51 protein-coding genes and 3 pseudogenes (2 of these 54 only partly in view) are annotated in these 57514 nt (G+C 58.5%); 33 read left to right on the top strand and 21 right to left on the bottom strand.

What is annotated here, in order from left to right:
- From Enr8_RS10890 to Enr8_RS10830, 12 genes and pseudogenes are all read left to right on the top strand, one after another.
- Window positions 1-213: the final stretch of an ISAs1 family transposase gene (locus tag Enr8_RS10890; protein WP_146431342.1), read on the top strand. It extends 915 nt beyond the left edge of the window; only the last 213 of its 1128 coding nucleotides appear in the window; its start codon lies off the left edge, out of view; it ends in the stop codon at window positions 211-213.
- Between the two features lie 443 nt (window positions 214-656).
- Window positions 657-1334: a hypothetical protein gene (locus Enr8_RS10885; protein ID WP_146431340.1), complete on the top strand. Its 678-nt coding sequence runs from the start codon at window positions 657-659 to the stop codon at window positions 1332-1334.
- Window positions 1335-1343: 9 nt separating this feature from the next.
- Window positions 1344-2852 (top strand): SLC13 family permease, encoded by a 1509-nt coding sequence (locus Enr8_RS10880; protein WP_146431338.1) that lies wholly within the window; start codon window positions 1344-1346, stop codon window positions 2850-2852.
- Between the two features lie 158 nt (window positions 2853-3010).
- Window positions 3011-3358, top strand: coding sequence for a Dabb family protein (locus tag Enr8_RS10875; protein ID WP_246120032.1), 348 nt, complete (start codon window positions 3011-3013; stop codon window positions 3356-3358).
- 6 nt (window positions 3359-3364) lie between these two features.
- The gene (locus Enr8_RS10870) at window positions 3365-4171 is read left to right on the top strand and encodes an SDR family NAD(P)-dependent oxidoreductase (protein ID WP_146431334.1); all 807 of its coding nucleotides are present in this window, start codon (window positions 3365-3367) and stop codon (window positions 4169-4171) included.
- Window positions 4172-4293: 122 nt separating this feature from the next.
- Window positions 4294-5868 (top strand): OprO/OprP family phosphate-selective porin, encoded by a 1575-nt coding sequence (locus Enr8_RS10865; RefSeq protein WP_246120031.1) that lies wholly within the window; start codon window positions 4294-4296, stop codon window positions 5866-5868.
- Window positions 5869-5936: 68 nt separating this feature from the next.
- Window positions 5937-6506, top strand: coding sequence for a hypothetical protein (locus Enr8_RS10860; protein WP_146431332.1), 570 nt, complete (start codon window positions 5937-5939; stop codon window positions 6504-6506).
- A gap of 294 nt (window positions 6507-6800) precedes the next feature.
- Window positions 6801-7112 carry a hypothetical protein gene (locus Enr8_RS10855; RefSeq protein ID WP_146431331.1) on the top strand — a complete coding sequence of 104 codons (312 nt, stop codon included), beginning with the start codon at window positions 6801-6803 and terminating at the stop codon, window positions 7110-7112.
- A gap of 198 nt (window positions 7113-7310) precedes the next feature.
- Window positions 7311-7967, top strand: a complete 657-nt coding sequence (locus tag Enr8_RS10850; RefSeq protein WP_146431329.1) for a carbonic anhydrase — start codon at window positions 7311-7313, stop codon at window positions 7965-7967.
- Window positions 7968-8010: 43 nt separating this feature from the next.
- Window positions 8011-9651 carry a SulP family inorganic anion transporter gene (locus tag Enr8_RS10845; protein ID WP_146431327.1) on the top strand — a complete coding sequence of 547 codons (1641 nt, stop codon included), beginning with the start codon at window positions 8011-8013 and terminating at the stop codon, window positions 9649-9651.
- A 70-nt stretch (window positions 9652-9721) separates the two neighbouring features.
- Window positions 9722-10537, top strand: a complete 816-nt coding sequence (locus Enr8_RS10840) for a universal stress protein (RefSeq protein WP_146431325.1) — start codon at window positions 9722-9724, stop codon at window positions 10535-10537.
- Between the two features lie 60 nt (window positions 10538-10597).
- Window positions 10598-11578: pseudogene (locus Enr8_RS10830) on the top strand (bestrophin family protein).
- A gap of 84 nt (window positions 11579-11662) precedes the next feature.
- On the opposite strand, the gene Enr8_RS10825 reads toward Enr8_RS10830, so the two are convergent.
- From Enr8_RS10825 to Enr8_RS10810, 4 genes are all read right to left on the bottom strand, one after another.
- Window positions 11663-12790 carry a TlpA family protein disulfide reductase gene (locus Enr8_RS10825; RefSeq protein WP_146431318.1) on the bottom strand — a complete coding sequence of 376 codons (1128 nt, stop codon included), beginning with the start codon at window positions 12788-12790 and terminating at the stop codon, window positions 11663-11665.
- Window positions 12791-13053: 263 nt separating this feature from the next.
- On the bottom strand, window positions 13054-14325 hold the full coding sequence (locus Enr8_RS10820) for a nickel pincer cofactor-dependent isomerase, group 22 (RefSeq protein WP_146431315.1): 1272 nt from the start codon (window positions 14323-14325) through the stop codon (window positions 13054-13056).
- A 98-nt stretch (window positions 14326-14423) separates the two neighbouring features.
- On the bottom strand, window positions 14424-14666 hold the full coding sequence (locus tag Enr8_RS10815; protein ID WP_146431312.1) for a hypothetical protein: 243 nt from the start codon (window positions 14664-14666) through the stop codon (window positions 14424-14426).
- Window positions 14653-16077: a YeiH family protein gene (locus Enr8_RS10810; RefSeq protein WP_146431310.1), complete on the bottom strand. Its 1425-nt coding sequence runs from the start codon at window positions 16075-16077 to the stop codon at window positions 14653-14655. Before Enr8_RS10810 ends, Enr8_RS10815 begins: the two co-directional genes overlap by 14 nt.
- 309 nt (window positions 16078-16386) lie before the next feature.
- On the opposite strand from Enr8_RS10810, the gene Enr8_RS10805 reads away from it, so the two are divergent.
- Window positions 16387-17358, top strand: coding sequence for an HNH endonuclease (locus tag Enr8_RS10805; protein WP_186767567.1), 972 nt, complete (start codon window positions 16387-16389; stop codon window positions 17356-17358).
- A gap of 239 nt (window positions 17359-17597) precedes the next feature.
- Here Enr8_RS10805 and Enr8_RS10800 read toward each other — a convergent pair whose 3' ends face one another.
- Window positions 17598-19265, bottom strand: coding sequence for a hypothetical protein (locus Enr8_RS10800; protein WP_146431305.1), 1668 nt, complete (start codon window positions 19263-19265; stop codon window positions 17598-17600).
- 283 nt (window positions 19266-19548) lie between these two features.
- Here Enr8_RS10800 and Enr8_RS10795 point away from each other — a divergent pair, with 283 nt between their 5' ends.
- The 5 genes from Enr8_RS10795 to Enr8_RS10775 all read left to right on the top strand — a co-directional run bounded on the left by Enr8_RS10795 (window position 19549) and on the right by Enr8_RS10775 (window position 24226).
- A complete protein-coding gene (locus Enr8_RS10795) occupies window positions 19549-20340 on the top strand; it encodes a sensor histidine kinase (protein WP_146431303.1) in 792 nt (263 codons plus the stop codon).
- A 75-nt stretch (window positions 20341-20415) separates the two neighbouring features.
- Window positions 20416-21165, top strand: a complete 750-nt coding sequence (locus tag Enr8_RS10790) for a (Fe-S)-binding protein (protein ID WP_146431301.1) — start codon at window positions 20416-20418, stop codon at window positions 21163-21165.
- Window positions 21162-22550 (top strand): lactate utilization protein B, encoded by a 1389-nt coding sequence (locus Enr8_RS10785; protein ID WP_146431299.1) that lies wholly within the window; start codon window positions 21162-21164, stop codon window positions 22548-22550. Before Enr8_RS10790 ends, Enr8_RS10785 begins: the two co-directional genes overlap by 4 nt.
- Entirely contained in the window at window positions 22543-23148 is a 606-nt protein-coding gene (locus Enr8_RS10780; protein WP_146431297.1) for a LutC/YkgG family protein, read from the top strand. Before Enr8_RS10785 ends, Enr8_RS10780 begins: the two co-directional genes overlap by 8 nt.
- A 127-nt stretch (window positions 23149-23275) precedes the next feature.
- Window positions 23276-24226, top strand: coding sequence for a hypothetical protein (locus tag Enr8_RS10775; protein ID WP_146431295.1), 951 nt, complete (start codon window positions 23276-23278; stop codon window positions 24224-24226).
- 101 nt (window positions 24227-24327) lie between these two features.
- On the opposite strand, the gene Enr8_RS10770 is transcribed toward Enr8_RS10775, so the two are convergent.
- From Enr8_RS10770 to Enr8_RS10750, 5 genes are read right to left on the bottom strand one after another with little or no spacing between them, the layout of a single operon-like run.
- Window positions 24328-24717, bottom strand: coding sequence for an OsmC family protein (locus tag Enr8_RS10770; protein ID WP_146431293.1), 390 nt, complete (start codon window positions 24715-24717; stop codon window positions 24328-24330).
- Window positions 24718-24749: 32 nt separating this feature from the next.
- On the bottom strand, window positions 24750-26114 hold the full coding sequence (locus Enr8_RS10765) for a YncE family protein (RefSeq protein ID WP_146431291.1): 1365 nt from the start codon (window positions 26112-26114) through the stop codon (window positions 24750-24752).
- A 47-nt stretch (window positions 26115-26161) separates the two neighbouring features.
- A complete protein-coding gene (locus Enr8_RS10760; protein ID WP_146431289.1) occupies window positions 26162-26560 on the bottom strand; it encodes a hypothetical protein in 399 nt (132 codons plus the stop codon).
- The gene (locus Enr8_RS10755; protein WP_146431287.1) at window positions 26557-28086 is read right to left on the bottom strand and encodes a PQQ-binding-like beta-propeller repeat protein; all 1530 of its coding nucleotides are present in this window, start codon (window positions 28084-28086) and stop codon (window positions 26557-26559) included. Before Enr8_RS10755 ends, Enr8_RS10760 begins: the two co-directional genes overlap by 4 nt.
- 35 nt (window positions 28087-28121) lie before the next feature.
- On the bottom strand, window positions 28122-29111 hold the full coding sequence (locus Enr8_RS10750) for a DUF1559 domain-containing protein (RefSeq protein ID WP_146431285.1): 990 nt from the start codon (window positions 29109-29111) through the stop codon (window positions 28122-28124).
- Between the two features lie 217 nt (window positions 29112-29328).
- On the opposite strand from Enr8_RS10750, the gene Enr8_RS10745 reads away from it, so the two are divergent.
- From Enr8_RS10745 to treZ, 3 genes are all read left to right on the top strand, one after another.
- Window positions 29329-29544, top strand: coding sequence for a hypothetical protein (locus tag Enr8_RS10745; protein ID WP_146431283.1), 216 nt, complete (start codon window positions 29329-29331; stop codon window positions 29542-29544).
- Between the two features lie 427 nt (window positions 29545-29971).
- Window positions 29972-30193 (top strand): hypothetical protein, encoded by a 222-nt coding sequence (locus Enr8_RS10740; RefSeq protein ID WP_146431282.1) that lies wholly within the window; start codon window positions 29972-29974, stop codon window positions 30191-30193.
- Window positions 30194-30327: 134 nt separating this feature from the next.
- A complete protein-coding gene (treZ, locus tag Enr8_RS10735) occupies window positions 30328-32208 on the top strand; it encodes a malto-oligosyltrehalose trehalohydrolase (RefSeq protein ID WP_146431280.1) in 1881 nt (626 codons plus the stop codon).
- A gap of 20 nt (window positions 32209-32228) precedes the next feature.
- On the opposite strand, the gene Enr8_RS25785 is transcribed toward treZ, so the two are convergent.
- Entirely contained in the window at window positions 32229-32828 is a 600-nt protein-coding gene (locus Enr8_RS25785; RefSeq protein WP_222434843.1) for an alpha/beta hydrolase family protein, read from the bottom strand.
- Window positions 32711-33325 (bottom strand): acetylxylan esterase, encoded by a 615-nt coding sequence (locus Enr8_RS25780; protein WP_222434842.1) that lies wholly within the window; start codon window positions 33323-33325, stop codon window positions 32711-32713. The genes Enr8_RS25785 and Enr8_RS25780 overlap by 118 nt, the downstream gene beginning before the upstream one ends.
- A 183-nt stretch (window positions 33326-33508) precedes the next feature.
- Here Enr8_RS25780 and Enr8_RS10725 point away from each other — a divergent pair, with 183 nt between their 5' ends.
- From Enr8_RS10725 to Enr8_RS10715, 3 genes are all read left to right on the top strand, one after another.
- Complete coding sequence (locus Enr8_RS10725) at window positions 33509-34489, top strand: Gfo/Idh/MocA family protein (RefSeq protein ID WP_146431278.1); 981 nt, start codon at window positions 33509-33511, stop codon at window positions 34487-34489.
- Window positions 34490-34545: 56 nt separating this feature from the next.
- Window positions 34546-35994, top strand: a complete 1449-nt coding sequence (locus Enr8_RS10720; protein WP_146431276.1) for a Gfo/Idh/MocA family oxidoreductase — start codon at window positions 34546-34548, stop codon at window positions 35992-35994.
- A 123-nt stretch (window positions 35995-36117) separates the two neighbouring features.
- Window positions 36118-37197, top strand: coding sequence for a LacI family DNA-binding transcriptional regulator (locus Enr8_RS10715; RefSeq protein ID WP_246120030.1), 1080 nt, complete (start codon window positions 36118-36120; stop codon window positions 37195-37197).
- A gap of 171 nt (window positions 37198-37368) precedes the next feature.
- Here the strand turns inward: Enr8_RS10715 and Enr8_RS10710 are convergent, their stop codons facing one another.
- Window positions 37369-38358 carry an N-acetylglucosamine-6-phosphate deacetylase gene (locus Enr8_RS10710; protein WP_146431274.1) on the bottom strand — a complete coding sequence of 330 codons (990 nt, stop codon included), beginning with the start codon at window positions 38356-38358 and terminating at the stop codon, window positions 37369-37371.
- 17 nt (window positions 38359-38375) lie between these two features.
- Window positions 38376-39125: a glucosamine-6-phosphate deaminase gene (locus Enr8_RS10705; RefSeq protein WP_146431271.1), complete on the bottom strand. Its 750-nt coding sequence runs from the start codon at window positions 39123-39125 to the stop codon at window positions 38376-38378.
- An 830-nt stretch (window positions 39126-39955) separates the two neighbouring features.
- Between Enr8_RS10705 and Enr8_RS10700 the strand changes: the two genes are divergently transcribed.
- From Enr8_RS10700 to Enr8_RS10685, 4 genes are all read left to right on the top strand, one after another.
- Complete coding sequence (locus tag Enr8_RS10700; RefSeq protein WP_146431269.1) at window positions 39956-40885, top strand: DUF1559 domain-containing protein; 930 nt, start codon at window positions 39956-39958, stop codon at window positions 40883-40885.
- Between the two features lie 249 nt (window positions 40886-41134).
- A complete protein-coding gene (locus tag Enr8_RS10695; RefSeq protein ID WP_246120029.1) occupies window positions 41135-41536 on the top strand; it encodes a hypothetical protein in 402 nt (133 codons plus the stop codon).
- 91 nt (window positions 41537-41627) lie between these two features.
- A complete protein-coding gene (locus Enr8_RS10690; RefSeq protein WP_146431265.1) occupies window positions 41628-42989 on the top strand; it encodes an NRAMP family divalent metal transporter in 1362 nt (453 codons plus the stop codon).
- Between the two features lie 98 nt (window positions 42990-43087).
- Complete coding sequence (locus tag Enr8_RS10685; protein WP_146431263.1) at window positions 43088-43558, top strand: hypothetical protein; 471 nt, start codon at window positions 43088-43090, stop codon at window positions 43556-43558.
- A gap of 10 nt (window positions 43559-43568) precedes the next feature.
- Here Enr8_RS10685 and Enr8_RS10680 read toward each other — a convergent pair whose 3' ends face one another.
- The 6 genes and pseudogenes from Enr8_RS10680 to Enr8_RS10655 all read right to left on the bottom strand — a co-directional run bounded on the left by Enr8_RS10680 (window position 43569) and on the right by Enr8_RS10655 (window position 50642).
- A complete protein-coding gene (locus Enr8_RS10680; protein ID WP_146431260.1) occupies window positions 43569-44474 on the bottom strand; it encodes a fructose bisphosphate aldolase in 906 nt (301 codons plus the stop codon).
- A gap of 320 nt (window positions 44475-44794) precedes the next feature.
- Complete coding sequence (locus Enr8_RS10675) at window positions 44795-45385, bottom strand: DUF6940 family protein (protein ID WP_146431259.1); 591 nt, start codon at window positions 45383-45385, stop codon at window positions 44795-44797.
- Window positions 45386-46451: 1066 nt separating this feature from the next.
- Window positions 46452-47666 (bottom strand): annotated as a pseudogene (locus Enr8_RS10670) (IS4 family transposase); the annotation flags it as partial.
- A 206-nt stretch (window positions 47667-47872) separates the two neighbouring features.
- Window positions 47873-48148: a hypothetical protein gene (locus Enr8_RS10665; RefSeq protein WP_146431255.1), complete on the bottom strand. Its 276-nt coding sequence runs from the start codon at window positions 48146-48148 to the stop codon at window positions 47873-47875.
- Window positions 48149-48309: 161 nt separating this feature from the next.
- Window positions 48310-48715: pseudogene (locus Enr8_RS10660) on the bottom strand (transposase); the annotation flags it as partial.
- A gap of 154 nt (window positions 48716-48869) precedes the next feature.
- On the bottom strand, window positions 48870-50642 hold the full coding sequence (locus tag Enr8_RS10655; RefSeq protein WP_146431253.1) for a glycoside hydrolase family protein: 1773 nt from the start codon (window positions 50640-50642) through the stop codon (window positions 48870-48872).
- A gap of 367 nt (window positions 50643-51009) precedes the next feature.
- Here Enr8_RS10655 and Enr8_RS10650 point away from each other — a divergent pair, with 367 nt between their 5' ends.
- From Enr8_RS10650 to Enr8_RS10630, 5 genes are all read left to right on the top strand, one after another.
- Window positions 51010-52380, top strand: a complete 1371-nt coding sequence (locus Enr8_RS10650; protein ID WP_146431251.1) for a Gfo/Idh/MocA family protein — start codon at window positions 51010-51012, stop codon at window positions 52378-52380.
- A 415-nt stretch (window positions 52381-52795) separates the two neighbouring features.
- A complete protein-coding gene (locus Enr8_RS10645) occupies window positions 52796-53902 on the top strand; it encodes a choloylglycine hydrolase family protein (protein ID WP_146431249.1) in 1107 nt (368 codons plus the stop codon).
- Between the two features lie 497 nt (window positions 53903-54399).
- Window positions 54400-55689 (top strand): aminopeptidase P family protein, encoded by a 1290-nt coding sequence (locus Enr8_RS10640; protein ID WP_146431247.1) that lies wholly within the window; start codon window positions 54400-54402, stop codon window positions 55687-55689.
- Window positions 55690-55769: 80 nt separating this feature from the next.
- Window positions 55770-55889: a TA system antitoxin ParD family protein gene (locus tag Enr8_RS26610; RefSeq protein ID WP_146431245.1), complete on the top strand. Its 120-nt coding sequence runs from the start codon at window positions 55770-55772 to the stop codon at window positions 55887-55889.
- A 693-nt stretch (window positions 55890-56582) separates the two neighbouring features.
- Entirely contained in the window at window positions 56583-57236 is a 654-nt protein-coding gene (locus Enr8_RS10630; protein WP_246120028.1) for a c-type cytochrome domain-containing protein, read from the top strand.
- Between the two features lie 66 nt (window positions 57237-57302).
- Here the strand turns inward: Enr8_RS10630 and Enr8_RS10625 are convergent, their stop codons facing one another.
- Window positions 57303-57514, bottom strand: the 3' end of a protein-coding gene (locus Enr8_RS10625; RefSeq protein ID WP_146431240.1) for a YebC/PmpR family DNA-binding transcriptional regulator. 523 nt of this gene lie beyond the right edge of the window; only the last 212 of its 735 coding nucleotides appear in the window; its start codon lies beyond the right edge, outside the window; it ends in the stop codon at window positions 57303-57305.

Below are 57514 nucleotides of genomic sequence, written 5' to 3'. Positions count from 1 at the left end.
GAGAACAGTTTGCATTGGCAACTCGACGTAACGTTCAGCGAGGACCAAAGCCGCATCCGCAAAGGACACGCCGACATCAACTTCAGCCTGCTAAGAAGAACGAGCCTGAGCCTCTTGAAGAACAACAAAACAGCCAAGGTGGGCGTGAAGAACAAGCGGCTAAAAGCGGGTCGGAACGACGCCTATCTGCTGGAAGTGTTGCTGGGGACGTGATTTATGGTGCGATCGCCGTGCTTCTCGTGGCGGTTAAAGGGTAGTTTGTGCGCGAGCAGAGAGCCTGGCGGACGACGGGCCTCGTCGTCTGGACGGGGTTACGTTTCGTTTTCTAACTGCCTGTTGAAAAATGCCATCGTGGCATTTTTCAACCTCGCCAGGCTCAGAGCGTAGCTCTTCGCGGCTCGCAAATTAACGACTTACGTCGCTATTTGGGGATCGCATCCCTGCGATCCAGCAGCCCGTTGAGAAAATCAACGGACTGCTAAGGCGTTCGGCGGCGTTTCTGAAGTACACTGGGGGGAGGGCGACTGTTCGAATTCGTGGGGCGGTCGCGCGAGCTGCGTCCCGTATAGCACTCGGTCCCTTTGTTGAATTTCGCGGCGTAGAACGCTCTAATGTCCACTCTCCCATCGCTTTGCCCCCCCGCTGGAGTTTCTCGTATGTACTTCCGGTACGTCCCGGCAGCCGTGCGGCAGTTGGTATTGACCAGCGTCGTCGCGTCGCTGCTTGTTTCCGCTGTTCTCGCCCAGGGGCGTGGTCGCCCAGGCGGACAATCGCAAGCTTCTCCCGATTCAACGGTCCAAGATCCGCGGCTGATGAAATTCCAGCGCGAGTTTGTCGAGAAGGCGGAAGATTTGGGGGACGAGTATGCCCGTAAGCAGGATTGGGCGAAAGCGAAAGCGGTCTTCGCCGAGATCTTGAAACTGGCGCCGCAATACAAGACAGCCCAAGAAAAGATGGATGCGATCAATCGCAATTTGATCGGGTCGAACCGGAAGTCGCTGGTGATCAGCGCCAACGGCGACTGGCGCGACACTGGAATCAACGTGCAGCAAGGGGCGCTGTTGCGGATCGCGGCCGAGGGGAAATGGACGTTTGTTTTCGAAGGAGACGCCGACGGCGTCGAGCCGCCGCGCGAACTGCGCGATCTGAAACTGGGAAGCCTGGTCGGCTATATCGCCAACCCGGGCGACAAGAAGCCGAAACCGTTTTCGATCGGCAAGTCGCGTGAGTTTAACGCCCCAGCGACCGGGCGGTTGTTTCTGAAGATGTTCGACGTCAACAATTCTGACAATCAAGGAACGATGGCGGTCGAAATCGGCGGCGAGTTCGAATAAGTCATCCTCATGAGTGAGCAACCTGTAGAGGGCGCCGGCGGACTCGCCACGTTCGGACGTTGGGCTGGGTTGGCGATTGCGATCGGGCTGATTGTGGCGCCTTATTTCGGCGGCGAACTGCGACCCGGCGAACCCAAGCTGAATTATATGGCCGGGATCACCGCGCTGATGGCCGTTTGGTGGGTGACCGAAGCGCTGCCAATGGCGGCGACGGCGCTCGTGCCGCTGGCGCTGATGCCGCTGCTTGGCATTGAGTCGATGGCGGACGTGTCGGCCAGCTACGGCAGTCGTTTCATCTACCTCTTCCTCGGCGGCTTTCTGATCGCCCTGGCGGTCGAGGAAAGCGGACTGCATCGCCGGTTGGCGCTGTCGATCGTCTACTCGGTGGGAGATCGGCCGCGGCGAATCGTGCTGGGCTTTATGATCGCGACTGCCGCGCTGTCGATGTGGATTTCCAATACGGCGACGACGCTGTTGATGTTGCCGATCGCGGCGAGCATCTTGACCCGCGTTGATGCGGGAAAGATGAGTCTCGAGCGACGCGTCAATCTAGGAGCGGCGCTGATGCTGGGCATCGCCTACGCGGCGAGTATCGGCGGCGTCGCGACGATTGTCGGAACGCCTCCGAACATCGCCTTCAAAGGTTTTTACGACAGTACCTTTCCTAATGCCGAGCCGGTCAGTTTTCTCAGCTGGATGATTCTGGCCTTGCCCTTCTCGTTGGGATTCTTGGCGATCGGCTGGGGATTGATGACCTATTGGATCTTTCCGTGCGGATCAGACGCTTCGATCGGCGGGCGCGAGGTGATTAACGAAGAACTAGAAAAGCTGGGATCGATGTCGGCGGCCGAGTGGCGCGTTGGCGCCGTTTTTACGATCACGGCGCTACTGTGGATCTTGCGCCAGCCGGTGAAAGGTTGGGGTTGGGGACCGCTGCTGGACAACAAGTTTGTCGACGACGGCACTGCGGCGATCTTGATGGCACTTTGTTGCTTTTTCCTGCCAAGCGGCAAAGTGGACGGTAGCCGACTGCTGAACTGGAAATCGACGACCCGCATTCCGTGGGGCGTTTTGCTGCTGTTTGGCGGCGGCGTGGCGCTCGCCGGCGGTTTGGAAGAGACGGGGCTGGATCGCTACTTGGGGGATCGGCTCGCCGCGGCGATGGAGGGGCTGCCTCCGTTGGCGATGGCGGCGCTGACCGCCAATGGGATGATTTGGCTGACCGAGCTGACCTCGAACCTGGCGAGCGTCGAAATGCTCAATCCGGTGTTGGCCAGCACGGCGGAGCAACTGCAGGTCAGCCCTTTGCTGCTGTTGATTCCCTCGACGTTGGCGGCCAGCTGCGCCTTCATGATGCCGGTCGCGACCCCCCCCAACGCGATCGTCTATAGCTCGGGACGCGTGACGATGCGGCAGATGGTGAAGGCGGGCTTCGTCTTGAATCTCGTCTCTCTGGCGCTGATCGTGCTGGTGATCTCGACCATCGGGCCGCTGGTGTTTAGTTCGTTGAAGATGTGATCTCCGCCCTATTGGGGGCGAGTTTGTCGCGGCGGCGGACCGTTGTTATCCTAAGTAGTTCTGATTCCTTCGCTTCTCCTTTTCGCGTGAGAAAACTGATCATGAAACGCGCCCTCTGTTTGTCTGTGTTCGCCCTGTTGGCCCTTGTGGTGGTCGCTATGAATACTCCTTCGTACGCCGACGATGCGGCGCAACCTGAAAAGCTGCTGCGGCACGTCGTCTGTTTCAAGTTCAAGGAAGATGCGAAGCCGGCCGACAAGCAGGCGGTCGAAAAGGCGTTCGCCGCACTGCCGAGCAAGATCGAGCAAATCGCCGATTTTGAATGGGGCACCAACAACAGCCCCGAGATGCTCGCACAAGGCTACACCCACTGCTTCCTGGTTACCTTCAAGAGCGAAGCGGATCGCGAAGCCTATTTGCCTCACCCGGCCCACAAAGAATTTGTCGAACTGCTGATGCCCCACTTGGATGAAGCGTTCGTGATTGACTACTGGGCTTCGAAGTAGCTGACCATGCGACCTACTGGTTCCGTTCAATTTGACAACTCCGGCCGCGTGGTGCTTGTGACCGGAGGCGCCGGAGGTATCGGGTTGGCGATCTGTCAGGCCTTCGCCGCTTCGGGCGCCACCGTTTATGCGGTCGACGTCGCCGAGCCCGAGGGAGAACTGCCGGCCAAGCTGATCTCCGGCGACGTCTCGAAGCGGGAAGAATGCCGCCGCGTAATCGCCCAGGTAGTCGAAGAGGCGGGGGCGATTGACGTGCTGGTCAACAACGCCGCGATCCAGCCGCCTGCGTCTTATAAAGCGATCGACGAGTTGTCGACCGAGACCTGGGACAAGATGGTGGCGATCAATCTCTCCGGATACGCCTATATGGCGATGGAAACGGCGGCTGTCATGCGGAAGCAGCAGAGCGGGGTGATCGTCAACATGGCGAGCGCCCAGGCGCATCGAACCGCTCGCGAAGTGCCGGCCTATGGGCCGATCAAAGCGGCCAATGTGATGCAGGCCAAACAATGGGGAGTTGAACTGGCGCGCGAAGGTGTGCGGGTCGTATCGGTTTCTCCTGGAGCGGTGGGAACTCCGCTATTGCGGGCGTCGCTCGCTCAGCAAGGAGGCGAAGAGTCGTTGGCCAATCGTCATCCGCTAGGGCGGATCGGCGAACCGCCGGAAATTGCGGCGGCGGTGCTTTGGTTAGCAAGCGAAGGAGCCTCCTTCATAACCGCTACAGATATCGAGGTCGATGGTGGGTTGGGCGCATTTGCCGCTTTTGCCGACCCTTTTTCCGTTGCCACCCTGCCTGGGAAGAACGACTGCTGAAATCGATACATCCGGCGCGACTCGCACTTGGGCGATCTTATTGTTCGGTTATGCCGTCTGTGCCCGATGAACGCGACATAACGAGAGTGCTTTTTCTTCTCCCATTGTCGCGGATGGCTTTAATGTCGAAGTTTACGAATAAGCTTGCTAGCGCGGTCGCAGCGGGCCTTTCCCTGTTTGGCGCCACGACGCTCGTTTCGCCAGTTCTCGCTCAAGACACCTATTTCAGCAGCTACGCCGCCGAGCAATACGCGGCGTCGCCCCAAGACGATTTCAGTCGTCGGCTTATGGATCTCGAGCGACGGATCGACCAACTCGACGCGGCGCCTCCGCAAATGGCGCCGCCGGCTCCGGCCAGTGCGATGCCAAACATGCAGAGCATCCAAAATGTGCCGGCTGGCAACGTTTCGCATCTGTTGGAGCGGATTGAACGACTGGAGGCCAACCAAAACGCTCAGACGGCGATTCTTGAGAAGGCGGCCACTTACGAGCCGCCAACCAAGCCGACGTTCAAGATCGGCGGTCGCGTCCACCTCGATACGTGGGATTTCCCGACAAATACGCCGGGGATTGGGTTCTTCGAGAATCCATCGACAGGGAACGACCCCGATAATCGTTGGGCTTTCCGTCGTCTCCGGATCGAAATGAAGGGGGACATCTTCGAAACGATGGAGTGGCGGATGCAGGTCGACTTTGCCGATCCGTCGGAACCTGCGATCAAAGACGCCTACCTGGGATGGAATGAACTGCCCGGCAACACGACCGTCTTGTTGGGCAACCAGAAGCGTCCGCTTGGTTTGGATCACTTGAATAGCTCGCGATTCAACATCTTCATGGAGCGCCCGCTGGTGGTGGAAGCGTTCAATGAGGACGCTCGTCGCCTGGGGCTTTGTGTTTACAGCTACTCCGATGATGAAATGTACAACTGGCGGTACGGCATCTTCAATCTCGAGAACATCTCGCAGAGCGGCGCCTACATCGGCGACGCGTTCCAAGGCAGCGGCAACGCCCGCCTGGCGAGCAGCCCTTGGTATGACTATTCCTCAGGCGGTCGCGGTTGGTACCACTGGGCGATCGCGGGTATGGTCGCTAATCCCGATGGCGACGCCCTCTCGACGGCGCCCAATAGCAACGAAGCCCGCTTTCGGACGCGTCCCGAAGCACGCTCCAGCAACCGCTGGATCAATACGGACCGGATCGCGGATTGTCACTGGTACGAAATCCTCGGCGTTGAATCGATGCTGAACGTTGGCGCCTGGAACTTCTGCGGCGAATACCAGGTCAACTGGCTGCAACGCGACGCTGGACGTTCGGACCTCAACTTCCATGGCGGTTACTTGCAGGTCGGCTATTTCCTGACCGGCGAGCACATGGTCTTGGATCGCAAGAGCGGTACGCTGAGTCGCGTTCAGCCGTACGAGAACTTCTTCCTGGTGCCCGATTGCTACGGCGGTTGCGGCGGAGGTTGGGGCGCCTGGCAGGTGGCGGCTCGCATCTCGTACTTGGACCTGACCGATCAAGATATCCAGGGTGGTCTGGAGACGAACGCGACGCTCGGCCTGAACTGGTACTGGACTTCGCACTCGAAGATGCAGTTTAACGCCATCTACGGCGACATCAGCGAACATGCTCCGGTCAATGGATACACGGGAGGCAACTTCTGGATTCTCGGTTGCCGGTTCATGGTCGACTTCTAAACCCAACAGGCGAATCGTACCTAACAACAAACAATCGCTACGGCGAACGATAAAAAGGAAGAAACAGAATGCGACGGATTGCGATCTTTATGATAATTGCGGTGTTGGCGACGACCGCCGCCACGAGCAACGCAGGCGAAATGATGGGCGGGGGCTGCGGCCGCCCGACCGCGCATGGTCCCTGCTGCTGCGATCATCCCTGCGTCGAGTGCGCCCCCTTCCTGCTCAAGAAATCGTGCGAGGAAGAAAAGAAGACCTGCTGGACGACGCGCTGCAAGCAAGTCGAGATTCCCCCGGTCCGCTTTCCGTGGGAGAAGTCGGACTGCTGCGGTTGCGAACCGCCGCTGGTGAAGTGCGGCAAGGTGCGAACCGTTCGCACTCTGTGGCAAAACGAATACAAAGAGCCGACGCCGAAGTACGAATGGATTCGGACTTGCCTGAAGTCGTGCATCCCGGGTTGCTCGTCGGCCCCGGCGACCGACCAGCCGCCGGTTCCGTCGGCCGTCGATCCGGGCGCCGCTCCGGTTCCGCCGCAACCGATCGCTGAGCCGCCGGTCAGCGCTGGCGTATCGCGTCGGTATGACATCGTACCGAGCGGACATATCGTGCCGGTTCTGTTGCCGGCGCTGACGGAATAAGCCAACTCCAAATGGGACGATTCGATAGTTTTGCTGTGGGCGACGTCACGTTGGTCAGGGCAAGCCTATCGATGGTCAAGAAAAACGGCGCTTCCCAAGAATTCATCTTCGAGCGATTCTCGCTCTATCCCTTGCCGCGACAATCCTTAAGTCGCGGCGGCCGGTTAACGGCTTGCGGGAATACGACTTGACTTTGGACCTCGCAACACCGTAAATAACAGTATATGATTCTGGCGGGGGCACACCGTATCCCTCGTTTTTTCGGCCCAAGTCATCATGACACAAGGGAGCCCGATGAGACGCGATGCGAAAAACGCTCCTCTAGCGCTGACTCCTCTCTTGATGATGTTACTGGCGATGATCGTTGGTTCGATCGCACCATCACGATCGTTGCGTGAGCAAGAGACCGAAACCTCGCGTGAGGTCGAAGTCGTTCTACTAGAGCAATTGGTCTCGGCCGAGTTCCGTCCCAAGGTCGACGTCGGCGATCAATCGGCTGATCTGTTGTCGGCCTCGTTGCCGCGTCACGTTTCGCGAACTACGTCCAACGCGATCAGTCGTGAGCGGAGCGGGTGGAACGGTCTTGGCGCTGCCCTTCGGCTCTAAATCTGCGTCTCTTCTTCGCCCGGTTCTGGGTGCGCGTTTGAAACTTGATTCAAGCGCGGCTGCTATCGTCTTCGCCGACTGTTGCGCTAGTCGCCCGTAAATGGACTTCAGCGTCTAGTCGTTGCGCATCGCGGCTGAGTTCACCTTCTTTGACCCTGCAACTGGCGCGCATTGGTGCGCCGAGAGAATACGCAAGGTATGCAAAAACTCGTTCAAGGCATCCGCCAATTCCAACAAACCGAATATTCGCGGAAAGAGTCGCTCTTCGCGGAACTCGCCACGGGGCAAGCGCCTCCCACGATGTTCATTACCTGCAGCGATTCGCGCGTCGATCCGAATCTGATCACCGGCAGCGATCCGGGAGATCTGTTCGTGCTGCGAAACGCGGGGAACATGATCCCGTATCAAGACGCAGCAAGCGGCGAGGTCGCGACGATCGAATACGCCGTCCAGGCGCTCAATGTCCAACATATCGTCGTCTGCGGTCATTCGCAGTGCGGCGCCATGAAGGCGACGCTCGATCCAGCCTCGTGCAATTCGCTTCCCTCTGTAGCCGAATGGCTGAAGAACTCCAAAGACGTGGTCCAGCGGACAACTCGTCGTCATGGTGAGCAATCGCCCGAGCGAATGCTGGAATTGGTGATTCAGGAAAACGTCCGCATGCAGCTAGAAAACCTGCAATCGCTGGAATTTGTCGCGGCTGCGCTGGCCGAAGGGAGACTGCAGCTTCATGGTTGGACTTACGACATCGGCAAGGGAGCGGTGGAATCGCTGCAGCCCGAGCCGAACGAGTTCGTGTCGGTATTTGACGCCGGCCAATATCAGGTAGATGAGTCGACGGCAGGACTGTCCTAGTCGATTCGGCTCGATCCAATTTGGCATGTGAGGGCGCAGGGCGATGACAAGCGATTTGAAGAATCCGGGTTTTTTTCGTTGGACGACGATCCGCAACGACATTTTCCCGTCGATTGTGGTTTTCCTGGTGGCGCTGCCCCTTTGCCTAGGGATTGCCATTGCATCGGGCGCGCCTCCGGCGGCCGGCCTGATCAGCGGGATTGTCGGCGGATTGGTGGTCGGATTCATTTCGGGGTCGCCGCTCCAGGTCAGCGGACCGGCGGCGGGATTGACCGTCATCGTCTACGGCCTGTTTGAAAAATACGACATCCAGTTGGTGCTGTTGACCATTGTGTTGGCCGGTTTAATGCAGATCGCTGCGGGATCCTTGAAGTTGGGGCAGTGGTTCCGCGCGGTCTCGCCGGCCGTGGTCAAAGGCATGTTGGCTGGAATTGGCGTGCTGATTTTTTGCAGTCAGTTTCACATCATGATCGACGACAAGCCTCGGAAAGGGCTGGAAGTCGGCGGCGTGCATTTGGAGGCGGGGCTGGCGAATCTATTGACGTTGCCGCAAGCGTTTGCCCGCGTTTTTGCGTTCGACGAATCGAAGTCGCATCACCTGGCGGCGGCCCTCGGTCTGTTTACGATCACCGTGATCGTTTGTTGGAAGGCGGCGCCCAGAAAGTGGCAGTTGATTCCAGGACCGCTTTTGGGCGTGTTAGCGGCGACGTTGATCTCGGAGTTTTTCGACGTGCCGATTCTGCGCTTGGACGCCAGTATTCCGGAGAGCTTCCTCAGCAGTTTCGTTTTTCCCGATTTCGCGGCTTGGGCTGCGGCGCCGATTGGCGCGATCCTGGCGTCGGCCGCCGGTCTGGCGTTGGTCGCGAGCGCCGAAACGTTGTTGTGCGCTACTGCCGTCGACCAAATACATGATGGACAGCGGACCAACTATGATCGCGAACTGCTCGCCCAAGGAGTCGGCAATTCGGTCTGCGGATTGATCGGCGGGTTGCCAATTACCGGCGTGATCGTTCGTAGTGCGGCGAATGTTGGGGCAGGGGGGAAGTCGCGCTGGTCGGCGATCATGCATGGTGCCTGGCTGTTACTCTTTGTCGCCTTCCTCCCGTTTCTGTTGAAGCAGATTCCGGTCGCGTGCCTGGCGGCGGTGTTGGTTTACACCGGCTACAAGCTGGTGAATCCGGCCTCGATCCGCGAGTTGGCGCGTTATGGGAAGAGCGAGGTTTTCATCTACTTCGCCACGATGGTGATGATCGTCACGACCGACTTGCTGATCGGCGTGCTGACCGGCATCGTTCTAGCCGCCTGCAAGTTGCTGTACATCTTCTCCCACTTGGAAATCCAGCGGGAGGAAGAGCCGGCGAATTCGCGGGTTACTTTGCGTTTGATCGGCACGGCCACTTTCATGCGACTGCCGGTGTTGGCGAAACAACTGGAGAGCGTGCCGGACGACAACGAACTGCATGTCAATCTCGATCGGTTGAGCTATATCGATCACGCTTGTCTTGACCTGCTGGTGAACTGGGAAAAGCAACATACCGCGAGTGGAGGAAGCCTGGTCGTCGACTGGGACGGTTTGGCGGCGCGCTTCTATCAGAAATACAGCGACAAACGGCGTTCGCCATCCGAAGTCGAGCCAGAGGCTTCGGGGCGAGAGAAGATCGAAAATGTGATAGGAACGAAGTAACTCTCGTGCATCTCAAGAAAGCCCCGTATTGGATCGGGCGGGGTTCTTATAAGGATTCTGCATTTCAATCATGAAGCATCTGCTAGTCCATTTATGCAATTCGAGTAAGCCGCAGTGGCTGATCGAGTCGGCGATCGAGTTGGCGACCCTTGCCCGAGCTCGACTGCGCGGCTATACGATCGTCGACACCCGGCATTTCTTGGAAAAGGCGGGGATGGAATCGTCTGGCTACGCCGGCGTCGAGGCGACACGTTTGGCGCTGGCCGAGCGCCGCCAAACCGAATCGCGGGAGACGTTTGTGTCGCAGTGTATTCGTCGCGAGGTTCCATGCGACGTTCGCGACCAACGAGGCGATCCCCTGGAACTGTTGGCGGACGAAGCCAAGTACCACGATCTGACGATTCTGTCTTGCGGCGGAAAGCGAAATATTCCCGAGTTGGGCCTTTCGCCGCAGGATCTGATCGAACTGGCGCAGCGGGTCGTGCAGCCGTTGTTGATCTTGCGACACGAACCGGCCTCCCTGAATCGCGTTTTACTGGTCTATGACGGCTCAAGCGCGGCGAGTCGGGCGATTCGTTCGTTCCTGTCGAACGCCTTCTTTTTGGGACGGGAGTTTCGACTGGTTTGCGTCGGTGAAGCGGCCGATCCGCAAGGCGGCGCCTATCGAGAAATGACGCAGTACTGTCAGTCGCGGATCGCAGCGATGGAGACCGGCCTGTTGCCCGGTTCACCGCTGAAGACCGTCACGCGGTACGCCCAGAAATGGGAAGCCGACTTGCTGGTTCTGGGAATTTCCCGCTCAGCCAACTGGTGGGGCAAGCCCTACGGCCAGCTTGCCAGCGACGTCTTACAACAAACCGAACTGCCAATTTACGCGTTCGCCTGAGTGGCGAATGTGGATTTGTGCGGTTACCGGAACAGGTTCTTATGGAAGCGGGCGACAAGAATGTCTCGATACGAATTTTGGTTAGAAGTATTCCGGCTCCGGGGATCGGCGGCGCCGCTGATCATCGGGCGGGTCATCGGCTTTACGCTGTTCTCGCAGATCGTCACCCTGTTGATGTCCTATCTGGAAGTCACGCATCTGCTGGCCAACTCGCACTATGAGTACATCGGCGCCGTCTTGGCGTTGTTGTTGGTGCTTAGAACCAACGCCGGCTATGACCGTTGGTACGAAGCCCGCAAGGTCTGGGGTGGTATCGTCAACCAGTCGCGCAACCTGGGATAAATGGGGGTGATCTACGGCCCAAAGGATCCGGCGTGGCGAGCCTCATACGTGCGATGGGTCGCGGCGTTTTCCGCGGTCTGCCGCCACAGCTTACGAGGACAAACGACCTATGAGGAGATCTCGGACTTGGTCCCGGTCGTCGGAAGAGTCGAGACGCAGCGGTTGGCGCAGGCGAATCATATGCCGATGTACGTTGTGCGGCGGGTCGGAGAGATGCTGCGCCAGGCGGTCGAGACCGGCGACATGGACCAATTCTTCTTTTTGAAGGCGGAAGATGAGCGTGCCCGGTTGATCGATCACATCGGCGCATGCGAGAGAATTCTGAAGACGCCGCTGGCGATCGCGTTCTCGATCAAGATTCGACGTTTCCTCTTCTTGTATTTGCTCTTCTTGCCGATGGCCCTGGTCGACTTTGTCGGCTGGTTTACCCCTTTGATGACGATCCTGATCGCTTATCCGCTGCTGTCGCTCGATCAGATCGGCGTCGAACTGCAAAATCCCTTCTGCCATCGTCGGTTGAATCACTTGCCGCTCGGCGATATCTCGAAAACGATCCGCGAGAACCTGCTGGCGTCGGTGGAAGAGCTGCCGGAAATGGTTCCGTTTGATGAAAACGACCGTAGCGACTTCGCCAATGGGGCTCCGAGAAATCCACGTAGCCTCCGAGGGTTCGCGGTGCACGCCACGACCAGCAGTTAGCCAACGCGGGTGCAAAAAGAAGCGGGGCGCTGATTCCAGGTTCAGCGCCCCGCATCTACGTTTCAAGCCTTTGGCGTTCGCGGCTTAGCCTTCGCCGAGCAACTCTTTGATCTTCTCAGTGATCGCTTTGGAGTTCGCATTGCCGAAGCCAACCTTGACCAGCGCGACCTTGCCTTCTTGGTTGATCAAAACCATGTGGGGAATGCCCATCACGGCGTAGTACTTCGACATGGCGCCTTCCGGATCGACGGCGACGACATGTTCCAGGTCGTACTTGGCCATGAACTTTTCGAGCATCGCTTGCTCGTCTTCCGGCGAGACCTTGCCGTCACGCGACGGTTCCGGCGAACCTTTTTCTTCGTTCCAGCCGTAGTTGTAGTAGCTAGTCACGCCGATGATCGTCAGCCCCTTGTCGCCGAACTCTTCGTTCAGTTCGTGCAGGTGAGGGAACGAAGCAATGCAGGGACCGCACCAGATGGCGAAGAAGTCGAGCAGGACGACCTTCCCTTTCAGTTCTTCATCGGTCAGCGGAGCGCCGTTGACCCAAGCTTGGGCCGAGAGAGGCATCGCCGGCTTGCCGATCAACTCGGCCAGTTTCCGCTCGCGTTCAATTTTCGGCGTCAGGCGGGTGAGCATTTTTTCCGCCCCTTCGATCGCCGCCTTGGCGTCATCCGTCTCCACCGATTCGGAAAGCGACTTTAGGTAAGCGAGTTGTTCGTCGAGCGCCTTTTCTCCTTTTTGCCAGTCCTCACTTACCAGCGTTGAGAGGTCGAGCATCGCTTTGCGACCGTACTTGCCGATCAAATCGGCGTTTTCCTTGTCGGCGTCCAGCTTGGCCTGCATGTCCTTGATCGAAATCTGCTGCAGTTCGAGCTGTTCGATCAGGGAGTCGAGCTGACTCGAGTATTGCTTGATTGTGGTGGTCGAACCTGGTTCAGTCGGCTCGAGTTTCGTCAGATTCGCTTTGACTTCCTCCAGCTTGGCGATGCCCGCTTTTGGGTCTTTCGATCCTTCTTTCATCGCCGCGGGGACCGTCGACTGCAAATAGGCGTTTAACGCTTGGCGGCTGTTCGGCTCGGCCTGCAGCGTTTCCAGCGGGCTGGTCGCCGCTTCCGTTTCTTCTGCGGCGGCTTCCTCGGCCGCAAAAAGCGGCGTTACGCAAGGCAAAGCGGCCAGCAGGAGGGCGGCCAGGGTGAAATGAGGAATCTTCATACGATGTCCTTTTGCGGTATGGAATAGCGGCGCCGAGTCGAACGATGCCCGACGCGTGGTGAAAGGCAAGCGCGGTATCTTAGCGATCGGGCGAGCGCTAGTCAGTGAACTCCGCAACACCCGTCATCTAGATGCAATTGTTATCCCCTAAGTGCCGTGATAACAATGAGAAGTTCAACGCTTTGCGCAAATCGCGGAAAGCGTCCCGGTTTCATACAACCAGGAGCAGTTTTCCCTTCTTGCAAGGGGTTCGGCGGGCAGTCTTAAGGTCGCCACTTGGTAACCGGCGGCAACATCCCATTCTCGTCGAGCGGAATCTCCAGCGGCTCGAACAACACCTCTAGCTCGTCCCGCGACTTCGCTTCGGCCAAAAACGCCTCGCTACAGACGATTTCGTCGATTGCCAGGGTGTGCGGAATCCACATCACGCGCGCTTCGTGCGGGGGACGGAGCCCAATCGTCACCAGGGCGTTTTCCAGGATCTCGCGGTCGGTGTCGTAGTGGATCGGAATCATCGCCGCAGTGACATGGCCCGAGGTCACGCTGTTGATGTTGGTGATGTTGCGGTCCATTTCGTCGACTAGCCGAGTCAGGCAGAATTCGGACATGCCGATGCCCGACGCGTTGCCGTGCGTTTCTTCGGTCAGGCCGCGCAACGCGATTCGCTTGATCCGCGGCTTTTCGTCACCCGTGGCGGCATGGTCGTTGAACTTGCGGCCGACGATGTTGGTGTCCATGCCGGCGCCGCTGATGTTCTTGCCAATCTCATCAACGATCAGCAGATCGGCTTCGTCAAAGGGCAATTTCGGCAACAGGCTGTTGGCCAGTCGCAGCAACTCGGGCTCACGCTGTTCGATCTGATCGGCCGGGACGCTGATGATATGTCCCGTTTCGTCGTAGCCATTTTCGATGATCGCCAGGCCGCAAAGGATGTTGCATTGGCTCAGGACTTCGCGGGCGACGCTTTGCACGATCTGGGTGAACGTGTTGTCCATGATCGCCTTGTGATAGACCTTGGCGCCGTTATGCTTGCCCAGGCCGATCAGCATCATCTTCATCAAACCGCTTTGGATTTCGCCAGTAAAGTCGGTATGCGCTTTGACGCGACCACAGACGACGACATGGTCCGCTTCGGACGCGTGCTTGTCGAAGTGAACGGGGAAACCTTCTTTCGCCTGGCAGACGATGATCGTCTCCATGCTGGCGCGGAGTTCGCAGCCGCAGTATTCGGGCGTGATGCCGTACGAGGCGAGAACCCCAAGTTGCCCTTCGGCGGTTCCGCCGCCATGACTACCCATCGCGGGAACGATATATGGCTTGGCGCCGATCTCCTTCAGATGATCGACGATCGCCTTGATGATCTCTTTGATGTTGGCGATGCCGCGGCTGCCGGCGGTGATGGCGACCGTTTCTCCCGGCTTTACCTTTTTGCTCAGTTCTAGCTTCGCCAGTTGGCTGTCGACTTCGCCGGGGATGTCGGCGACCAAGGGGCGGTGAAAGGTTTGACGCAGACGAAAGAGTTTCGGGAGTTGCATAAGACTGTGTGAGAGGGTGGAGCGGGCGGCCAAAATTCTATTCTACCGCCGAGAACAAAAGCCGTCGATTGACGTTCGGCCCCCAATTTGGGGGCCGCCTACTTTTGCGGCTGTAAAAAGAGATGCGGCTCCAACTCGGTGTAAAACATCGCGCTGGGGTCGATTCCGGCCGCCTTCATCGTCTCGATATGGCGTTTGACCGGGGGCGTTTCGCCCAATCGCGGCAGCACGACCAGCCAGATAAACGCGATCACGCCGACCGCGATCCCTAGGCGAAGCCATTGGCGCCGCCGATCGATCGACTCTGATTTTGCGTCTACGGAGAGGTTAGCTGCCGGCACTGAACATCTTCTCGAGATAGTCGCGGAATAGCCAGCCGAACATGACATAGGCCATCAGCAAGGTGAGCAACAGGTTGAGCGTCTGCCCGCAGAGGTACAAAATCAGCGGTTTGCCACCCTTCAGGTAGACCGCCAATTCGCGGAAATTCGTTTCCAGGCCGATGCTGACGAAGGCCAGGCAGAAGAGCCAACCACGGAGCGCCTTGGTCATGTCCTTCATCGCCGCCACTTCGACCTCGCCGGTCGGCACAAAATAGGCGATCGCGGAGAAAACGACCGAAGCCGCGACAAAGCCGAGCACGAACTTCGGAAAGCGATACCAGATTTCCATCGCGCTGGGGCGGGCGCCATCTTTTCCCTTTTCGACGAACGCGACCCAATACAGGGCGACGCCAAACGCCACCACGCCGATCAACACGTTTTGAATCATCTTGACGGTGACCGCGACTTTCTCCGCTCGCTCGCCCAGGGCGTTACCAGCAGCGACCACGGCGCCGGTCGCGTCAATTGTGCCGCCGATCCAGGCGCCGCCGACCAGATCGTCGATGCCGAAAATCTTAATCAGCGCCGGTTGGACGACCATCATGATCACCGTAAACGCCAACGACATGCCGATCGCCAGCGACAGTTCTTCTTTCTTTGCGCGACAAGCGGCGCCGGTAGCGATGGCGGCCGAAACGCCGCAAACCGACATGTCGGCCGAAATCACCATGTTGAGCGATGGCGACGCGATTCGCAGAATCTTCTGACCAAAGATGAACGTGGTGATCAAAACGATCGGCGTCACGATCCACGCGACGGCGACGCCGGGGATCGATAGGGCGAACAGCTTGGCGAGCAGGACTTCGGCGCCCAACAGCACCAGGCCCGTCTTGATATAGAACTCGGTCAACACGGCCGGCTTCCACGACTGCGGCGTGCCGATCGTATTGCTGATGATCAGACCGACCACCAGGGCCCAAAGGGCATATTCGAGGTTGTAGTGCTTGATGACCTCCTGCGTTGACAGCAAATAGGCGAGCAGCGCCAGCGGAAAGACCGCGAGAAAACCGAGCGCGAACTTCGGGACCGATTTGCCCATGATCCACTGCGCCACTGAGAAGAGCGCCAAGATCGCCGCGCCGACCGCCAACATGCCCGGTACAAGCGACGTCCCCTTTTTGCTGAACGCATCGAGCGGGTTGGCCGCCCAAGATCCAGGTTTGACGATCCACGATTTCAGCGGACTGGTCGCTTCGACCGTCGCCGCGGCGCCATCTTCGCCGGGGGCCGAAACGACTTGAACGGATAGAAAGGCGACCGCCAGGATCAATGCGCCAAGCCAGATCGCCCACCAATCGTCTTTGGTGATCATCTCGCGAAGCAGCGGTTGACGTTCGTCGGCGGGCGCAGGGGGGGAAGATTCGCTCATCAGGTGTCGGCAACTCTAGGCGGGAGGAATAGAGGCAGGACTCGATTATCGCTGCATAAATTGCGGCCGGTCAACCCGTCTTGTAGTTTTGTTCCGACATATCGCCTTAATTTGTCGCCACCGTGTTTCGCCAGGCTCCAGAGCGATTGTGCCGGTTGACGCGATTCGGAGACCTGCAGGCTCCGCGGCGAGGCGAATTTCGCCCCACCTTTGCGGCGCAGGCGACCTGCGACAGTCGAGCGGCCTAACTTTGCATGTGGTTGCGGCTACTTGCCGCAAATTGATCGGATCTTACCGAAAGGGTATCGCGTGTCCTCTGCCGACTCGACGCTGGTCGCTAATCAGAAGAAAAAAGATGAAGTAGAGTCGCGCGTCCGCGCGCTGACCGATCTTTTGGAAGCGGCCTTGGCACAAAATCCGGAAACGTTCTCCGTTGCGACGGCGCTCTCGGTCGTTTCCTGCGATCCGCAGGATCTCGATCAGGCCAAGCAGGCGATCTATCGCAAAGTCGTCGAGCGCGCTTGGGAGGACGGCCAGTTTACGGCTGACGAACAAACGACCGCTCGCTGGATTGCCGAAAAGCTGCAATTGCCGGAAGGGGAATACACGGCGATCGAACTGCAACTCGCCAAAAAGCAGTTTGCGGCGGCGCTAAGTCGGGCGATGGCCGACGGCGTGCTCGACAAGGACGACCAACGGCGGCTGCAACAAATTAGCGATACGATCGGCATGCCGATGTCGACCTTCGCCGGCGTCTTTTTTCAGGCCGAAGGAGAGAAATTTCTCCGCGGCATGTTCCTCGAAGCGATCGCCGACAATCACCTGATGACCGAAGAATGGGCGTCGCTGCTCAACTCGGCCGATCAATTGGGGATTTCGCATCAAGAGTTTCTGCAAGCGATCCGCTATCAGGCCCGCGAATTTGTCGAGCATGTGATCGTCGACGCCAAGGCGGACGGCGTGATTACGCGGCACGAAGAAGAAACGATGGTTTGGTTGCTGCAGCAGTTGGAAATGCCGAGCGATTTCTGCCAATACGTCGTCAACGAAATGGCGCGGCTTAAGTCACGCCTGGAAGGGGCAACCGCGCTCGAAGCGATGACGATCTCGCGGGAGTTGCGCGATCGCGTCTGGCGCAAATACAACGGTCGCTGCGCCGCGTGCAGCGCCGGCGACTATCTGGAACTGATGCGGATCATCTCGAAAGCGATGGGCGGGGGAGATGAAGAAAGTAACATTCAGTTGCTCTGCCGCCGCTGTGCCTGCCAGGCGAATGACTAACTGCCTGTTGAAAAATGCCATCGTGGCATTTTTCAACCTCGCCAGGCTCAGAGCGTAGCTCTTCGCGGCTCGCAAAATAACGACTTACGTCGCTATTTTGGGATCGCATCCATGCGATCACGCAGTCCGTCGAGAAAATCAACGGCCGGCTAACCTGCGTCACGCGAATCAAGAACGAAAAAAGCCGACGCCCCGAAGGTCGCCGGCTCTTTTTCATTTCGGTCGGGACGAACCGACAATTAGCAACCGCACTTCGGCACGGTGATCGTCTTGGGGACCATCTTGCAGACGGGCACCTTGACTTCTTTGGTCACTTCAACCGGAACCATGCAGGTGTAGTCGACCACCTTTTCTTCCGGAACTTGCTTGTAGGTCGTGACGTCGCAGGTCTTTTCACGCGTTTCGGCGCGGCAGACCGTGTACGGCACTTCCTTGGTCATGACCTCGTCGACATATTTGCAAGTCTTGACCGTGCGAGTTTTCTCAACCGGCTTCATCACGCAAACCTTGTAGGAATACGGGACTTGTTCGGTGACCTGCTTGCAGACGGTGTAGCAGACTTCTTTCGACTTGACTTCGTCGACATAGTCGCACGTTTGAACCGTGTAGGTTTTTTCAACCGGCTTCATCACGCACACTTTGTAAGAATACGGGATCTGCTCGGTGACCTGTTTGCAGACGGTGTAGCTCACTTCCTTCGAAAGCGTTTTCTGCACGTATTCGCAGGTGTTGACCGTGTACGTCTTTTCGACCGGCTTCATCACGCAGACCTTGTAGGTGTACGGGACCTGCTCGGTCACTTGCTTGCAAACGGTGTAGGGAACTTCTTTCGAGACGACTTCGGACTCGTAGGTGCAAGTCGCGACTTCGTAGGTTTTTTCAACCGGTTTCATCACGCACACCTTGTAGGTGTACGGGACTTCTTCGCGGACCGGCTTCATCACCGTGCAGGGGACTTCGACCTGAACGACGTTCGGAACCCACTTGCGGCAGGTTTTTTCGCAACCGCAGCAGTCCGTCACGACCACGTCTTGCCAGCAGCCTTGGTCCTTGCAGACGGTCTTGGTAATCGTCGTGGGAACCATTTTGCAAGCCATGCGAGTACCTTCCCGCATTTCGTACGACGGAACCATCTCGGTCTTGGTGACCGTCTTGGTGCCGTGAACCGGTTTGCAGACGGTGTAGTTGACCGTTTTGGTCGCCGTCTCGGAAATCATCTTGCAGACATTGCGGATCCCTTCGCGGGTTTCGTACGTCGGAACCATTTCGGTCTTGGTGACCTCTTTGGTGCCGTAGACCGGTTTGCAGACGGTGTAATTGACCGTCTTGGTCATCGTTTCCGGAACCATTTTGCAGACCGTGCGAACCCCTTTGCGGGTTTCATAGGTCGGAACCATAATGGTCTTGGTGACGTCCTTGGTGCCGTAAATCGGCTTGCGGACGGTGTAGTTCACCGTTTTCGTCAGCGTCTCCGGAACGGTGCGGCAGACGTTGTGGACTCCTTCGCGGGTCTCATACGTCGGAACCATGACCGTGTTGGTCACCTCTTTGGTGCCGTAGATCGGCTTACGAACGGTGTACTCAACGGTTTTGGTCAAGGTTTCCGGGACCATCACCGTATACGTCCGCGTCACGGAAGTCGTTTCCGGAACGCAGCGATAAACGGTGATCGTCTTTTGCCGGACCTCTGGACGCATCTCCGTACAAGTAATGGTGCGCGTTTCATACGACCGCACCGGAACCATGATCGTTTTTTCGACGTACTGCACCTCAGGTTCGCAAGGTGCGTCGCAGGGGGTCGCGCAAGCGGGCGGACAACCCGGTCGACAGCGACGACACGCCTGGGCCACGTCGACCGCACTCAGCGATGCGGTGATCGTAGCGAGAAGTAATAAACTGCGAATCATACTCTGGTTTCTCCACGAAATTTGGTGAACTTTGCCGCGACTTTGCTGATTGTACCGGCCTTTGTACGCCTTTTGAATCAAGCTTGGGTTAAATTGGACAAATTGTAGGGGAAGGTTCTTCGCCAATTACGTAGGAAGAGGGATCCCATTATGGAGCGGAATCGGCTTCGATAGAGAGAGTGCGAGGGCGATTGAAAAAGTAGGATCAGCATTCGACGAAGAGAACGGCGTCACGACGACCCGTCTTCGGAATTTACCGGCAGAGAATAAGGCGAACCGAGCGGTGGCGGAAGAATCGATGGAAGAACGAACGCGTGAGTTGCAGAACCTGAACGCGAAGTTAGAAGCGGAAATTCGCGAACGTTCGCTCGTCGAACAGCAACTTCTGCAAGATAAAGTCTACTTGCAGTATTTGCTTTCCGGTCACGAGCGCGACAGACAACTGATCGCCTATGAGATCCACGACGGCATCGTCCAAGGTCTGACGGCGGCGATGATGCATCTTGAAATGGCGCCGGGGCAGATCGACCAGCAGCGGATCGACACGGCCCTCCGAATTTTGCGTGGAAGCGTTTCCGAAGCTCGGCGCGTCATGAAGGGGCTGAGCCCGCCGCTTTTGGAAGACATCGGCGTCATCGCCGCGATCGAAGGGATGCTGGAAGAGCAGGTTCCCGAGAGTTGTGAAATCAAATTCGAGCATGACGTGCAGTTCGATCGCTTGTTGCCGCTGCTGGAATGCACGATTTACCGGGTCGTGCAAGAGTCGGTCGCCAACATTCTGCGCCATAGTAAAGCGAAACATGCGACCATTCGGCTGATCGAAGAAGGGGAGCGGTTGATTCTGACGGTCGAGGACGATGGCGTTGGCTTTGACGCCGGCAACGTGCCGGCGACCGGCTTTGGGCTCAAGGGAATCGCCGAGCGGGCCAAGTTGTTCGACGTCGAAGCGAAGATCGACTCACGTCCTGGCGCCGGAACGCGACTGACGATCGATTTTCCGCGGATTCGGGCCAATCAGGATTTCGACAAATGGAACGCGATCTCGGGTAACTTGGCGGGACAGAAGCGAGTATAATGCAAGGCTCGCTTTCGACCGGCAGGAGGCTCGTCGACCTTCCTACATTTGTCCCCCCCCCCCCCGCAAGCATCGATGCAAGTCGCTCTCTTCATTCCCTGCTATATCGATCAGCTTTATCCCCGCGTCGGTATGGCGACCCTGAAAATCTTGGAACGCCGCGGCTGTGACGTCGTGTTTCCCTCGACGCAAACCTGCTGCGGGCAGCCGATGGCCAATACCGGTTGCTCCTCCGACGCCAAGCCGTTGGCCGAGCGCTTCCTAGAGATCTTTTCGCCGTACCAGTATGTCGTCGCGCCCAGCGGCAGTTGCGTGGCGATGGTGCGCCGGCACTATGACGAATACCTGGAAGGTCGCCCCGGCTTTGCCGAACTGAAAGCGAAGACGTTCGAGCTATGCGAGTTTTTGGTTGACGTAATGAAGGTCGACGCTTGGGGCGGCGCCTATCCGCACAAGGTGGGACTCCATTCCAGCTGCCACGGTCTGCGAGAGCTAGAGATGGGCAAGCCGAGCGAACGAGTCGGCCCCGCCTTTAGCAAGCCGCTGCGTCTGTTGGAGATGATCGATCAGATCGAATTGGTCGATCCCAAACGCCCCGACGAGTGCTGCGGATTTGGCGGAACGTTCGCCGTCGCCGAAGAGGCGGTCTCCTGCATGATGGGAACCGATCGCCTGCGTGATCATCTGGGCGCCGGCGCCGAAGTGCTGACCGCGGCCGACATGTCTTGCTTGATGCATCTGCAGGGCTTGGGCAAACGCCAGCAGATGCCGCTGCAAATCAAGCACATCGCCGAGATCCTCAACGAGAGCGAAGCGAAATCATGAAAACGGCTCAGCATCCCGAACAGGCGGCCGAGTTTGTCGCCAACGACGCTCGCGCGCATTGGCATGACCAGGCGCTCTGGTTCGTCCGCGAGAAGCGCGACCGGATGGCGGTCAGCCTGCCCGAGTGGGAACAGCTGCGCGATACGGCGTCGCAAATCAAACTGCATACCGTCAGTCGCATGGCCGACTATCTCGAAGAGTTCGAACGAAACGCGACCAAGCTGGGCGCGGTGGTGCACTGGGCGAAGGACGCCCAGGAGCACAACGAGATCGTTCTGTCGCTCTTGAAGAAGATCGACGCGAAGCGGATCGTCAAAAGCAAGTCGATGCTGACCGAAGAATGTCACCTGAATCCCTTTCTGGAAGAGCAGGGGATTGAGGTCGTCGACACCGACTTAGGCGAGCGGATCGTTCAATTACGCAAAGAGGCGCCCTCGCACATCGTCTTGCCGGCGATTCACATCAAAAAGGAAGAAGTCAGCGAGACCTTCCACGAGCACCTGCAGACCGAAGCCGGCAACAACGATCCCAACTACCTGACCGAAGCGGCCCGCAACCACTTGCGCGAAAAGTTTGTCGCCGCCGACGCCGGCATCACCGGCGTCAACTTCGCCATTGCTGAGACCGGCGGCCTGGTGGTTTGCACCAACGAAGGAAACGCCGACCTGGGGGTCTCGCTGCCGAAGCTGCACATCGCTTGCATGGGGATCGAGAAATTGGTTCCCAAAGCGGCCGACCTGAGCGTCTTTCTGCGTCTGTTGGCCCGCAGCGCGACCGGACAGCCGATCACGACCTATTCGTCCCACTTCCATGGACCGCGACCCGGCGGTGAGCTACACATCATTTTGGTCGACAACGGCCGCAGCAACTTGATGGGCAGCTCGCAGTTCCGCAACTCTCTGAAGTGCATTCGCTGCGGGGCCTGCATGAATACCTGCCCCGTCTATCGGCGCAGCGGCGGGCACAGCTATGGCACGACGGTGCCAGGGCCGATTGGATCAATCTTGGCGCCCTCGCGCGACTCGAAGCAGCACAAGAGTTTGCCGTTTGCCTGCACTTTGTGCGGATCATGCACCGACGTTTGCCCGGTGAAGATTGACCTGCATCACGAACTGCTGGAGTGGCGGGGAGAGATTCGCAAACGCGGGCAGTTGCCGATCTCAAAGACGTTGCCGATGAAGTTCACCAGCTGGATGATGCAATCTCCCTGGCTGTTTGGGGTCGTCGGCGCGATCGGGCGGTGGTGCCTGCGTCATTTCCCGCGTTGGGCGATTTACCACGGATTGAACCCGTGGGGAAAACAACGCGAGATGCCCGAGTCTCCCAAACAAAGCTTCCGCGAGCTGTACCAGATTCACGAGTCGAAAAAAGCCAGCGATGAGTAGCCGCGATCAGATCCTGAACAACATTCGCAATCAGATCGTCGCCAGCGTTGATCATCCGGGCCTGGCAGGCGAGTGGATTCGCTATGACGATCGCGTCGAGCATTATGCGACCGTCTTGGCGGCGGTTGGCGGAACGGCGCACGTGGTTGACTCGGCGGAACAAATCTTGGCCGAATTGAACCAGGTTCCTGCGTTCGCCGCCGCAAAAAAAGTGGTCAGTCTCTGCGGAGAAGTCGCCGGCAATGTCGATTTCGCCCAGATCGACGATCCGCACAAGTTGGAAGATGTCGACTTCGCCATCCTGCCGGCCCAATTCGCCGTAGCCGAAAATGGGGCGGTTTGGGTCGACGATGCCGACGTTAAGCATCGCGTCATCTACTTTATTCCGCAGCATTTGTCCTTTATCGTCCCCGCGCCTCAGGATGCGGCTGACGCAATCGTCGACAACATGCACCAGGCGTACGAGCGGCTCTCGTTTGGTCAGCCGCGGTTCGGCACGTTCGTCTCAGGCCCGTCCAAGACGGCGGACATCGAACAGTCGCTGGTGATTGGCGCTCATGGCGCCCGATCGCTGAACGTCTTTTTTCTCCGGCAATAAAATCGGGCCAGCGAGCCTCTTGGCGGATGCACGAAGCGGCTTTGATCTCTAAAATGAAGGGGACCGCACGGCGCTTGCGAACCCCGGTAGGAATCGCTTGACGTCGGTTGCCCCTAGGACCTGATGGATGAGTGACGTAGAACCGCAACTATCTGATGCGCCCCGTTTGAACCTCCTGCGGCTCGCCTTGAATGGCGGCGGCGCCAAACTAGAGATCGAATCGTTTCAGGATGACGAATTGTCGATCGCCGCGCGTCAGTGGCGGCTAATCGCAACGCCGCTGGATCCGGATGGCGCGAAGAATCTGACCCGCGTCATGCAACAGATGGTCCAAAATCGTACTGCGGTCGACCCAGGCATCTTGGCCGGCGACCAGCCCGGCGTGCAGATCCGCCGCTATCTGCGTGGGCTTGGCTCAAAGGGACGCGCTGCGCATGGCGACTATCTGATCCAGTGCGGCGACGAGTGGGTGTTTGTGATGGTGGTCGCGCGGGCGCCGCACGACGAGTTCGACTCGGCCGAGGTCGATCGGGTACTGCGAACGGCGCAGCTGTCCGAGCAGCCGGCGCTCGATCGTCAGGTGCAACCTGCCTGGCAAGAGTATCTCGAGAATCGCCAGCCCAAAGATCCCGACGGCAAGTTCCTGATCTCGCTCGAACCGGCGCCGGTGATGATTGGCAATTTCGACCTGTTTGAAGAGCTCGAAGACCAAGCCGATCTCTCGCCGGACGATGACGACGTAATGCGGGGCGGGCGGGCGCTCGATCGCCAGCTGATCGAGTTCTACGTGCTGGACGATCCCCTCTCGATCCGCTGTGACCTCTGGATCAATCGCGAGCCGGAAGTCTCGCAGCCGCGCGAACTCGTTTTTCGCGCGAAGCTGGAAGTGGCGATCGGCCGCTTGGAAATCTGGTCAGCCGACGAGATCTACCAGTACGATATACCTAACGGAAAGTACGACGTCAGCATCTTCGTCATCGAGCGAGGCAAAATCTGCGATGACGATCTAACCGATCGGGAGTACTTCCGGCGCGACGATCTGGAACGGTACGAGATCGTCCTGAAAGCGAACGGCTAAGCCGAAAAACTAGCCCGGCCGCGCCAGCAAAGGAACCTGGTGACGAGCAGTCGCCGACCAATTTCCCTCACTCTCGCGGCAGGCCTACGGCAGCGCGCCGACTACTTCAGCGTCGCTTCAAGCGTGATTTCAGCGTTCAGCACTTTCGAGACGGGAAAGTTTTTTTTCGCCGCGGTCGTTAGCTCCTCGAACTTGGCCTGATCGATGCCCGGGATGGTGGCGTTGAGCGTTAGGTGTACCGCTGTAATCGCGAAACCGGCGTCCTGCTGTTCGAGCGTTACATCCGCCTTTGATTCAAGCTTCTCGGCCGTAAAACCTGTTTCGCCGACGATCATTGAGAGCGCCATCGCGAAGCAACCGGCGTGGGCTGCCCCGATCAATTCTTCGGGGTTTGTGCCTAGTCTTCCTTCAAAGCGGGTACCAAAGCCGTAGGGGTACGACTCGAGGGCGCCACTCTTGGTCGAGATCGCGCCTGACGCGGTTGTCGGCAAGCGCTATTAAAAACAAGGAGCCTTTTTTCAGGCTATCTCTGGGCGGCGATGGTCCGGCTTGGGACGCCGCCGACCTCGATTTTTTCAAGCACTTCGAGCCGTGTTAGCGACACGACCCAAATTGTCCCGTCGCCTGGATTGGTAACGCACGCGTATCGCCCGCCCGGCAAGATGCAGAGATCGTGATGGCCGCCGTGGCCAATGATCTTGCTTTTGCCGACCGGAATGTGCTTGACGATCTTGGCGTCTGTGAAGTCGCCGTCGCGATCGGGATCGAGATTGATCGCGGTCAACTGTTCCTGGACGTCGCCGTCGTGGCAATCCTGGAAAAGAAGAGCCATCCGCAAGCCGCTTGCCGTTTCCAGAATCGTTGGCGTCGTCAGGCGGAGACCTGCGGCGGTTTCGATTGGCAGCTTCTGGACGGTTGGCTGGTCGGCGGCGGCGTCGATCAAGCCGAGAAACGACTCTTGCGAGGATCCCGACGTAAACAAGACCCAATGCCCAGCGGTGGCGAAGGCGCCGGTGCGAAGCGGCTTTTTGTTATCGGGATCACTGCCCAGCGACAGGTGATGGACCTCGGCGGTCTTTTCGTTCTTCGACAGGTTAGTATCGGCGTCGACCCAGCAGATGCCGTCGGCCGGCGCAAAGAAGACGCGTCCCGAATTGGCCGTCGCGCCATGCAGTCCGCCGGTAGGAGCGTGAATGGTGTAGTTGCCGTCGTCAGATTGATCATCGCGCAGGTTTACGACGTCGATTCGCCCGGCGTTTTCTCCTTCGCGGTCAATCCAGGTTGCGTAGGCGATCTGATTCTCGACCGCGGCCAGCGTAATGTGGTCGCCGCCGCCCGAGAAAAAGGTTGCGGCCGCTTCTCCCCTTCGCAACTGGTCAGGACGAAGGCGGGTGAAGCCGTCATTCTGGTCGTTCGCCAGGTAGAACGCACCGTCGTATTGGTAGAGATGAGCCGGGTTCCCTTGTTGATCATCGAGTTGGCTGGCGAGCACTTTGGGGGCATCGTTATAGCGGCGATGCGTATGATCGCCATGCTCTTCTTCATGCCCACCGTCGGAGAACGCGACCCAGCCGCTCGCCAGTTCGCCTCCTTCGGCATCACGAACGCCAATGACCAACACGTCGTCGATCGCTTCCATTTGCACCAGCGACTGCGAGTCGCGATCGATCGTCGGAAAGCTGGGAATCGTATGCGACTCGAGCGTCCACTTTTCTCCCTTGATGAGATTGCCGTAGCGTATGGTCGCGTCGTTATCGCTTTGCCAGAAGACGCGGCCCATCACGCGGCCGCCGGCTTGGTGCGCCGCATGGTCCTCGGCGGGCAAGGTGCGGGACAAGGGAGCGAGTAAGAGCAGCAGCGTTGCGGCGATGGTGGATTGAAGTTGCATCGATGGTCCCCTTTTTTGATGTGTTGGTCGGTACGGATCGGGAGTTGTTAGTGAGCGGCGGAGTCGAGCGGTCCAGCGCCATGGGAGACGCGAAACCGCTTTTTCTCGAAGTGAATGCAAGTCCAGATGGGCTCGTCCTGGGCGGGGCGTATCCAGTAGAACCGCCGCCGATCCTCATGCGTGTAGACGACCGGCGTCCCTTCCAGTTCGGTACTGTCGGTCCAAGCTGGGTGGCTCTGGAAGAAGCGCCCCAGCAGTTTTTGATCTGCGGGCGTGACCTCGGCCTGCTTGCTCCAAGTAGCGGAGTCGGCGTCGAACTGATCGGCGGCGACCGCTTCCACATTCAGGCTCGGCGGTTCGGCGGAAGGTCGACAGCCGAATGGCAGGGCGGCCAGAAGCGCCAGGGCGAACGCTGTTTGTACGGGAGGTGAATCGACGCGGATCATTGCGGAATTGACTCGTCGTTGGAAGTTGCTGGAGAAGGTTGGGATACGCAATAAAGTCGCGTTCCGGTCCGTATAATGAGTCGCCCCGGAGCTGCGGCGGCGCCATAGACGATCGGATCGCGGGCATTTTGCTGCGACTCGGCTCGCCGGACCTTCATCGCCTTGATGGCCGCGTCAAGCTCTGCGCCGTCGAGCAAGCCGTTCTCATCCTGGTCGTTGCGTTCGAGCATGGAACGGAACCTGCCGGGCAGTTCGTCTGCTGAGAGGGCGCCATCTTGGTTGGCGTCGTTCGTCTCCAGGAGATTGTCGAAGCGGGAGGAGCTCCGGTCGGAAGAGACGTTCTCAACATATTTTTCAGGCGCCGGGGGAGCGTCGGGGTTCCACAGCCAATTCTCCGACAGACGCGCGAACTCTGGTCCGCCCTTCAAGACCACCGTCTTGCCATGTTTGCCGAAGAAGTAGATGCGGTCTTGTGCGACGATCGGCGTCGCCCAGCACTCGGCGCTGATTCGCTTGGCGTAGCGTTTTTCGCCGGTTCGCTTGTCCAGGCAATAGACGACGCCGACGTTGTTCAGGTAATAGACGTAATCGCCGCAGACGACGGGACTCGCGTAGTCGGTCACGGCCTTGTCGGCTCGCCAGAGGATCTCCGGCGTCTTGGCGCCATCGCGGGCAAGGCAGAGATTCGACCGACTGGCGCCGTCGCCGGAATCGGACTTCGAGACGCGTGCGCCAACGTACAGCCGGTCGGCATCGGGCGTGGCCGAAGCGACGTTGTTACCGTCGAGATCCCCGATGTTCCAGAGTTGCTGGCCAGTGGATGCGTCATAGGCCGTCACTGCTCCGTTGGAACTGATGACGATCTGATGGTCGAGTGCGATGGGGGACGACCAGGAGTTGGAACTCGGACGTTTCGTTTTCCAGCGGGTGTCGCCTGTCGCTTTGTCGAGGGCGATCAGGTACGAGGGGCCGCGGTGCTCGATGTTTAGATAAATCAGATCGGCCGTTTGCGTCGGCGAGGCGGCCAGGCCGTGCGAATGTTCCAGCGGGCCAAAGTCGGCGACCAGATCGCGCCGCCATTGCGGGTGTCCCTCGTGATCGAAAGCTGCGACGTCGCCACTCTCAAAGAAAACGTACACCTTGTTCTCATCGACCAGGGGAGTCGGCGCCGCCCGAGCCATCATGTAGCTCGAGGGCGTTTGCATCGCGGCCGGAAAGCGGTGACGCCAGAGTTGGCCTCCTGACTTCAGGTCAAAGCAGGCCACGGTACATGTTTCTTTGTTTGAGCCTTCTACCGAAGTCACAAAGACTCGCTGTTTGTAGATGATCGGCGTTGATTGGCCGTAGCCGTCCAGTTCGCATTGCCAAGCGATGCCCGCTTCTGGCGACCACGTCAGTGGGGCGGAAGCGTCGATTCGCGAAGCGCCGCCGGCCCGGAATTCAGGCCAATTCGGCGATTCGCCATAGAGAACGCCCGCGAGGGAGACGCTCGTCAGAACTGCAAACAAGCATGTGCCCATTTTCATGGCGAGTTCCTGATAGCTGAGTGTGGGAAGGTTGACTAGTATTCGCCAGGTACCTGGCCGTCGTTGCGGGCAAACAGATTTCGCCACGTCGATAGGTCGACTGTCTCGCCAACAAATCGAACGCTGCCGTCGGCCAGGCTGACCATGGCGCCGCCGGGATGTTGGCTGCGGGCGCCCATCACCCCATCGCCGTGGAACAGAATGTCAGGCGACGCCGAGTTGGGCGGAAAATAGCCGTTGATGAACGAATGGTAAGTCAGATTGCGCAGCCACTGCCCGGCGCGGCGGCCGTAGTAGCTAGAGACCGAACGAGCGTCGAGATCGGCGGCCGAGACCGAGCAGGGAGAACCCCCGCCACTGGTCGAGCGCATCTGCGTTTGTGCGTCGACCAGATCGGTCGAGTCGATGCGATTGCCAAGCAGCGTTTCCGCCATCAGGATCGTATTGCTTGTGCCATCGGTGATGTCCCGAAAACGAATCACGCTGCCGCGCCAAAAGAGCCCGCCGGTGTCAGCGGTGCTGCAGTACTGGGTGTCGACGCCCGGCCCGGCGTTCATCATGTAGTTGCCGCCTGCCCAGGTGATGTCGTCGTCAACATAGAGCGGATCTCCGGGATCGCTGGGGCAGAGCAGGACTTCGATTTTGGTCCCGACTAGATCGTTGTAGATCGGATTGAGGGTCTTCAGGTAGCTGACCCCTTCCATCAGCGGCTGCGAGAAGTCGATTCGGTCCTGGAAATTTCCTTGTTCGATAAAGGGCAGGATCTTCGCCTGGGCCGAGTAGCCGTAGTTCGAATCTTCGGCCGGGTAGGGGAAAGCTTTGAAGGTCGACTCGTAGTTGTGGGCCGCGAGCGCTAGCTGCTTCAGGTTGTTGCTGCACTGCATCCGGCGAGCCGCTTCGCGAGCCTGCTGTACGGCCGGCAACAGCAAGCCGATCAAAACGCCGATGATGGCGATCACCACCAATAGCTCGACCAGCGTGAAGCCGCCGCGTCGCGACGAAGACGAAAAGGGGAGGGAGGTCATCTCGGTGCTCCTTGGTTTTTGGGTCAGGTCCTCCCTACTTTAATAAGGTTGCACCTGCAGTCAACATGCAGGTGCAATAAAAGAGCGATCGGCGAGTTGGGTGGAGGCCGTAGGGTAAGCTGACGCACCATCGCTGCCGAAAAGGCGCGAACCAGGCCGTTGGCGGATGTGCCCCCCCCGGCCGAACCATGCGTTACCAACGCGGTCGGCAACTCGCATGCCAGGAGAAACTCACTTCAGCAGCATCTTTCAACCCGCCGAGCTGCGGGGGGCCGTCGAAATGCAGCGTCGTAGCTATTGGCTACTTCGTTGGATGGCCAGCGGCGTCGTCCAGGGAATGGTTCATTCTCCAACTCAAACCGTTCATCGCTGCACCGAGTTGCCAAGCGCCGTTGAGGCTTGGATTCGGGAGCATTACTTTGACATTCCGTAGAATGCGCGTCCCGGTCGAGAAAATTTGGCGCCGTTTGCGATGTTCTTTGCGACCTATCTGAAAAACTCGTTTGTTTGGGTCGCTAACCCTCGGCGAATACGCTACTCGCCTGGCGCCCACTGTTTTTGTCCGATCTGCAGTTGGATGATCGCCGCCCCTCATCTGCAAACGCCACGTTTGACCAGAAAACACAAAAGGTACGCCGATCAGTTGATGGTCCGGGCGACGGTCCAATTGGCGGCTGCTCAGCAGATTGTTGTGGACGAGGCGTTCGTCAGAGCAGCCGCAGCGGCAGTGGGGATCGCTACTGGCCTACCAGCCTGTTGAAAAATGCCATCGTGGTATTTTTCAACCTCGCCAGGCTCAGAGCGTAGCTCTTCGCGGCTCCCAAAATAACGACTTACGTCGCTATTTTGGGATCGCATCCATGCGATCACGCAGTCCGTCGAGAAAATCAACGGACTGCTACGGACTCGATCTCTTGTTGCGCGTGCAAGGCTATGCCGAAGGGCCTGCCGTGCTCGCGCTTTGGCGTCGATTCGCCTGGACGCCGCAAGGTTCGCCAAGACCCAAGTTTCGTCTGAGCGACAAGATGATTCTGCAGGCGGAGCGGCAACTTGTCGCGGCCTTTTTGGCATTGCCGAAGTAGGGAAGACCCGTTGTTAAAGATGGGGCGTCGGCCGCGCCTGGGTTTGCATCGCTATGAAATCGCCTAACATGAAACGCTGGGCGACAAATGGAATGCCGCACCTTTCTCTTTTTTCTGAGCGAGCGACTTTGGCGATGAATCAAAACATGGCAGGGAGAACCTACAGCTTCGGAGCGAATGTTCGCGAAACCGGCGTCGATTTTGCGGTCTGGGCGCCGCAGCGGAATCAAATCGAACTGGCCCTGGTCAATGAGCAGGGCGAGCCGAGCCGCTTTTTTTCGCTCTCCCGCCGCGAGGATGGTTTCTTTGTCGCCAGCATTGATAATGTGCAGCCGGGCGCGTTGTACATGTATCGCTTGGATGGGGCAGGGCAGCTTTATCCCGACCCGGCGTCGCGGTTTCAGCCGTTTGGCGTTCATGGGCCTTCGCAAGTCGTCGATGCGACGACCTACGCGTGGCAGGACCCTGGCTGGGAAGGCATGCCGCTCGAAGGGCAGGTGTTGTACGAATTGCACCTGGGGACGTTTACGGCCGAAGGGACCTGGGCCGCGGCGAAAGAGAAGTTGCCGTATCTCAAAAACATCGGCGTTACCGCGGTCGAAATCATGCCAGTCGCCGATTTTCAAGGCGATTTTGGCTGGGGTTATGACGGCGTTTACTGGTACGCGCCGTGTCGGCTGTATGGTTCGCCCGACGATTTTCGCGACTTCGTCGATGCGGCGCACTCAATCGGCATGGGGGTGATGCTCGACGTTGTTTACAACCACTTTGGCCCGACCGGCAACTACTGGGGCGCCTATTCGCCCTACTTTCCATCGGTCAAGCATGCGACTGACTGGGGCGATGCGATCAACTACGACGGCGACCACTGCGAACCAATTCGGCGGTTCGTTATCGAAAACGCCGCCTATTGGATTCGGGAGTTCCATCTCGACGGGCTCCGGCTCGACGCGACGCAGACGATCTTCGACGATTCGAGTCCCCATGTTTTGGCCGAGACGACCACCGCGGCGAGAGAAGCGGCCGGCGAACGGCCCATTATCGTCGTCGCCGAGAACGACGCTCAAGAGATCTGTCACGTTCATCCGCCCGAGGCGAACGGCTATGGCATGGACGGCATTTGGAACGATGACTTTCATCATGCGTGTCGCGTCGCCGCAACGGGACACTGCGAGTTCTACTACGCTGATTTCAATGGAACGCCGCAAGAGCTGGTCTCGGCGATGCGGTGGGGTTATCTCTATCAAGGGCAATGGAATCGCCGCAATCAAGAGAAGCGGGGATCGGCGGCGCTCGGCACGCCTCGCAAGCGGTTTGTCCACTTCCTGCAGAATCATGACCAGGTTTCGAACTCGGCCAGCGCCATGCGGACGCACGCGCTTACCTCGCCGGGAAGGTTCCGGGCGTTGACCGCGCTGCTGTTGTTGGGACCCCAGACGCCGATGCTCTTCATGGGTCAGGAGTTCGCCGCGTCGAGTCCGTTCTACTTTTTCGCCGATCATGAAGTGGGAATTGATCAACAGGCGCGAGAGGGACGGATGGAGTTCATGCGCTGTTTTCCGCGAGCGGCCGGCTACTTCAATTCGCACTTGCCCAACGACCCAATTGGCCGAGGAGCTTTCGAACGATCGAAGCTGAACTGGGACGAAGTCGACCGCAATTCGCAAGTCGTAGCGCTCCATCGCGATCTACTTCACCTGCGGAAGAACGACGCAACGATCTCGCAGCAAGACGACTTGACGCTCGAGGGCGCCGTGATTGGAGACGAGGCGTTTCTGCTTCGCTGGATCACTCCCAGCGGCGAAGATCGATTGTTGCTAGTAAATCTGGGCCGCGACTTGCCATGGAATCCGGTCGCCGAGCCATTGGTCGCAGCGCCGCATGGCGCAACATGGTCGCTGCTGTGGTCGAGCGAAGAGCCGCGCTACGGCGGGTCTGGAACAGCGCTGCTGGATACGCAGAACTGGCTGATCCCTGGTCACACGGCGGTCTTGCTGCGCCCGATAGATCGATAAGTCGTACGCCCTATCATTGGCTATTTTTCTGCAACATAGGCGTTCAGCCACTCAACAATGCGTTTGCCGGAATCGGCCGAAAGATGGTGACCTTCACCATGGTTCCAGAGTCCAATCCGGAGCGGTTGCTCATAGAGTGCCGCAACACGTTGGCCGACCAGCAGTTCTGGCCAGCTACGCACGCCGTCGGCACAGCCGCGGCCCGTTTCTCCGCCTAGCGCCAGAAACGGCCGCGGGGCGATCAGGGCGATTAGATCGTCATGGCGTCGGGTGAACCCTTCCGACTTTACGATCGGGCCCAAATACCAGGGAGCCTCCCAATTGGTCGAGTCCATTCCGATGCCCCCTTCGCTGGCGACGGCCGCGCAAACCCGATTGTCAAACGCGGTGAGATACAGCGCCTCTTTCGCGCCAAGCGAATGTCCATACGCGCCGATCCGCTTAGGATCGACATCCTCTTGCGCGAACAGCACGTCAACGGCCCGCATTTCATCGGCCAGCATCACCGCGATTCCTTTGCTGTTGGGATGCGGCTGTAATGCGGCGGCAGTCGACGCCAGGTACGACTTCTTTTCCCACAGATAGTTCTCGGGGCAGAGGACGACGAACCCTTGCTCCACCAGTCGCAAACCGAGATGCCGCTCCGGCGGGCATCGAGGCCGACCAGCTTTTGAAACGTCTTGGCGTTGGTTCCATGAAACGCCACAATCGCCGGCAGCTTTTGGCTTGACGGGTCATGCGGTTTTAGAAGGTAGGCGCGGACTCGACGTCCTGGCTCGGCTTGGTAGCGGATCAGCGTGCGCGTGTAGTGGTCGAATCGTTCGGTTTCGAGCGTTTCGATCTCCAAGGGGAGTTCGGGATAGCGATAGGCGCCCAGGAATTGGCGCCACTCGGCGTCGATTGCGGCTCGCTTGGGTTTCCATTGGTCGAGCGTGCGGATCTCTACGCCGTTGGCGGCTTGCAGCGTCTGGCTATCGCCCATCGTGATGCCGGGGGGCGGCGTTATGGCCTTTTCTAGCCAGGCCGGCTCGGCCGCGACGGAAAGTTGCGACAACATAAGCGGCAGCAAAATCGCCAAACCGCATCTGGCCAGGTTGGGATGCAAGAGAGCGTTCATGGGTATAAGCTTAGGCAACAATGAGGGGCGTAGGGAGCGGCGGGATTCGACAGACGAAGAAAAGCCTTTACGTTGAAGATATCTCGTGGTATCTTTAATGCAATTCCTTTCCTGAGTTCGCTGGCGATGCTGCGCAGCGATTGGCTCCTGTCGCACGCTTCCCACCTCTACGGAACCAACCTGATGAACAGACTCCTTTCCGCCGTCATCGCCGTGGCGCTCTCCGCATCGCTGGGCTTCGTCGCTCACGCTGAAGAGACGATCCGCATTGGTCTGATCGGTCTCGATAGCTCGCATGCGATCGCTTTCTCGAAGGCGATCAACGCCGAAAAGCCGAGTCCTGACCTGGCCGGCGCCAAGATCGTCGCCGCTTTCCCGGGCGGAAGTCCCGACTTGTCGGCCAGCGCTGATCGGATCGAAGGTTTTACGAAGCAGATCTTGGAGATGGGGATCGAAATCGTTCCCTCGATTGACGTTCTGCTGAAGAAGGTCGACGCGGTAGTGATCAACAGCGTCGATGGTCGCGTCCACCTAGAGCAGGTGAAGCCGGTGTTTGAGGCCGGCCTGCCGGTCTTCGTCGACAAGCCGATGACTGCCTCGCTGTCTGATGCGAAAGAACTGGTTGCGTTATCGAAGAAGAGCGGCACGCCGTTTTTCTCTTGTTCCTGCTTGCGCTACTGCGATGACGTGGTAGCGTTGCAAAAAGAGAACGCGGATGGCGCCATCCAGGGCTGCGTCGCCTTTAGCCCCGCCAAGACCGATCCGACCCACCCCGACCTTTACTGGTACGGCATTCACGGGGTGGAGACTCTCTTTACCGTCATGGGCCCGGGCTGCGTTAGCGTCCAGCGGACCAAGGTCGACGGCGCCGACATCGTGACCGGCGTCTGGAAAGATGGCCGTATCGGAACGTTCCGCGGCATTCGTGAGGGCGCCTTCGGGTACGGCGTGATGGCGTTTGGGGGTAAGCAAAACAAATACGTGCCGATCCGCGTATCGTATAATCCAATGTTGGCGGAAGTCGTCAAGTTTTTTCAGACCAAAAAGCCGCCGATCGCGCCGGAAGAAACGCTCGAAATCCTCGCCTTTATGACGGCTGCCGACGCCAGCCGCGACGCCGGCGGCAAGAGCGTGACGCTGAAGAGCGTTATGGACGTGAACTAACCGTCGCTGTCGGTCCCCGCAAGAGTTCACTTATTTCCGCTTAGAAGGAAGATCGCATGGTTTCGGTCAGTCGCCGTCATTTTCTCGCCGCCGCTTCGGCCGCTTCTTTTACTTCGATGACGTCGCTTGGTCGGGCGGCGGAAGCGAATGATGAAATTCGCGTCGTCGTGATCGGCGTCAACAGCATCGGTAGCACCCACTTGAACGGGTTCCCCAAGATCCCCGGCGTCAAGGTCGTGGGGGCGTGTGACGCCGACAGCGCGGTGCTGGGAAAACGGGCGGGCGAGTTTGACAAGAAGTTCGGCTACAAGCTGAAGACGTACGAAGATCTCCGCCGCGTCTTTGACGATGCGGACGTGGACGCGGTGGTCGTTGGTATGCCTAATCATTGGCATGGTTTGGCGACCGTCTGGGGCTGCCAGGCCGGCAAAGACGTTTACACCGAGAAGCCCTGCTCGCACAACATCTGGGAAGCGGGCCAAATGGCCAAGGCGGCCGACAAGTACGATCGCATCGTGCAGGTCGGTATCCAGCGCCGCAGTTTCACCCACCTGCGCGACTTCTTCTCCGAAGTCCAGCAAGGCGCTCTCGGGAAGGTTAAAAATGTGAAGGGACTCTACCTGAGCCGTCGCGAATCGATCGGCAATCCGACTTCACCACCGAAGCCGCTCGCCACGGTGAATCACAATCTATGGTGCGGACCAGGCTCGACCAAGCTGGAACGCGCGAAGTACCACTACGATTGGCACTGGTTCTGGGAATATGGCAACGCCGAACTGGGCAACAATGGTCCGCACATTCTCGATCTCTGCCGCTGGGCCATTGGCGCCGAAGAATTTCCGACCGCCGTCTCCAGCGTCGGGGGACGCTACGTGTGGCACGACAATGGTCAGACTCCCAACACGCACTTGTTGCGTTACGAGTACGCCAAGGCGCCAATCACCTTTGAGATCCGCGACCTGCCGACCGCAACCGGCAAACGAGACACTTGCGACTATATGGGGCTAAGTTACGGGATCGTGATCGAAGGAACCGAAGGGACCTACCTCGGGTTCGACACCGGCAAGGTCCTGGATCCGGACGGGAAGGTGGTTCGCGAGATCACCGGCAATACCGGCACGGACGGCGGGCGTCAACTCCACCGCGAAAACTTCGTCAAAGCGGTCCGCTCTCGCCAGACGAGCGATCTGAATTGCCCGGTCGCGACGGGGCATCTCTCGACGGCGCTTTGTCATTTGGGGAATATCTCGCATCGGACCGGTCAGGCCGTTTCGCTGGCTTCGCTGCCAGAGCGGATCCAGGATCAGCCGCTGATGACCGACGCCGCCACCCGAATGACCGATCACCTGGCTGCCAACGGCGTCGATGTGGCGACGGCCGCCGTCGAGTTGGGTCGGACTTTAATGATTGATCCGAAAACCGAAACCTTTCCGGGGGACGAGGCGGCCAATCGCTTGCTCCGCCGCGAGTACCGGGCGCCGTTCGTTGTGCCGGAACAGGTCTAGAAATTGGGCGCCAAACAGGGGAGAGCCCTGCCGAAGTTGGTCGGCGGGCTTGCCCCGACCGCTTGTTGTTACGTATTCTGGAGGGCTTGCGAATTTAATTGCGGCCCGAAATCGCTGGACGAAGTGGTCTGGCGCCGCCTGGCCGGCCTTGGCAAGTCGAAGTGCATGGCCGAAGAAGAACGAAAAGTTCGCCTGGTAGATATCGCCAATAGGGCAGGCGTCTCGCGCGCTGCGGTTGGCCATATTCTGAACAACTCTGGACTCGACAGCGTTCGCGTGTCGGAAGCGACGCGCAAAAAAGTGCTGAAGATCGCCGAAGAGCTTGATTATCGGCCCAACCGCGCCGCCCAGCGCTTGCGCGGAATGCCGACCAAGATCATTGGCGTTGTGCTCGACACGGTAAACCGGGCGGTTTTCTCGGCGCGACTTTCGGCCATCGAGGCCGAAGCGCACGCACGCGGTTACCGCCTGATGATCGGTCAGGCCCATCACGATACCGACGAAATCAAGACGTATCTCGACGACTTCGCCGATCATGGGATGGACGCGATCCTCTGCATGTTTGACGTGATGCAAGACTTTCGGCCGAAGCTGAAAAAGGTCTTCCGCGATCGGAACAACATCATTCTCCACTCGTCGCCGATCTTAAAAACGCAACCTTGCGTGCGAGTCGAGACGTCGTCGGCGATCGAGCAGCTGGTGGATCACTTGGCTGATCGTGGTCGCAAGCGAGTCGCGATTCAGCTATGGTCCCCCACCGATCAACTGATGTCGATTCGCGCCGACGCCTGGAAAGAGAACGTCAAACGCCGCAAGTTGGCGACCAGCGAGTCGCTGATTTGGACCAACCCCGAAGCGACGCAAGAGCCATCTCGCGACGCGATCGACGATTGTATTCAGAAGTTAGTCGTCAAGAACAAGGCCGACGCCATCATCGCGTCCAACGATGAGTGGGCCGTCCGCATCATGCAAGGGCTGCACCGGCATGGCTATTCGGTGCCGGAAGATCTGGCGGTGACCGGCTACGACAATCTGGACATCGCCGACGTGATCGAGCCGGGCTTAACGACAATCGACCAATGTCACGCCGCCTATGCCAAAGCGGCGCTCGATCTGGTTGAAGAGTCGCTTCAGGGAGATATTCCGCCGTCCAAACGCCTACGAGTCATCCGCCCGGAACTGGTTGTCCGCGAGTCGACTTAGCTGCGATTCGCGTAGGTTAGAGCGGTGTTCTTCAATCTTTAGCAGTCCGTCAAGAAAATCAACGGACTGCTACGGTCAAGGTAGCTAAATCCGAGGTCAGGGCAGCGAGACTCGACTCTCGTAATATCGTGCAAAATCTCGCTTCATCTCTCCAACGCTTCGAGCTTCTCGCTACGGCGCCGTCGCGGGGTGAGCGCCATTCTTGGCGACGCTCTTGGTCGCATAAGGAGTTGGCGCAACGCTCGCGGCGCCGATGATGCGACGGGGATTACTGCGGGTAAGGCGATCGATCTCGGCCTTCGTCAACCCGACTTCATGCTGCAAGTTCTCCGCCATCCGCTGCATCGGCGTCGCCGACCCAACCAGATGACTGTCGTCTTCGGCCCGCGGCACGCCATCTTCGCCCACCGTCACTTTCCGGTCTCCGAGCGGATACAAGCCTGGACCGCAACCAGCCGCAGCGATCGCATCGGAAACGATGAATGCACGATCCAGGCCGATCAACTGCAGGTAATTTTTCAGTGCGAAGAAGGGGACGTGCGCTCCGTCAGCGATTAGGCCAACATAAAGCTGGTCGGTGCGGCTGAGCGCTCGCTGAATGATGTTGTCATGTCGATCCATCAGTCGCGGACAGCCGTTGCCCAGATGCGTGAACATCGACAGGCCTGCGTCAATCGCCGCGTCGAGTTGATCCAGCGAAGCGTTGGTGTGACCGGCCGAAACGACGATTCCCTGGTCGGCCAACCGGCGCGTGACCTGTTGCTGAGGATCTTGTTCAGGCGCCAGCGTCACGATGCGGGTCAAGCCGTCGGCCGCGTCGAGCAGCGGCGACATTTCGTTCCAATCGGTCTCCCTGGCATGAGCGACTGGATGGGCGCCGACATAGCCGGCCGTGGTGCTGATGAACGGGCCCTCAATATGAAAGCCGACGATCATGCGACTGATCAGCGGATCGGTGAGTCGCAGATGCGCGATCCGCGACAATCGCGCCGCCATCCGCGGCAAGTCGTCCGTAATGATCGTCGCCAACACGCCGCCCACGCCATCGCGAGCCAGCGCTGCACAGGCGTTATGTAAATCTTCCGCCGAGATATCGTCTTGGTTGAAGTCGACGCCGAAATAGCCGTTGATTTGCAGGTCGAAGAAGGATGTTTCAGGCATGCGGTATTCCAGGCGGGCTAGAGGGTCGAGGAGGCGGTCAATTCCGATGCGGAGGCTTTGTCCAGAAATAGGGAAGTCTCGGCATGGCTTTGTAGGATCGAAGCGGGAACTTCCGGAGTGACCGGACCCTCCACGGAATTGCGGACCGCGATTGCTTTTCGCTGATCGGGGACGCTGCAAATAATCGTCTTGGTGCGGAGGATTTGTTGACAAGACATGCTAATGGCCCGGGTTGGGACATCCTCTAGTGTAGCGAACCAGCCTTCGCCTGCCTGCTGTTTTCGGCAAGCTTTGTCCAGCTCGACGACCAGGTAGGGCGAATCGGTCTCGAAATCGGCCGGCGGGTCGTTAAAGGCCAGATGTCCATTTTCGCCGATACCCACAAACGCGACGTCGATCGGCTGCTGGACGATCAACTCACCCAGACGGTCGCAGACCTGCTGCGGGTCGGAATCCGAGCCATCCACGTAGTGAAACGCCGCAAGCGGCACTTTGTCGACAAATCGTTCGCGTAGATACCGACGGAACGAGGCTGGGTGCTGATCGCTGATGCCGAGATATTCATCTAAATGGAAGCCCGTGACGCAGCCCCAGTCGATGTTGGGCTCACGGATCAAAGCGGCCAAGGTCTCAAATTGTGAGGCGCCGGTGGCGACGATGATATTGGCCGAGCCTTTCTCAGCGATGGCGGCGCGAATGGCGGAGGCGCCTTGCCGAGCGGCGGCGACGCCGAGGTGAGCGGCGTCATCAAAGATATGAATGTTCATGCAGTTTGGTGGGTCGAAAATGGGAGAGGTTGGAGGCGTCAGAAGAGGAGAGATTAGACGCGACACTGATGTCACGCGATATCATTTTCGTCCGAATCGGCGGCGGTGTCAACAGATTAAACAACAGGTTGCATCGACTTTTCCCCTAATTAGTAGGGGCGGTGGTCGAGACCATTTACCCAATGGCTGGTAATGCGTGATCGAACTGGAATGCCCTCATTTGCACAATCTTTCCAAAAAAACGGGAAGCCAAGGGAAAATTTCTTTGCCAAGGTGATATCACCTGATATCATGATCGCAGTCGAGGGATGAGATGCCAGCCGATACTCTTCTCGTAGAGCTTGGCCCATTTTATCTACCACTCGTTTGGTGGAGGCCAAGTGATTGAACGGGGGGGTGTGCTCAATTTTCGCGCGATTTTGCCGACGCCGCGACGAAGACGTAGGCAACCTTTTTGCGTGGTCCCACCTTCCCGATGGGCCTGTCGTGACCGAGTAGACGGCGATTCGTGACTCGATGCGAAGGACTTGGGCAATTGGGCGTCGCTGCTGAGAATGGCGCATCGTTTGCTTCGGCAAAGGTCGTTGGACGCGTCGCGTCCGATTTGAATTCGTGTAGCGAGTGATTTTTTTTGCAGACGTAGATATCAGCTGACATCAAGCTTGCCGATCACAAGGGCGAGTGCGAATAGGTTGACCGTTAGGCGGACAAGCGATTGTTCCAATCGATCGGAGCGTCGATCTGCCGTTGGGCGAAAACTTCACTGAAAATCGGTCCCACGGGCCAAGCTAACTCTCATCTTTACTTTCTATTCTTACAGAGGATCGCTTATGAAACGGAAACAAGGATTCACGCTGGTTGAACTCTTAGTCGTCATCGCCATCATCGGCGTGCTGATCGCGTTGTTGTTGCCGGCCGTGCAGCAAGCTCGTGAAGCGGCTCGGCGGATGCAGTGCAGCAACAACCTGAAGCAGCTCGGTTTGTCATTTCACAATTATCACGACACCTACGGAAAGTTCATGCCGGGGGGACTCGATGGAACCGTCACCTATCCGCTTGGCTGGGTACCGCGGTTGTTTCCCTTCTTCGAACAAGGGTCGCGTTACGATGCGATGGAATCGCTCGCTCCTGCCTACCTGATGACTCGCAGTCCCTATCGTAGCCACAACCAGGACAACCCAATTTTCGGCCCAGTGCCGTCGCTTTCGTGCCCGTCGTCTCCCTTGGGCGATACCGCGTCGGACCATGCGGTGACCGGCTACTTCCCGCACTCCCAGGAACAAGGCGCGCTGCACTATCGCGCCAACGCCGGATCGGTCGACGTCGACCTCGTCGCCGCGACCACCTCGGGGCGTGATCCTTACGTCACCTCAGGCGTCCTCTATCCACGCAGCAAGGTCCGCTTCGGCGACATCGTTGACGGCACTACCAACACGATTTTGCTCGGCGAATCGTCCAGCACTAAGGGTTGGACGACCTCGCGAGCCCAAGGGTTTGGCGGAATCAAGCCGTGGGTGTGGGGGTTCTATCGCTACAACGACACCGAGTGGCTGATGATCGACCACAAGATGGTGCAGTTCCCGATTAACTATTCCGGCGCATTCACCAACAGCAATACGCCCTTCACCAGCTATCATCCTGGCGGAGCGATGTTCGCCAACTGCGACGGCAGCGTGATCTTCCTGCCTGAGACGCTCAACCTAGACATCCTTAAGGCGATGGCGACTCGGAAAAACGGAGAGGTGATTCCAAGCAGCTAACTGCCTGTTGAAAAATGCCCTCGTGGCATTTTCCAACCTCGCCAGGCTCAGAGCGTAGCTCTTCGCGGCTCGCAAAATAACGACTTACGTCGCTATTTTGGGATCGCATCCCTGCGATCACGCAGTCCGTCGAGAAAATCAACGGACTGCTAAGGCTTGGTTGTCCTCTTTTTTCCAGGCCGTCGCAACGTCGGCGCCTGGAGAACGTTTGCAATTGCGCTTCGTTTAACCTTTCTTAGGATGATAGATATGAAATACTCAACGCTGGCGACCATGGTCGTCGCCGCCGCGACGATCGCATCTGTCGGCTGCGGCGCTCGCGGTCCGGAAATGGGCGATGTCGTCGGCTCGGTTACGTATCAAGGAAAACCGCTTCCGACAGGAACAATCACGTTTATGCCGGAGACCGCCGGCGTACCGACCGCCTACGCGAACATCAAGGACGACGGCACGTATGAAGGATATACCGACGAGTTTGGCAAAGGGGTGCCCGTCGGCAAGCACCGCGTCATGATCATGGCGGTCAAGGAAAATGGTCCCGAAGCGGCGGCGGTCGCTCTGCTCCCTTTCAAATATGGCAGCGATCATCAGTCTGGTTTGACGGCGGAAGTCGCCCCAGGCGAGAATCAGGTCAACTTTGACTTGAGGTAGTTGACGTTCGCCGACAAGCAAATTCCTACCCAAGATATCGACTGCGGTTCTCAAGGCCGCAGTCGATCCTTTCATTTCAAGGCTAGATTGAATGTCGGAAGCGACGATCGAAAAACAGAGCGGCATCTCTTTTCTCCGTATCGCGAAGGCGATTGGGCCTGCCATCATCGTCGCCTCGGTGGTGCTCGGCCCTGGCAGCATCTTGTCGAATTCCAAAGTCGGCGCCGCCTATGGTTACGACATGATTTGGGTCTTGGGGCTCGCTTCGGTCTTCATGGCGCTGACCGTCTTCCTGGCGGCGGTGCTTGGCATCAGTTACGCCCAAACTCCATTTACCGAGATCGCCAATCGGCTTGGCCGCCCGGTCTCGATCGTCATCGGCGTCGTCTTCTTCCTGATTACCAGCTGTTTTCAATTCACCAACAACCTGGCGATTATCGACGTTATCAATATCGCCACCGAGTCCGCTTCCGGCGGTTGGTTGGCGAAATATGGCTCGCTGATCGGGATCGTCCTGGTCAATCTCGGCTTGATCTGGGCCCTGTACGGCAGCAGCACCCCTTACAAGTTTATCGAGAAGCTGATGATGGTCATGGTTGGCTTGATGCTGCTTGGTTTTATGGTCAACCTGATCATCGTTCAACCGTCAGTCAGCGGCATCTTGGCCGGCATGGTTCCTAAGTTGCCTAGCGGGGGAACCTCGCCGGAGAACATGGTGATGCTGCTGGGGATGTTCGGCACTACCTTCTCCATCGCCGGCGCCTTCTACCAGATCTACGCGGTACGCGAGAAAAACTGGAAACGGGAAGATCTCGCCAACGGCATCGTCGACTCGATCGTCGGCATCGCCGTGTTAGGGGGCATCAGCTTCGTCATCATGGTCACTTCGGCTGCGGTACTGCATGGCGCGAGTCTCAGCAACATCACCGATGTCGCCAAGCAACTAGAGCCGCTGATCGGTCCCCAGGCGAAAATCATGTTCTGCATCGGTCTGTCGGCCGGGGCGTTTAGTTCGCTGCTGGTCAATGCGTTGATCGGCGGCACAGCGCTCAGCGATAGTCTCGGGCTACCATCCAGCGTCAAAGATTCGCCTGTCAAACTGTTGACCGTCGCTGGCCTTGTGGTTGGTATGTCGGTCGCCATCGCCATCAACTGGTTGGAAATGTCGAGCGTTCAACTGATCGTCTTCGCTCAGGCGTTAACCGTAATCGGCGTCCCTTTGTTGGCCTTCGCCATGCTCTTTCTAGCCATCCAAATGCAACCGTCGCTGCTAAAGAACGCCGGCGTCGCGATCGCCTCGGCGTCGCTTGTCTTGGCGCTACTCCTCTCAGGGCGGATGATGATGTCGCTGGTCGAAAAGCTGAGCCCGCCGCCTGCCAAGGAAGCGAACGTCGAACGCGCGCCGTCTCTTCGCCCCAGCGTCGGTCTCGCCAACTCGACCCGCTCCAGCTAATCGGCGATTCCCCTAGCCCTGCCTGTTTTGTTCGCATCGGTTGCCGCTGCGCGTTACGATTCTCAGTAACGCGAGTGCGCCCTTCTCTGGCAACCACGGTGGAGGTAATTTCCATGATGATGCGGATGTTTGCGGTTCCGTTGCTGCTCTTACTCTCGCTTAGTCCGGCGCTTGCCGAGCAACCCAAGATCTTGTTCATCGAAACGCTGGAAGTTCCAGCCGACGCTGACCAGCTGCAGAAATTGGTGGTCGAGCGGTTCAACACCGCCGTGACCGAATTGAAAATCGCGAAGAAACAGTACGAAAGCGGCATCGTCGCAATCGAGGATCTTATCGATCCGGCAACGCGTGTCCGTGATTCTAGTCTTGAGCTGACCGACGATCCTCAAGAGAAGATCGCCAACCTGAAATGCTTCCTCGAGTTCGCTCAGTACAGCGAAAAAATCGCGCTAAGTAAGTTCGAGAGCGGCACTGCTCCGCCTGGTGCGTTTGAAGCGGCGAAGTACCTGCGTCTCGATACCGAGATCCTGCTTCTCCGTCTCCAGCGCCAGACGGAGAAGTCAAAATAGCGGCCGGCGATTACGTCATCGACGCGTCGAATATGCTCTGAATCGACTTGCCCAGCGTCGCGTCGAACTCGGCATCGGTTTGCTGCGCCGACAATCCTTCGGCCAAGGCCCGCGAGAAGCTGGCCACCACGCCGTGATTGCGCCGCAGCAGTTGGTCCGCCTCGTCGCGGCTATAACCGCCCGATAGCGCGACCACCTTTAGCACGCGGCGATGCTTCACGAAGTCGGCGTAAAAATCGTCGACCGTCGGCAGCGTCAGCTTCAGCATTACCACTTGATCTGCCGGCAGCTTGTCGAGCGCCGCCGTCAGGCTGGCGTGCAACAGCGTTTCGGCCTCCGCCTTGTCGGGGCAGTGAATATCGACTTCCGGTTCGACGATCGGTACCAGCCCCGCGGCGATGATTTGCGCCGCTACTTCAAACTGCTGATCGACGACCGCCTGAATCCCTTCCTTGTTCGCCTGCAAGATCACCGACCGCATCTTGGTGCCGAAGACATGCTTGGAGACCGCCCGCTTCAGCAAATCATCGAGCCCCGGCATCGGCTTCATCACTCGCACGCCGTTCTCTTCGTCGGCCAAGCCTTTGTCGACCTTCAGAAATGGCACGACGTTCCTTTTCTCCCACAAGAAGTCGGCGGTCGGGATCCCTTCGATCTCGCGATCCATCGTGTTCTCAAACAAGATCGCTCCCAGGATATGCTCACCGGTGAAGCTGGGGCTGGTAATAATCCTTGCCCGCATCTCATGCACCAGGGCGAACATCTCCTCGTCGCTCGACCAGGCGTCATCGGTCAAGCCATACGCATGCAGCGCCGTCGGCGTGCTGCCGCCGCTCTGATCGAGCGCCGCGATAAAGCCCGGCTTCGATTTGATCTTCTCAAACTGCAAGTCACTTCCGGCGTACGTGGTGCTCATGGCGATCTCCTATCGTTGGGATTATCACTTGCCGCTACTTGTATTCTAGGCCTCTTGTCGCCCCATGTCGCGTGTCGCCGGTAAGGTACTTCGAGATTTCATGGAAGCGCCATAACTGAAGTGGTTAGCCGCGATAGCTCCGCTATCGGGGCGGCGCAGCCGCAGGAGGCATCAGGCCGAGGGAAGAGAGCCAAACGGAGGTCACCACTCTATACGATCGGGCGCCGCCGCCTCTTTTTCTTCCGCGGATTGATGCTTCCTGCCGACTTCGTCGGCCCCGATAGCGAGAGCTATCGCGGCTAACCATTGTCGGGCGATTTCTACGCTTCGACCCACTTCCGATACGGCTGGTACCCGTAATACTTCGGCGAGTCATCCAGCCGCACGTGCAACCAGCTCACGCCGGCGCCGGCGGTGCTGAGCCAGACCGGCCGCTCGCTTAGCCGCGTCTGCGCTTGTTCGCCCACCTCTTGCCATAAGGCCAACCGCTGCACGGCGGGACCTTCTCGCATGAACGCCGCCAGGTGCCCGTAAGCCTCCTTTTCGCCGATCGGCGTCGGGGCAATCAGCAGGGCGTTGCGGCCGAGGTTGGAAAAGGTGACGACCGCACGGTCGGCGGCGAAGTGTTCTTCAAACAAATGCGGCTCCGGCGGCCGGGCCAGGTTCGGACTGTTGAGCACCACGAATTCCCACGGTCGGTCGGTCGTCTTCTCATCGACCGGCGGCGTCTCCCAACGAAACGCCGCGTACGGAGCCTCGGCCAACTGCGTGCAAAGCCAAGCGACAAATTTGTCGTCGCTGCGCAATCGCTCGATCGCCTGGCCGCTGGTCAGCGTTTTTTGTTTCTTGCTGATCACGTAACGCAGCCCCGAATGGTTGGGCAGGTCGTACGTCTCCGCTTTCCACGGCATCCGATTTCTATCCTTCGGCGATGTTTTTCAAGGGGGAGAGTCGAGCGTTCGCCGCAGCGGCGTCGATGGTTGTGGTCCGATAAGGGGGAGAAGAGCGTCTGGGGGGGCGTCCTTCGCATGATACAGGGTTAAAGCGGAAAGCGGAAAGCGGTCTGCCCCCACACACTAACCCGAGTGCGCAAGCCGAGGGAATGTGCCCGCAAGCAAACGGACCGGACCGCCACGTTCCAAAATTTCCGAATTGCCAAACAGCCCACATCTTCATCAGCCCCAAGGGGCGATCTAACCCAAACCTGGTGAACGGCTCGATATCGACCAAATCGACTGGACCGGACGATTTCGTTTTTTATAACGCCCGCCACGCAGGATTCCGGCGCCAGGGCGATTCCGCTTTGGGCAGCTTTCGTTCGCCCCGTAGCGACAGGAAAGGACTGGACCGCTGCGCTCGTTTTTTTGCATTCGTGGACTGGACCGCTGCGCCTGTTTTTTCGTCATCGCACTATCTTATTGCACCACAACCAGTTACGCGGTTCTGGTTCCGGCGCCCGGCCCATTTCGTGGATCGCCATCGCGGACTGGACCGGACGATGTCACTTTTTTTCGCGCTAGTGGACTGGATCGCAGCGTTTTTTTGGTTCTTCACCGAATTCTCCCAGAACGCATCAACTTCTACCAAGTAGTGGACTGGACCGTTTGATTTTTTTTCGTGCTCGGCCGGCATCGGGATTTCCCATTTGGTTTGCCTCTAAATTCATCCACGAGAAAACCATGGCGTCTGGCGCGGCGACCTGGGCGAAGTCATCCGCACCTTGCAATCGACCAAAATTCCGTGCGCTTTGTCAAGGAAAAGTTTGATGGTCAAGGTAGAGAAAAGGGGACGCGTTGCGAATTTGCCCCCCGTCCCAATACTGTTCGGCACGGCGATTCGCCAGGCACTAGCTCGGCGCCGCTTCGACCTCTTTACGCATTTTCGTCGACCAGCGAGGCCGCGCAAGCTGCCATTCCATTCTCCACCAGCGCAGCATCAACCGAGAGACCGCTGCGACGGCGGACTCCTTACTGCCTGCTACGATTTTTTCTTCGCAGTCGCGGCGGCTTGCTTTCGGATCTTGGCGATGTGAGCCAGCATCTCCGCTTCGTTGGCCAGGCCGGTGAAGTAGTAGCCGATCATCTCGAAGGTCCGTTTGCTTGGCTTGCCGCCGATCCACAGGTGGATCAACAGGCAGGCGATCATCGCGCAGTAAACCTGAATCTCGATCCCGTTTTTGCTGTGACTAATCAGATGCGCGCCACCCATCAGTTGCTTGTAGAAGCGGAAGAAGATTTCGACCGTCCAGCGATATGAATAAAGAATCGCGATGATTTCGGCTGGGGCGAACGGCATGTTCGTCGCGATTCGCAGCACGCCGTCGCTGCTNGGCGCCTTNGAACCTTTCACCTTGCCGCCAGTTCGATTNTTGTGCGGCGTGCACTTCACGCAGACAAGTCGAACCAGATGATCGGGGCGATCTTCCTTCTTGCTCGTCTTGCCAAGCAGCACGGTCTGATCGCTCAGCACGCCTGCGGCTCGATCGCCATCGGTCAGCGGATGTTCTTCGAGCACGTCATACTTCGAGTTGTCGCGCAGGCGACAGAGATAACTGCTGCCGCGCTGATCGATTGCGTTCAGCAGTTTGAACTTGGCGTAGCCGCGATCCATCGCATAAATCTTGTCCGCCTCCAGCGAACGCGCCAGCACCGCCCGCTCGTCGTTTTCGCCGCCGCCGTTAGGCGTCACGGTGATCGATTGCGGCGTGAAACTGGCGACCTCGAAGTGCGTGTGCAGTCGCCAACGCACAACGGCCGAACCGGTCGTCTGCTTCAGCAGCGTCGCGGCCATGATCGACGGCAACGCGTTCACTACGCTACCATCGACGGCGATCAGCCCTTGCGCGAATTTCGCCGCTTTGGCGTCGAGTTTTCCGGCTTGAACCTGCTCGGTCAGCAGTCCGATAATGGCCTTCAGTCGCTCCGGATCGAACAGCCGCGCACTTTCGGAAAGCGAGCCAAGCGACGCTTTCGCGTTGCCAAGCTTCGCCTGAACCTTGGTCAGTTCGCTTGCCTGCGAAAGTGCTCGCAGACTAGAAATGCCGGGGTTCAAAACGTAAAGCAACACCAGCAGGCAATACTGATCGAAGTGCAACGTGCGGTTGCCAGCGACATCGCGCTCCGTCCCCTCGTCATGCAGTTGGGCCAACAACGGCCGCAACTTGGCAAAGTACTTCAGGCCTTGCACACGGATCGGTTGCTGGTCGTCGGCGCTAGCAGGCGGGGTCGCCGATTTCCGTTTTTTTGAAGACTTCCGCACGATAAAATGCCACTGCATTCAAGGTTGAAATCAAGCTTCGACTTGCCATTGTGGCACGGCGAAATGGAATTAATTTGAATGCGCAAATGGCGTGCCGAACGGTATTGCCCCCGTCCCCGTTGATTTCTCCTACTCGTGCTCTACTCGACGGGATTACCCAAATCCAAGACTCCCATTTTGACAAAGGAATATACGATCAGCCCTCTAGACGCCAATTGTGTATTGGGTTGCGCCTTGTGTTTTGGGAACACCGGAACACCGCTGTAACGCCCCTCTGCGCCAACGTCTGGGTCATCAACGGAAAGTGTATCTCGAATTGAAGCCAAGTCCTCCGGTTCAAGGAAAAAGCCTGTTAGGACATATCCTTCTTCTCCCTGGTAATCGCAAATCTCGGAAAGTCTATCAGAAACATCCATTAAATACCCCTAGTTTTCAGCCGCTCGTTTAATCAACCATCCCGGCCCACCTGCACGCCGTAGCCGTTCTAAGGAAATCGAAGCGTCGTCCAACAAATGAATTTGAGTCCGAAGAATTCTAAGGGGACGGGGGTCAAATTCTCTGGCTCACGTCTTCGTCCTTCGGATTCCCCTCGAATCGCTGGCTCGATCGGGGCTTGTCGAGCACGCGGCAGGCCCGCCGCTAGGAGACCAAATAGCTCTCCTGATGCTGCTTGACCACCTCGCGGCGCGATTGAAGGGCGGTCCGTTTCCCTTGGCGATCTCCTTCAGCATCGAGATGTCGAGCGCCTAATCGGCGATGATTCGCTTCAGACGATTGTTCTCCTCTTCGAGCGATTTCAGACGTTTCGCTTATTCTCTCTTCATGCCGCAATACTGCGTTCGTCAGCGGCTCAAAGTCGCCTCGCTCACTTCCAGCGCTTGCAACACCTCGCCGACGCTCTTGCCCGCCGCCAACATGGCGTCGGCATTTCGCAACTTTTTGATAATCTGTTCGGCCGAATGCCGACCTCGTTTCTTACTCATGAAAAATGCTTCGCCAGGATTTTGGCTCTGGATCTTTCATAACGAATGGATCAGGATTTGGGGAGCACTCCACGACCATCTGCGGTTCCCTACTTTCCGCAACTGGCAACCGCATTTTCCTCGCTGGCGCTGCGGGCTACTATCGCCGTAGCAGCTATTCGAACGGCACCGTGCTAATCTCAATTTCGCCGATCACGAACGGGACCGATTGTTCCGGGCGGATCGTGATGTCGTTGCCCCACATTTTGGCGAAGCAGGCGTCTTTCACGTGCCAGACGCCGGTTTGCCAGCCGCTGGCGTTTTTCGCAACGCCGAACCAGCGGCCCGAGTTTTTGTAGGGGCCTTTGCCTTGGGTGTCGGCGTACTCGTAGAGCAGGTTCATGCCGACGTTGCCGGGGCTGACGCGGCGGACTTTGACGCGGACGTAATAGTCGCGGGTCTGCAGGCTGGCGAACGTTGGGTGGACGAACAGGCCAAGCGGATGGCCGATGTCTCCTTGCACCAACAGGCCGCTGCTGCCGTCGGCGAAGGTGACGGTCGGGTAGGCGTCGCGATGCAGCGGGAAGATGCCGGTCGTTTCATCCGTTTGCCCGGCAGCGAAGCGAACTGTCTTCGCGTCGCGGTAGTCGCCGCCCCAGGGGAACGGTTTCTCGGCGTTCGCTATTGCTTGGGCGACCAGCGTTGGCGAGAGCGAAGTGATCAGCTGTGGGGCGTTGGTGAGCGTGACCGTTTCGCCAGCCTCGTAGCGATGGAGTTTGCCGGTGATCGGATCGGCGACGACGACCATGGTGGGGAAGGTGAGCGAATGCTGCGTGCCGACCGGCGACCAGGCGACCATCAAGTTGGCCTGGGGGCCGGCGAAGACGAATCCGTACCCGGCCGCTTGTTCGCCGAGGGCCAGCCAGCCGAGATAATTCGGCTTTTCGCCCAACTGCGACGCGAGCGTCTTGAGCGCGGCGAAGGAGGGACGCCCCTCGCCGTTTCGATTGAGCAGGCCGAAGCCTGACTCTTCGCTGTAGGGATCTTGCGCCTCGAACCATTGCGTGCGATCGATTCCTTGGGCGATCGCCATCGTGTAAATCTTGACCAGGGCGTTGGCGGCGTCGATGTCGGTGGTCGGCGTGCGGCCGCCGGCGTTCAGTTTGTCGCCGACTTCACTGATCCAGATCGGCGCGTCCGCTTTTTCCGGGGCGACTTCCTGCAGCATGTTGCGCAGCGTTTGGTTCATCCACAGGAACGGGATCTCACCGTTTTTGCTGCGAAGGCCGCCGGCGATTTCGTAGGGGTGAATGCAGAGGAAGTCAAACTTGTCGGCGGCGCCGGCGTCGCGCATCGCTGTGATCGTTTGCTGCAGGTAGTCAGGATCAAAGCTGGCGACGGTCAGGCCGACCTGGGCGTTTGCGTTGCCCTGTTTGGCGGCGTCATAGGTTGTGGCGGCCAGCTTGGCGTAGTCGACGGTTGTGTGATGGGCGTCGTTGAAGCCGCCGTTTCCTTCGTTCCAGACTTCCCAGTAGCGGACCTGATCGCCGTAATGAGCGACCGTCCCTTCGACAAACTGCGACCAGGCGGGCAAGTTGTCGACCGGAAAGGCGTGCAAGAACTTGGAGCCCGGGGGCGTGCCCATCAAGATCGCCGTTAGCTGCAGATCGTGTTGCTGCGCCGATTCGACCAGTTGGTCTCCCTGTTTCCAGTTCCACTGACCCAGCTCTGGCTGAAACGATCGCCAGCCGGGGAAGAGCCGGACCGACGTGACGCCGGCCGACGCGACTTTGGGGAACCACTCGGTATGGTTGCGAAAGGCGCTGGCCGAGGAACTGACGCCCCAAGGTCCGACCGATTCTTCCGGCGATTGGGCCAGGGCAGGGGAAGCGAACAGCACGATCAGCAAAGTGCAGGCGGCAGTTTGATAGCGGGGCGCAGCGATCAAAGGAGGCTCCGGCGGCAGAGGTTTCTAGATTGGCTTACTTGTTTAAGGGTGATGTGGCGGGGCGGAAGGTTTCTGATTTTCCGCGAAACGAAAGGAAAAGAATCGCAATTTGATAGAGGAATCTGAGGTTCGATTCGCGGGAAATCTTGGGCGAGATGAGAGTTCTGCCTGGGAATGGGAGGAAATGGGGGTATTCTGTGTGCAATGTTGACCCGGTTGGATGAAAAATACCTTCGTCCCCAGTAAAATTGCATAGATCAACGAGTACAATTGGTCCCTAGAACGCGGGGGCCCCGCCTACTTGTCGCCCTCACCCCACGTTCCCGCTCCACGCTCCGTCATTTCACGCCTAAAGGAAACGCATTTCATGGTTAAGTCTGGTAACACGACGCGCCGCCAGTTTTTGCAGGTCACGGCTGCGGCCGGCGCCGCTGGCGTCTTCACTTCTTCCGCCGCGCTGGTCAAAGGCGCCGAATCGCCGAACGAACGCCCGGTCTTTTCGACGATCGGTCTGCGCAATCAAGGTTGGGCCATTACGAGCAAGTCGACGGGCTTGGCCGATTTCGCCGCGCTGGCCGATGTGGACGCCAACGTGCTGGGGACCAATGTCCAGCGCGTCAAAGATCGTCAGAAGAAAGCGCCTGACGCTTACAAAGACTACCGCAAGGTTCTGGATCGCGACGACATCGACGCGGTGATGATTGCGACGCCTGATCACTGGCACACCAAGGTCGCCATCGAAGCGATGTTGGCCGGCAAAGACGTCTACTGCGAAAAGCCGCTGACCCTGACGATCGCCGAAGGCAAACTGATCGAGAAGATGGTCAAAAAGACGGGCCGCGTTTTCCAGGTCGGTACGATGCAGCGCAGCGAAAGCGGTCAACGCTTTTTGCAGGCGATCGCGCTGATTCGCGCCGGTCGCATCGGTAAGGTTCAGAAGATCACCTGCGGCATCAACGGCACCAACGGTTCGCCAGAGATCCCGGTCGCTTCGGTTCCGGCCGAATTGGATTGGGACTTGTGGCTGGGCCCGGCTCCGAAGGTCGACTACCGGGCGCTGCCGGAAGAACGCAAGGGGTATGGCGGCGGCGTGCCGCTCTACAGCAACTGCCACTATTCGTTCCGCGAATGGCACGAGTACGCCGGCGGCAAGCTGACCGACTGGGGCGCGCATCATGTCGACATCGCCTGTTGGGCGCTGGGCGAAGACGCCAACAGCCCGAAGAAGGTCTCGCCGGTCTCCTACACGCTGCCGGTCGAATACAAAGATGGCTACCCGGTGGTGCACGATCGCTACAACGTGGCGACCAAGTTCAACATCAAGGTCGATATGCCCAACGATGTTGAAATGACGATCACCAGCGAAGGGGACAACGGCATTCTGTTTGAGGGAACTGACGGCCGTTTCTTCGTCAACCGCGGCAAGATCGTCGGCGCTCCGGTGGAAGCGCTCGAGAAGAATCCGTTGCCGGAAGGCGCCGTCGAAGACGTCTACGGCGGTCCGATCCCGTCGAACCACACCGCCAACTTCATCGCCTCGATGAAGTCGCGGAAGCAGCCGATCTCGGACGTCTGGTCGCACAACCGCATGCTCGAGATCTGCCATCTCTCGAACATCGCCATGCGTTTGGGCCGCGATCTGAACTGGGACGCGTCGAAGCGCGAGATCGCCGGCGACGACCAGGCCAACACCTTCCTGGCCCGCGAAAACCGCAAGGGTTACGAGATCAACATGTAGTCGGCAAGGCTACAATCGACGCAATCTTGAAGAGCCGCCGGCGCCCACGCGCCGGCGGCTCTTTTCGTGCGTAGTCCGCAAGATCGGCGCAATCCGACCGCGTCCCGCACCATCGGCGGTGGCCGCAGGAACCCGCAATTGGCGTTTAACAGTCCGTTGATTTTCTCGACGGACTGCGTGATCGCAAGGATGCGATCGCAAAATAACGACGTAAGTCGTTATTTTGCGAGCCGCGAAGAGCTATGCTCTGAGCCTGGCGAGGTTGGAAAATGCCACGAGGGCATTTTTCAACAGGCTGTTAAGGAGTTTTCCGAACATCGCGTCGGCCGTGACCTATGGTTGGGCAGCAATTCGGGCCGCATCGGCGGTCGATCAATTCCCCCGAGGCGAGCAATCGCCGGCTGAAAGGCAAACCATGAAGACGCAGAACCGTTCGCTCGCCCGTATCGCACTTATCGCCGCCATGATGGCGACGTTGATCACCCAACCGCTGGCGGCCTGCACTGGGTTGCGACTCATTTCGGCTGATGGCGGCGCCGTGGTGGGGCGGACGATGGAGTTCGGCTTTGATCTGGAGTCGAAGGTGCTGGTCATTCCGGCCGGTGTTCGCCTCAGCAATACGCTCGCCGATACGGCGAAAGGCCTTTCCTACGAGACGAAATACGGCGTCGTCGGGGCCAACGCCTTGGGGATGGAGATGATCGTCGACGGCGTTAACGAGCAAGGTCTGTACGTCGGATCGTTCTACTTTCCCGGTTACGCCGGCTACGCCAAGCTGGGCCCGGATAACCAAGACAAGGCTTTGGCGCCGGAAGACTACGGCCTGTGGCTGTTGGCGACCTGCGGCAGCGTCGCTGAAGTCAAACAGCGGTATAGCGAAGTTGTGTTGGTCGATCGTCCGATCGAGCAATTGGGAGGACAGAGCTTTGACGGGCACTTCCTCGTGCATGACTCGACCGGCGCCAGCGTCGTGATCGAACCGATCGACGGCGGTCTGCGAATCTACGACAACCCGCTCGGCGTGATCACCAACTCGCCGACCTTCGATTGGCACCTGACCAATCTGCGCAACTACATCAACCTGAGCGTCTCGAACGTGCCGCCGGTCGACTTGGAAAAGATTCAACTGGCCGGCTTTGGTCAGGGGACCGGCATGCATGGTCTGCCGGGCGACTCGACCCCGCCGTCGCGTTTTGTCCGGGCAGTCGCCTACTCGCAAGCGGCCAACCAGCAGAAGACCGCCGCTGAGACGGTCGACCAGGTGTTTCATCTGATGAACGCGTTCGACATCCCGGTTGGTTCGGTGCGGGAAAAGGATGGCGGCAAGGTGACCGAGGACTACACGCTGTGGACGACCGTTTCGGACCTGAAGAACGTCCGCTGGCTGTTCCGCACTTACGGCGACCAAGCGGTCCGCTCGATCGACGTCCGCAAAGCGGTTGACGCGGCCGACGGTAAGATCCAGGTGATCGAGATGAAATCGCACCAAAAATACGAGGACGTCTCGACCAATTTCAGCTAGCTGACTCGCCTGCTTGCAGAGACTTTTGAGAACGCCATCGGCGGTCGATAATCGGCCGCCGATTTTGCTGCGCCGACCGACCCATGCGCCGCCGGTTGCGAAACCTTTAGCTGCCGGTTGAAAAATGCCATCGTGGCATTTTTCAACCTCGCCAGGCTCAGAGCATAGCTCTTCGCGGCTCGCAAAATAACGACTTACGTCGTTATTTTGGGATCGCATCCGTGCGATCACGCAGTCCGTCGAGAAAATCAACGGACTGTTAGGCAGCGAGGCCAGGCAGAATCACTCGCCGATACGGCGCCAGTCTTCCCAAAGTGATCGCGCGACGGCTTTCGCGGCCGTCCGCGATCGTTTTCTGCGCTCAACCCGTTGGTTGCGGCCTCGATTTCCGCTATAGAATGTGTACAAAATGCTGATGGGACGCCTTGCGTTTGGAACCAAGGGGTCAGGCGGTACCGGATCATCAGCGGCGGCGACACTTTCTGGGAAGTTTCTGGATGCGACATCAACCAATCGATTCGAGCCTGTTTGTCGAAAATCGTGACCGTTTGAAGGGGCTTTTGCCTCCTGGCTCGCTGGCCGTCGTGCATGCCAATGACATCTTGCCGACCAACGCCGACGGGGCGCTCAAGAATATCCCGAATACCGACCTTTTTTATCTGACCGGGATTGAGCAGGAAGAGTCGATTCTGTTGCTGTTTCCCGATTCGCCCGAACCGACCCAGCGCGAAATTTTGTTCGTCCGCGAGCCGATCGAAATTCTCGAAATTTGGGAAGGGCACAAGCTGACCAAAGAGGAGGCGACCGAGGCCTCCGGCATCACCAACATCAAATGGATCGGCGACTTCCCCAACATCTTCCGCAACTGCATGCTGAGCGCCGAGCAGGTCTTTCTGAACCAGAACGAGCACCGCCGCGCCGCCGCCGAAGTGCAAACCCGCGACGATCGATTTGTGGCCAAGTGCAAAGAGCAATATCCGCTGCATACCTATCGCCGGCTGGCGCCGCTGTTGCACCAGCTGCGAGCCGTGAAGTTGGAAGCCGAGGTCGAACTGATTCGTCACGCCTGCGGCATTACCAAAGGGGGCTTTGAACGCCTGCTCAAGTTCGTCAAACCGGGCGTCTACGAACACGAAGTCGAAGCGGAACTGTCGCACGAGTTCGTCCGCAACCGCGGAGCGTTCGCCTATACGCCGATCATCGCCTCTGGCAAGAACGCGTGCGGGCTCCATTACATCCAGAACGATCAGATCTGCAACGACGGCGATTTGTTGTTGTTGGACGTGGCGTCGAACTACGCCAACTACAACTCGGACCTGACGCGCACCATTCCAGTGAATGGAAAGTTCACGCCGCGGCAGCGGGACGTGTACGAAGCGGTCTTGCGAGTGATGCGAGCGTCGATCGCAAACGCCACCGTCGGCAAGATGCATCGTGATTGGCACTACGAAGCGCAGCTGATGATGAACGAAGAGCTGGTCGGGCTGGGCCTCTTGACCAAAGAGGAGGTCGCCGAAGGAACCCGTGAGAATCCCGCTTGTCGCAAGTACTTCATGCATGGCCTGGGACACTCGATCGGTCTGGACGTGCACGACGTCGCCCCGGCCCACGTGCCGTTCTCGGCCGGCTGGGTGCTGACGGTCGAGCCAGGCATCTACATTCCGGAAGAAGGCTTCGGCGTCCGCCTGGAGAACGACATCCTGATCACCGAGGATGGCCCGGTCGACCTGATGGCTGATATCCCGGTCGAGGCGGATGAGATTGAAGCGTTGATGGCGGCGCGGTAGGTTGCGGTTAGAAACTTGAGTCCAGGTTTGTTGATCACTGTCCGGTCGCAAGCCGTTGCCAGGTATTTTAAAAGGCAAAGATGGACCGGTTCGTCGAACTATCCAGTGATCTGATCAGGGACGCTCATGCTGCGGCGAGTCTGTCGCGCCGCAGCATTGCTGAGCAAATCGAGTTCTGGACGCAACTAGCTGCCTGTTGAAAAATGCCCTCGTGGCATTTTCCAACCTCGCCAGGCTCAGAGCATAGCTCATCGCGGCTCGCAAAATGACGACTTACGTCGCTATTTTGGGATCGCATCCCTGCGATCCAGCAGCCCGTTGAGAAAATCAACGGACTGCTAGGGCAGGCGGTGGAATCGCGGTTGCGGGGCGAACCTTTGATTGCCCAGCACAAGTCTAGGGCATCGCGATCGCTATACGATGCAATCAGCGAGGTAGACTCGGCGAAGGGAAAAGATCGCGCTCGCGACTATTTGCAGAGGCGTCCTTTTCCTCACTTCGAAGCGGCGGTGGGCCAGCCGGGCCTCGTCTACAAGGTCGATGAAGACGGAACTCGGACACTGGGGCGGTTCGTCAATCGGCAGTTCTTCGCGGCCGATAAGTTGTGATTCTTATCCAGTTTGACAGATTGGGGAAATACTCCAGCGACGTTTCTTCATGCACGCCTTCGCTTGTCGCTAAGGGCAACAGCATGAGTCGCCGGAATCGAAGTAAATGCAGCTCTAATGCCCTCTCGCTCTTGGGGGGAAAGATCGATCTCTCCGCTCTCTGCATTTTTTTGGGGTGACTCTCCCAACCACTAGCACTATACTGAGAGTCACTCCAAACACCCACCTGCGTTTCTCCCATTTTGCCTCCACCAACTCCCGCCCGGGCAATCCAAGGTGAACATGATGTCTCGTGGAATCGCCGCTGCGTTTTTGGTTGCACTCGTCGGAAATTGCTACGCCCAGAACGAGGTCCATTTCGAGACCGAGGTCCGCGGCATCTTCAAAAAGCATTGCTTTCATTGCCATGGCGAAGAGGAGGCCGTCGAAGGAAATCTTGATCTGCGGTTGGTGCGGCGGATGGTCGCGGGGGGCGATTCGGGGACAGCGCTGGTCGCCGGCAATCCGCAGGAGAGCTTGGTTTATCAACGGCTAGAGTCGCGCGAGATGCCGCCTGACGAAAGCAAACAACTTTCGCCCGCCGAACTGGCGAAAGTCGAGCGGTGGATCGTTGGCGGCGCGACGACCGCCAGGCCAGAGCCAGAGGAGTTGGGGGACGAATACCTGATCACCGAGGAAGAACGGGCTCACTGGGCGTACCAGCCGATCACCAAGCCCGAGACGCCCACGGTCAAACATACCGAGCAGGTCGCCAATCCGATCGACGCTTTTCTGCTGGCCAAGCTAGAGCAGGAAGGTTATCAGTTCAGCAAAGCGGCGACGCTGTTGCACCTGTTTGGGCTTGAGCACGAGAAGCTCAGCTTCCGCCGCAGCGATCGCGATCAGACCCTGACCGACGGCCAGCCTGCCAAGATCGTTCACGAACTGCTCAACGCGTAGTGCGCCCAAGAAAAGGCGGCGGCGGATTCGCCACGGCCTTTGGTGATGCGTTTGTCGCGGTGCCTGCTATTCTTCTTCCGTCTCGGGCAGCTTGGCGTTGTGGTAGACGTTCTGCACGTCGTCGCAGTCGTGCAGCAGGTCCATGAACTTCTCGAACGTCTTGGCGTCGTCGCCGGTCAGTTCGGTATCGGTCTGCGGCAGGAAGGTGATTTCCTGAACCTCGAACTCGACTTCGGGCAAGGTTTCCTGCAGCGCTTGTTTCGTCTTGAAATAGTCGC

Source organism: Blastopirellula retiformator (genome assembly GCF_007859755.1).
In the GTDB taxonomy this organism is placed as follows: Bacteria; Planctomycetota; Planctomycetia; order Pirellulales; family Pirellulaceae; genus Blastopirellula; species Blastopirellula retiformator.
Note: the sequence above shows the minus strand (reverse complement) of the source record. Positions and strands in the feature narration are given on the sequence as shown.

Excerpts from the sequence above, each read along its gene's own strand:
- Enr8_RS10785 (WP_146431299.1), top strand. The coding sequence starts at position 21,162 with ATGAAAACGGCTCAGCATCCCGAACAGGCGGCCGAGTTTGTCGCCAAC.
- Enr8_RS10645 (WP_146431249.1), top strand. The coding sequence starts at position 52,796 with ATGAAGACGCAGAACCGTTCGCTCGCCCGTATCGCACTTATCGCCGCC.
- Enr8_RS10855 (WP_146431331.1), top strand. The coding sequence starts at position 6,801 with ATGAGACGCGATGCGAAAAACGCTCCTCTAGCGCTGACTCCTCTCTTG.
- Enr8_RS10675 (WP_146431259.1), bottom strand. The coding sequence starts at position 45,385 with ATGCCGTGGAAAGCGGAGACGTACGACCTGCCCAACCATTCGGGGCTG.
- Enr8_RS10680 (WP_146431260.1), bottom strand. The coding sequence starts at position 44,474 with ATGAGCACCACGTACGCCGGAAGTGACTTGCAGTTTGAGAAGATCAAA.
- Enr8_RS10710 (WP_146431274.1), bottom strand. The coding sequence starts at position 38,358 with ATGCCTGAAACATCCTTCTTCGACCTGCAAATCAACGGCTATTTCGGC.
- Enr8_RS10665 (WP_146431255.1), bottom strand. The coding sequence starts at position 48,148 with ATGGATGTTTCTGATAGACTTTCCGAGATTTGCGATTACCAGGGAGAA.
- Enr8_RS26610 (WP_146431245.1), top strand. The coding sequence starts at position 55,770 with ATGGACCGGTTCGTCGAACTATCCAGTGATCTGATCAGGGACGCTCAT.
- Enr8_RS10880 (WP_146431338.1), top strand. The coding sequence starts at position 1,344 with ATGAGTGAGCAACCTGTAGAGGGCGCCGGCGGACTCGCCACGTTCGGA.
- Enr8_RS10640 (WP_146431247.1), top strand. The coding sequence starts at position 54,400 with ATGCGACATCAACCAATCGATTCGAGCCTGTTTGTCGAAAATCGTGAC.
- Enr8_RS10850 (WP_146431329.1), top strand. The coding sequence starts at position 7,311 with ATGCAAAAACTCGTTCAAGGCATCCGCCAATTCCAACAAACCGAATAT.
- Enr8_RS10760 (WP_146431289.1), bottom strand. The coding sequence starts at position 26,560 with ATGATCCGCGTCGATTCACCTCCCGTACAAACAGCGTTCGCCCTGGCG.
- Enr8_RS10705 (WP_146431271.1), bottom strand. The coding sequence starts at position 39,125 with ATGAACATTCATATCTTTGATGACGCCGCTCACCTCGGCGTCGCCGCC.
- Enr8_RS10695 (WP_246120029.1), top strand. The coding sequence starts at position 41,135 with ATGAAATACTCAACGCTGGCGACCATGGTCGTCGCCGCCGCGACGATC.
- Enr8_RS10745 (WP_146431283.1), top strand. The coding sequence starts at position 29,329 with ATGCCAGGAGAAACTCACTTCAGCAGCATCTTTCAACCCGCCGAGCTG.
- Enr8_RS10825 (WP_146431318.1), bottom strand. The coding sequence starts at position 12,790 with ATGAAGATTCCTCATTTCACCCTGGCCGCCCTCCTGCTGGCCGCTTTG.
- Enr8_RS10740 (WP_146431282.1), top strand. The coding sequence starts at position 29,972 with ATGCGATCACGCAGTCCGTCGAGAAAATCAACGGACTGCTACGGACTC.
- Enr8_RS10775 (WP_146431295.1), top strand. The coding sequence starts at position 23,276 with ATGAGTGACGTAGAACCGCAACTATCTGATGCGCCCCGTTTGAACCTC.
- Enr8_RS10845 (WP_146431327.1), top strand. The coding sequence starts at position 8,011 with ATGACAAGCGATTTGAAGAATCCGGGTTTTTTTCGTTGGACGACGATC.
- Enr8_RS10875 (WP_246120032.1), top strand. The coding sequence starts at position 3,011 with ATGAATACTCCTTCGTACGCCGACGATGCGGCGCAACCTGAAAAGCTG.
- Enr8_RS10870 (WP_146431334.1), top strand. The coding sequence starts at position 3,365 with ATGCGACCTACTGGTTCCGTTCAATTTGACAACTCCGGCCGCGTGGTG.
- Enr8_RS10840 (WP_146431325.1), top strand. The coding sequence starts at position 9,722 with ATGAAGCATCTGCTAGTCCATTTATGCAATTCGAGTAAGCCGCAGTGG.
- Enr8_RS10860 (WP_146431332.1), top strand. The coding sequence starts at position 5,937 with ATGCGACGGATTGCGATCTTTATGATAATTGCGGTGTTGGCGACGACC.
- Enr8_RS10690 (WP_146431265.1), top strand. The coding sequence starts at position 41,628 with ATGTCGGAAGCGACGATCGAAAAACAGAGCGGCATCTCTTTTCTCCGT.
- Enr8_RS10820 (WP_146431315.1), bottom strand. The coding sequence starts at position 14,325 with ATGCAACTCCCGAAACTCTTTCGTCTGCGTCAAACCTTTCACCGCCCC.
- Enr8_RS10790 (WP_146431301.1), top strand. The coding sequence starts at position 20,416 with ATGCAAGTCGCTCTCTTCATTCCCTGCTATATCGATCAGCTTTATCCC.
- Enr8_RS10720 (WP_146431276.1), top strand. The coding sequence starts at position 34,546 with ATGGTTTCGGTCAGTCGCCGTCATTTTCTCGCCGCCGCTTCGGCCGCT.
- Enr8_RS10780 (WP_146431297.1), top strand. The coding sequence starts at position 22,543 with ATGAGTAGCCGCGATCAGATCCTGAACAACATTCGCAATCAGATCGTC.
- Enr8_RS10725 (WP_146431278.1), top strand. The coding sequence starts at position 33,509 with ATGAACAGACTCCTTTCCGCCGTCATCGCCGTGGCGCTCTCCGCATCG.
- Enr8_RS10800 (WP_146431305.1), bottom strand. The coding sequence starts at position 19,265 with ATGATTCGCAGTTTATTACTTCTCGCTACGATCACCGCATCGCTGAGT.
- Enr8_RS25780 (WP_222434842.1), bottom strand. The coding sequence starts at position 33,325 with ATGAACGCTCTCTTGCATCCCAACCTGGCCAGATGCGGTTTGGCGATT.
- Enr8_RS10810 (WP_146431310.1), bottom strand. The coding sequence starts at position 16,077 with ATGAGCGAATCTTCCCCCCCTGCGCCCGCCGACGAACGTCAACCGCTG.
- Enr8_RS10650 (WP_146431251.1), top strand. The coding sequence starts at position 51,010 with ATGGTTAAGTCTGGTAACACGACGCGCCGCCAGTTTTTGCAGGTCACG.
- Enr8_RS10765 (WP_146431291.1), bottom strand. The coding sequence starts at position 26,114 with ATGCAACTTCAATCCACCATCGCCGCAACGCTGCTGCTCTTACTCGCT.
- treZ (WP_146431280.1), top strand. The coding sequence starts at position 30,328 with ATGAATCAAAACATGGCAGGGAGAACCTACAGCTTCGGAGCGAATGTT.
- Enr8_RS10630 (WP_246120028.1), top strand. The coding sequence starts at position 56,583 with ATGTCTCGTGGAATCGCCGCTGCGTTTTTGGTTGCACTCGTCGGAAAT.
- Enr8_RS10700 (WP_146431269.1), top strand. The coding sequence starts at position 39,956 with ATGAAACGGAAACAAGGATTCACGCTGGTTGAACTCTTAGTCGTCATC.
- Enr8_RS10865 (WP_246120031.1), top strand. The coding sequence starts at position 4,294 with ATGTCGAAGTTTACGAATAAGCTTGCTAGCGCGGTCGCAGCGGGCCTT.
- Enr8_RS10750 (WP_146431285.1), bottom strand. The coding sequence starts at position 29,111 with ATGACCTCCCTCCCCTTTTCGTCTTCGTCGCGACGCGGCGGCTTCACG.
- Enr8_RS10885 (WP_146431340.1), top strand. The coding sequence starts at position 657 with ATGTACTTCCGGTACGTCCCGGCAGCCGTGCGGCAGTTGGTATTGACC.
- Enr8_RS10755 (WP_146431287.1), bottom strand. The coding sequence starts at position 28,086 with ATGAAAATGGGCACATGCTTGTTTGCAGTTCTGACGAGCGTCTCCCTC.